The sequence below is a fragment of the Streptomyces sp. NPDC025784 genome (assembly GCF_055558435.1).
The window spans coordinates 55,736-110,996 of the sequence record NZ_JBVHMN010000013.1; the positions used below are offsets into that span (position 1 = coordinate 55,736).

A 55,261-nucleotide genomic window follows, 5' to 3' on the forward strand; every position below is an offset into this window, starting at 1 on the left:
CGCACGGGAGTTGCCGTCGCGGGAGCGTGCGGGGCGCCCAGCCCCACCGGGGTGTGCTCAGGTGTCGTTCCGTTCGAGCCGGCGTACGTCGCGCAGGAGGGTCGAGAGCAGCGCGGACCCGCCCATCACCGCGGCGACCACGACCAGCCAGGCGTGCAGGCCGACGGCGGTGGCGACCGGACCGGTGAGCAGCAGGCCGACCGGGCGGGCCACGAACGAGCCCACCATGTCGAAGGAGTAGACCCGGGCCAGCTTGTCCTCGGGGACGTTCTCCTGGATCGACAGCTGCCAGAACACGTCGAAGATCTGGAGCCCGAACCCGTGGACGAACGCGCCGGCCAGTACGAGCGACAAGGTCGGGTGCACGGCCATCGCCAGGGGGAACGCCGCGGTGAGCGAGAGCAGCAGGGTTCCGGTGAGGAGCGCGCGGCGCGGCCGCCAGCGCAGGCAGACGAGTCCGCCGACCACGAAGCCGACCATCATCGCGCCCATCGAGAAACCCCAGGCGGAGCGGCCGATGTCCTCGCCGACCACGATCGGCCCGAGCACGGACTGCGCACCGCCGAAGAAGAGGTGGTAGAGCAGTGCCTGCACGAGCAGCAGGACCAGCCACCGGTGGCGCAGTACCTCGCGGAGCCCTTCTCCCAGGTCCGCGAGGATCGCGCCGCGCTCGCCCTCGGCACGCGTCTGGGGGACGGTCAGCCGGGAGAAGCAGTACGCCGCCACCGCGAAGGTTGCCGCGTCGACCGCTATCGCCCACCCCGCGCCGACGGCCGCGACCAGGACTCCGCCGACGGCGAAGCCGATCACCTGGGCCGAGGTCTGCAGCAGCGAGCGCAGCGCGACGGCCGGGCCGAGCAGCGTCTCGGGCACGGTCGCGCGGGTCATCGCCGACGAAGAGGGCTGGGCCAGTGCGCCGAGGCATCCGTTGACCGCGCCGATCACCGCGAGCAGGGGCACCGTGGCCCACCCGCCGATCACCAGCACGGCGACGAGCCCTTGCGTGAGCACGCACGCGGCCGACGAGCCCTCCAGCATCAGCTGTCGCTTCACCCGGTCGCCGAGCACCCCGCCGAACAGGGCGGTCACTACCTCCGCGGCCGCGTACGCCGCGACCACGATGCCCAGCTGGGCCGCCGAGCCTCCCAGGTCGAGCACCGCGAAGGCGAGAGCGATCGGCGTGATGGCGTTGCCGAGGGCGCTAATGGCGGTGCCGGTGACCAGCAGACGGAAGTTGGAGTGCCGTAGCGGCGTGAACCGCCCGACGGCGGCCGACGGGGCTGCTGCGGTGGTGGTGGACATGCCGCGGAGATTACTTCGGTGGCGAATTATTCGTCAACGTAATATTCGCTAGAGTAGGACCATGACCGACAAGGAGCCCCAGGACTGGACCGACCGACACGTCGCCCGGTGGCGCGACCACTGGATCGACGTGGGGTTCGAGGACGACGTCGAGGCGATCGTGACCCGCTGTCAGCGACTGGTCCGGCACTGGAAACTGGCCTCGCAAACGGCGCTGTCCGAACTCGGTCTCCAGGAGCACGAGTACGTCACCCTGCACATGCTGATGATCCGGGACACCCCGGGCCGTGCCAGCCCGACGCGACTGGCCGAGGACCTCGGCATCAGCAACGCCGGGATGACCGGACGGATCGACGGGCTGGAGAAGGCGGGCTGGATCCGGCGCAAGCCCTCACCGGACGACCGGCGCCGCGTCGAGATCGAGGTGACCGAGGCCGGCGTGGACCTGTGGCGCAAGGCGATGCACGGGCGCGGACGGTCCGAGGACGAGGTGGTGCACGTCCTCGACACCGACGAACGGGCCACCCTGGCCGCGCTGTTGAAGAAGATGACGCTCAGCATCGAGACGGCGGGCGGGGAGTCCGCCGCCGACTGAGCCGCCGCCGGGGCGGTCCCCGCGTGGTGCGTGTCCCGTCTGCGCACGCCGCCTTCTTCGGCGACCGTGTCCCCGGCCCGCCCGGCGGTCGACGACCGGCTCGGAGCTGATCCCGACGTCGCTCGGCCGTCGACCGGCGGCTCACAGCCGCTTCCGACGTCACCCGGCGGTCGGCCACCGGCTCACGCCTGATCCCGACGGATCTCGACGTAGGTCCGCTTCCCGTGCGCGTCCGTGATGTCGATGACGACCTTCTCCCACTCATCGGCGGGCTGCTCGGGCACCTCGCCCGTCCGGTACCCGGCCTCCGCCAGCAGCGCCTCGGTCACCCGGACGCCGGTGAGGCGCTCGGCCAGTGCGAACACGCCCGCCTTGCGGTCCGCGTCGGGCGCCTCGTCACCGGTCGGGTCGAGCCCGACCTCCCGCATCACGTCGTTCAGTTCGTCCGGGGTGCTCCCCGTCCTGGCCGAGGGCCATTCGAACGTCGTGCGCAACTCCCCGTTCTCGTACCAGTGGAAGAAGTGCAGGGGCTTCCCGCCATTGCTGTAGTGGGAGACCACTCGGGTCCCGGCGGACAGGGTCTGCATGAAACCGGGCGAGCCCAGATCGCCGCCGAGGACCAGGACGAGGGTCCAGTCCCCTGCCTCGCCCGGAACGGTGCACGCTCCCGCGAGAACGCACTCCTCCCAGCCGTCGGACTCGTCGAAGAGCTCCTGATGCCGCTCGATCAGAGTGGCGAGCCCGCGGCACGCGTCCTGCGGTTCGGCCCCCGCCGCGGTCAGCACCTCCTCCGGCGGCACTCCCCGCACCAGGACCAAGGTGTACCCGGTCTCCAGGGCGTACCTGAACAGCGAGGAAGAGGAGCGTATCCAGCCGTAGTCGGCTGCGGTGGCTGTGGTCATACGGCGCATCCTGCCAGCGACCACCGACAGCGCGGAGCACTCTTCGTGGAGCGCGGGACGTCACCTGCCCGCGCGGCGACCGGCCGGGCGTACCGGAACGGCTTCGGGCAGCTCGCGCAGCGTACGAAGCGGCGAGAGGAAGCACGGGAGCATGCTCAGCGTCATACCGACCGCGCCGGCACAGAGCGTGGTCCTCGCTCCGAACACCGCGCCCGAGACTCCGCCCAGGACCCCGCCCAGCGGAAGGCCGCCCCAGGACACGAACCGGGCTGTCGCGCTCATCCGGCCCAGGAGCCGATCCGGCGTGACGCCCTGCTGAAGGCTCGACTGAGCCACCACCCGGACCACTCCGCCCAGCGACAGCGCCGCGAGTCCTGCCGCCGCCACGCACAGGCTCCAACCAGGTCGCGCCAGGGGCATGAGGACCGTCGGCGGACAAGTGACCAGCGGCGCCAGCCAGATGACCGGCCCCTGCCCGACCCGTTCGGAGAGCCTGGTCGCCGACAGTGCGCCCAGCAGGGCACCGCATCCCATGCCCGACAGAACGAGCCCGATCCCGTACGACCCGAGGCCCATCTCCCGCTCCAGGAAGACCAGCAGCATGGCCTGGTACATGACCAGGAAGAGATTGAAGATCGCGTCCCCCAGAATGGTGGCGCGCAGCACGGGATGCCTGAGGACGAACCTCAGCCCCTCCTTGATGTCCCGGCGCAGCGGCGGGTGTTCGCTCGCCTCCGGCTTCCGTTCGCCCTTGCGGATACCGATCGCGAGGAGCCCCGACGCGGCCATCCCGGCGGAACTCGCCAGCAGCGTCGCGGGCGCGCCCACCAGGCCGACCAGCGGGCCCGCCAGCGTCGGCCCGCTGATACTGGTCACCGAACGCACCGCCGACAGTTTCGAGTTGCCCTCCACGAGTCTGTCGCGCCCCACCAGGTGCGGCAGGTAGCTGACGTACGCCACGTCGAAGAACACCGTCAGCACGCCGTGGACCAGGGCCACCGCGTACAGCCACCAGATCGTCAGGAGACCCGCCCACCACGCCGTCGGTACCGTCAGCAGGACCAGCGCGCGCGCGAGATCGGTGCCGACCATCACCGAGCGCTTGCGCATGCGGTCCACCCAGGCGCCCGCCGGGAGCCCGACCAGGAGCGAGCCGGCCGTGGTCGTGGCGGTGAGCAGTCCGACCCGGAGCTCGTCGGCGTGCAGGGCCACGATCGCGACCAGCGGCAACGCCAGGAAGATGACGCGGTCGCCCAACTGGCCGAGCGCCGTGGCGGCGAACAGCCGCCCGAAGTCGGGATCGCGCAGGAGTCCTTCACCGGTAGAGGGGGACAACGGGGTCACCTGCCGTCGTTCGGTGTCGGCTGCGAGAAGTGGCCGCGTAGCCCGGGAAGTTGACGCCGGTCGATCCCGAACTCGTAGGCCACCTCCCGCCGGACGTCCGGAACGACCATGTCGGCCGTTTCCACCGGGCGTCCGTCGGTGTCGTAGAGGGTCCGCTCGATCCGGAGCACCAGGTCCCCGACGCCGATCCCCAGGAGGTTCGCCTGCTCCTGAGTCGCCCGGGCCGGGCGCGGCACCTCGACCACGGTCTCGACCTCCACGCCGATGGAGCGCATCCGCGCCACCACCCCCTTGCCCGCGAGGGGGCCCATCTCGGGCAGCACGACGGGCGTTCCGCCCGTGATGTCCATCGGTTCCCAGGAGTCGGAGAGCTGGACGGGGTGCCCGTCGGCGAGGAACTCGTAGTGCGTGCGGACGCAGAGACCGCCGGTGCCGATGGCGAGCCGCTCGGCGATCGCCTCGGGGGCGGGAACACGCACCTGGCTGTGCGCGTCCCAGGCGCCGGCCCCGCCCCGCTCCTCCACGCCGGCGAGGGTGGGGGTGCCGCCCCGTCGTTCATGGTGTCGCGAACGCACCATCAGCAGACGTTCGCGCGGCACGCGCACGAAGGTGCCCGAGCCCGCACGTCCTTCGAGGAGGCCCTTGACGATCAAGTGGTCCACGGCCCGCTGCGTGACGTTGCGCCCGACGCCGTACTCCTCGGCGAGTCGCGCCCGGGACGGCAGCCGCTCCCCGGCCTCCCACTCCCCCGCGAGAATCCGCGCGCTCAGCGCGTCGGCCACTGCAAGGTACGGCGCCTCTCTGGGCATGTGCGACTCTCCGCTGCTCGGCTGGGCCACACCTGGGTGTCCCAGGCGGCGTTGGAAAGCTACTGCACCGCGTGAAAGCTACTGGAGCAGCAATACGCAGGGCGTTCGGGCGGCTACGGGGCGGCCTGTCAGCGGCTTGATCGAATACAGGATTGGCTCCCCTGAGCTGCGACGATGCGGCCTGCCCCGGCCTGTGCGGTCTCGGCGGCGCTCAGGAGCGCCCGTGGCCGTGCGTCCTCGGGCCGCACACCTGCCCCGGCAGCGGAGCCGCGCCCGACGGCGATCTCCGTCTCGCCTGGTCGGGGTCGGCCGGTGGTGCGACGCTTGGAAGGAGAGGTGTCAGGAGGGGGAAGCCGGGAGGGCCGATGGGACGGGACGTCCCGGCGCTGGTCTTCACCCGCGAGGACCGCCGCCGGTACCGGATCAAGATGCACGAGTGCCTCGACGCGTTCGCGCAGATGCTGCGCGATGAACGGTTCGAGTCCGAGCGGCCCCAGGTCGGACTGGAGATCGAACTGAACCTGGTCGACGACACGGCGGAACCGGCGATGCGCAACAGCGACGTGCTCGAAGCGATCACCGATCCCGCCTGGTCCACCGAGCTGGGCCGCTTCAACCTGGAGATCAACGTCCCGCCCCGCCATCTGACGGCGGGCGGCCCCGACGCCTGGGAGTCCGAGATCCGCGACGCGCTGAACCACGCGGACGAACGGGCCAAGTCGGTCGGCACGAACCTGATCATGGTCGGGATCCTTCCCACGCTGAGGGAGCGGGACGTCGGTGAGGCCGCCCTGTCGGAGAACCCCCGCTACCGGCTGATCAACGACCAGGTCTTCGCGGCCCGGGGAGAGGACCTGCTGATCGAGGTGGACGGTGTCGACCGGCTGCGGACCTACTCGGACACGATCACTCCGGAGGCGGCCTGCACCAGCACCCAGTTCCATCTCCAGGTGTCCCCCGAGGAGTTCGCCGACTACTGGAACGCGGCGCAGGCCATCGCCGGAGTCCAGGTCGCGGTGGCGGCCAACTCGCCGTTCCTGCTGGGCAAGGAACTGTGGCACGAGACCCGCATCCCGCTGTTCGAACAGGCCACCGACACCCGCCCGCAGGAGATCAAGGTGCAAGGGGTTCGCCCCAGGGTGTGGTTCGGCGAGCGCTGGATCAACAGCGTCTTCGACCTCTTCGAGGAGAACCTGCGCTACTTCCCGGCCCTGCTGCCCCTGTGCGACGAGCAGGACCCCGGACAGACGCTGGACCGCGGCGATGTCCCCGAACTGGCCGAGCTCACCCTGCACAACGGCACGATCTACCGCTGGAACCGGCCCGTCTACGCCATCGCCCACGACCTCCCGCACGTCCGCGTGGAGAACCGTGTCCTGCCCGCCGGCCCGACCGTCGCGGACACCCTCGCCAACGGCGCCTTCTACTACGGGCTCACCCGCGCCCTGGTCGAGGAGGACCGGCCGGTGTGGTCGCGGATGTCCTTCTCGGCCGCCGAGGACAATCTGCACACGGCGGCGCGGCACGGCATCGACGCACGGCTGTACTGGCCGGGGATGGGCGAGGTCCCGGTCGCCGAACTCGTCCTGCGGCGTCTGCTGCCACTGGCGCACCGGGGCCTGGAGCACTCCGGCATGGACGCGTCCTGGCGCGAGCCGCTGCTCGGCATCATCGAGCAGCGGTGCGTCGCCGGCCGCAACGGAGCGGTGTGGCAGAAGGAGATGTGCCACCGCATCGAGGCGTCCGCCCGTTCGGGCCGGCATGAGGCCCTGCGCCGGATGACGCAGATGTACATCGACTACATGCACCTCAACGCTCCGGTCCACACCTGGCCGGTCGACTGACGGAGGGCGCCCGGACAGACCCGCGGAGCCGCAGTCCGCCGAGCCGGCGTCGCACCCGAAAACCCCGGTGCGCCGGCTCACACGGCTCTGCGAACATGCCGGAGTGGCGCCGAGTGCTGAGTCGCCGGTCATCCGGCACACCCACCGCATCCCATCCCCGACAGGTCCCACCGGGGAAGGTGCCGTCGCGGCACGGCAGTTCGACGCCGCGTTGCTGTCCGTGGGCTTCAAACTCTCGGCGGACCTGCTGGCACACCTGTCGGAACAGTCCGTGGGCACCGTGGTCGACACCGCCGTACGCACACTCGGCACCGTCCGCGAGATGGTCGGCGACCATGTGCGGCACAACGTCTACTTCATCGACTTCCCGGCCAACGTGCCCGACACCTTCGGCTTCTGGATGCGGTGTGTCGCCGAGGCGCTCGGCGACCTCGGCGACCTGCGCACCCTGGCCGACCGCACGAGTACCCGCGCCCGCCCTACGCGGCCGAGATGCGTCGCCGACTCCCGGGCCCCGGTCACCTGTTGATCGATCCGGACGTCCTCGACGGCGAGCTCCTGCGGTTCTTCGTCCACTGGAAACAGGCAGCGCGCGACACCGACTTGGACCTGTCGGCGCTGCTGCTGGACGACGCGTACCGGACCGTCACCTGGCTGTCGTACCTACGTCGGCCTGGAGCGCCCCGACGGCCTGCACGGTGACTCCCGGGTCGCCACTCCCGAAGATCTGCGCGACCTGATCCCGGACTGACTGCTGGCGTCGATCACGGCGAGGCCATGAAGGGGCTTCCTTCTCAAAACTCCTTGAAATAGTCCCTTCGCTCTCCTCGCCCTCGACGTCGTGCCGGGCGGCGCCCGCGGATCAGCCCGCGGACGCCGCCCGTGCCACGGCGAGGGCCTGCTCGGCGTAACCACGGCCGAAGAGCACCGCGTGCACCAGCAGCGGGAAGAGCTGGTGCAGTCCCACCCGGTCCGCCCAGCCCTCGGCGAGCGGCGCCACCTCCTGATAGGCGTCCAGCACCTGATCAAGGTGCGGGCATCCGAAGAGCTGGAGCATCGCCAGATCGGTCTCCCGGTGCCCGCCGTGTGCGGCCGGGTCGATCAGCCAGGCGTCCCCGTCGGCGCCCCACAGCACATTGCCGCTCCACAGGTCACCGTGCAGCCTGGCGGGTGGCTCGGCGGGGCCCGCGAGTTCGGGCAGCCGTTCCGCGACGCGTTCGACGACGGCGGCTTCCGTCCGGCGGACCGTGCCGTCGTCGACGGCACGGCGCAGATAGGGCAGCACCCGGTGTTCGGCATACCAGGCGGGCCAGTCGGTGCCGGTGACGTTGCGCATCGGAGCGCGACCGATGTACGCGTCGCGCGGTCCGCCGGGCGGTGCGGCGCCGAACGCGGGCGCGCCGGCCGCGTGCAGCGCGGCCAGGGCCGTCCCGAAGCGGGCCGCCGCCTCGGCGTCCGGGCGGCCGGGCGGAACCCGGTCGGTCACCAGCCACCGCTGGTCGTGGCCGTGGACCGTCGGGACCGGCACCGCGCCGGTCTCGCTCAGCCATCGCAGTCCGGCCGCCTCCGCCCGCACCGCGCCGGGACCGTCACCGAGCTTGGCCATCACCGACCGCCCGCCGTCGAGGGTGACTTCGGCGAGCGTCGGCGACAGGCGGTGTTCGCCGGTCACCGGGCGCCCGGTGATCCGTGCCACCGCGGCACTCGGGCCCTCGGCGGTCATGGGCGCACCAGGGCCGACGGGGCAGGACGCGGGACTGCGTTCATGGGCAACCTTCCGTGGTCGCACCCGAGCGTATCGCCGCGGCCCGCACAGCCCACGTTCGACGGGGCCGGATCCACCGCGGCCAGGCACACCGGCGTGCCGGCCGCAGCGCTCCCGGACGGGAACGCGTCGCGCCTCCGTACGGGTACGCCACCGAACCGGCCGCCCTGCTCAGGGAAGGTCAGGCCACCGTGCGGGCCGCCGCTCCCCCGTGCCGGCGGCCCGCACGGAGTCTTCCGGGCACACCGCAAGGAGAGGTCCAACAGACCTCCCCGCCTGGTCTGTTGAACCCCGCCGCAGGTGCCGGAGCTGCGATGTGCTGGAGTACATCCGTGACTTCGGTGTTGCCCGGTTGAAGTCTGGAGCAGCGGTGGCGGCTCCGGTATGGGCAGAACTGCGTACGTCGACGAGCGGAGAGGACACGTGGCGAACGGGCTGGACGGAGCCTACGAACGCATGGTGTCGCTGGCCGTGGCGGCACTCCACGAACGCGAACCCGACCGCCTCTGGCCGCTGCTGGCGGACGCGCTGCCGCAACTGTTCGGTGGTGACGCCCTGATCTACAAGCTCGACGACTGGAACGAGAGCAGCGGGACGCTCGGTCTGTCACCCGGTGTCGCCGCGGAGTTCGACCGGCTCGGGGACGAGGCCCTCGGCCTGCTGCGCGCGGGTTACCCGTTCGCGCAGCACTACGGGTCCGGGGACGGCCGGGAGCCCGTCACGGCGCGTCGGGCGGCGGGACGCGCATGGTCCGCGAGCAGGACCGCCGGACTCCTCGGCGAGATCATGGACCTCGATCACGTACTGGCGATTCCACTGCCGCAGTCGAATACCCCCGTCACGGGGTGTCTCATCTACCGATCCGGTGCGGACTTCACCGACGACCAGGTCCGTGTCGCCCGGCATCTCCAGCCGCTGCTGGCGGCGGTGGACGAGCAACGGCAGCTGTTGGAGAGCTGGCAGCGGCTGACCGTCCCGGACGCCTCCGCGGACCCGTGCGGCGCGCCCTCCGCGGCCGGTGCCCTGACGCCCCGCGAGACGACCGTTCTGCTCCTGCTCGTCGACGCCCTCACGGCGTCGGCCATCGGCCGCCGCCTCGGCATCTCCGAACGCACGGTGCACAAGCACATCGAGAACATCTACCGCAAACTGGGCACTCGCGACCGCATCAGCACGGTGCTCCGCGCGCAGCGGCTCGGCCTCGTCGCCCCGCGCCACGCGGTGGAGAACCGCTGGTGAGACACGCGCACCGGATGTGAGGATCACTCCCACGGGAACCGACATCCATGGCTCATCGAGGTCCGGAACAGTCACATCGACGCCTCCGAACCCGACGACGACGAGCTCTTCCTCCGCCGGCACCGCGCCATGGACCTGTGCCATGTCCACGACGGCCGGTCCTACGAGGCATTCGGTTGCCTCTTCGGCGTCCGCAACGTGTCGTTCGAGCCCCTCGCGGCTCAGCGGGGATTCCCGCCGGACGCCTCCCGGGCCGTCGGGCGAGCCTTCGTGTGGGAGGGCGGGGACGCCCACAGTCCCTCATGGATCAGCTGGGCCGAGTTGACGACCGCCGGCTGGGACGAGCAGGAACTCCCCAACAGAGTGCGATCGGCACCCGAGGACCGGCTCACCCGGCGGCAGGTGCTGCGGGACGAGGACTGGGGTGATGTGTGGACCGTGATGCGCACTCTGACGAAGCGCCACGGGGGGAGAACGTCCGCCTGGTGGTCTGGTTCGACAACTAGTGCCGCGGCAGGCAACGTTTGCCCGTCAAGGAGCGGCGTCCGGTGCGTGCTCTCGGTGTGCCGGCCGGAAGTCCTCGTACTGGACGTACTTGGGCTTTCGGCGGGTGCGGCGAGAGTGCGTGCCGGGCGTCGCGACGGGGCGAACGTTGCCTGCCGCGGCACTAGGGCCAGGAGGAGCGGAGTTCAGCGGCGACGGACGCAGCGCCGCTGCCGGCCCGGCGAGCGGTTGGACGGCCCTGCGGGCCCGGGCGGCGCGGAGCCGGGTCCGCGCCGGAGCAAGGGTCCGCCCCGGCGCCGACCCGGCCCGTCCGCCGATCAGCGTCCGGTTTGCAGGGCGCTCCAGGTCGCGGGTCCGACCTGACCGTCGACGTCCAGGGCGCGACTGCTCTGGTAGTCCCGGACGGCCTGGTCGGTTGCCGGTCCGAAGTCGCCGTCCACGGGGACGGTGCGTCCCAGGGCGGCGGTGAGAGCCCTCTGGAGACGCTGGACCGCGGAGCCCGTGCTGCCCTGGCGGAGCGCCGGGGTGCTGCCGGCCGCGTGCAGCGCGGTCCAGGTGCGGGCGCCCACGACTCCGTCGGCACCGAGGCCGCGGTCCCGCTGGAAGGCGGTCACGGCGGCGGCCGTCCTCGATCCGAAACTGCCGTCGACGGTGCCCGCGTCGAATCCCTGCTGGTTGAGCAGCCACTGCGCCGCCGACACCTGGGGACCGGAGGAGCCGGAGCGCAGGGTGTCGTAGGCCGGGAAGGTCAGCTGGACGCCGCCGTCTCCGGTGCTGCCGCCCACCAGCTGCATGTAGTAGGTCCAGTTCCAGTTCGGCCCCGGGTCCGTGTGGTCGTTGCCGGGCACCTCGGAGTGTCCGACGATGTGGGCGCGGTCCTTGGGGATCCCGTAGCGGTTGCAGAGGAACGCCGTGAGCGTCGCGGAGGAGCGGTACATCGTGTCCGTGAACCAGCTCGGATCGTCGATGTACCCCTCGTGCTCGATGCCGATACCGGACGCGTTACCCGAACGGGCGTGCCAGGCGGTGTCCTTGTCGCGCACCGTCTGGGTGATCCGGCCGTCGGAGGAGCGCACCACGTAGTGGGCGCTGACCTGGGACGCCGGGTTCTGGAACCAGCTGATCGTCCCCGCGTACGAGCCCTGCGTGACGTGTATGACGACCTTGCTGATCGCTGCCGAGCGGCCGACGGCGTAATTGGCGGGATCGGCCGGGACCCACACGGCCGACGGGTAGTCGGGACTCTGGACCGCCGGTGCCGCGGGGGTCTCGTAGCGACCGCGTTCGGGCGCGACGGGGCGGGCGGGGACGGTCAGCGTGTCGCCGTCCTGGGTGCGGGCGGTCAGGCCCTCGGCCAGGTAGGTGTAGACGGTGTCGGCGTACAGCCGCGCGCCGAAGGCGTCGGCAGCGCCCCCGTACCGGGCCACCAAGGGGTACCACGCGTCGGTGTCGCGCCGTTCTGCCCGGCTGAGCCCGGCGTCGTCGGCGTAGGCGCGCAGGACGGCCGCGGCACCGCGGATGTTGGCCGCGGTGTCCGTGCGCAGCGTGCGGGGCGCGACACCGGTCAGTCGGGACGCCAGCTCAAGGGTGTGCCGGTCGGGGTTGCTCACCAGGTGCATCACCCCGTAGCCGCCTGCCTGACTCGGCCGGCCGGCGTGGTCGTCCAGGTGGGTCTCGCCGTATCCGGTGGCGATCAGGAGGTCGCGCGGCACCCCGTACTCGGCCGCCGCGCTGCTGAAGGCGTGGCTGACGGGGCCCGGGGCCGGCGAGTCGGCGTTGCGGGGCGCGGCACCGGCGGGCTGCACGGCGGCGACCAGCACGGCGAGGACGCCCAGACCGGACAGGGCTGCGCGGCCCAGGGACATGCGGGGGGTTCTGCGGAACATCGGTGGGGCCTCCGGGGGCTGGACTGTGGCTTCGGACCTCGGGGCGAGTGGCCTGCCCGGGCGGGTGGGTGGGGTGACGCGGGGCGGCCTGGCGACGGACGCAGGGCGCCCGGAGTGAGGCAGGGCGAGCTGATGACGGGCGTCGGCGGCCGGGGCCGGGCACCTCACCTGCAGTGCGCGGCCCCGGCTCGGGTCGACCCGAGCCGGGGTGCCGTCGGCGGGCCGCCGGGGTGTCCGGTCCCGGAGTGTCCGGTCCCGGGTTGTCCGGTCCCGGCCGGTCCCGTCCCGGGTGTCCGCCCGGCGAGCCGCCCTGCCGACAGTCGGGCCGTCGTGTCGACGGGCCGTCAGATGGTTCCGCTCTCCCACCACCAGGCGCGGCCGAGGTCCGCGCGGCTGTCGACGTGCTGGTGGTCGACGGTGTACCGCTCCAGACCGGAGAATCCGCAGGTCTCGGCCTTCTGGTACACCGTGCGGTTGCTGACGCCGGGGACGGTGAGGTCGGCCGCGGTGCCGTAGAGGTGCATGCTGTCGCTGGCCCCGCCGATCTCGGCGTTGTGCGCAATGCTGCGGAAGCCCGAGTTGACGGTGATGGCGGTGTTGCCGAGCTTCTTGCGCAGGGCCTCCAGCTTGTACATGGCCCGGCGGGCGTTCTCCTTGACGGCCGCCGCGCTCACCTTGCCGCCGTCGAAGGTGCCGCTCGAACGGTCGGTGAACTCGCTCCAGTTGAAGTGCGCCGTCGAACCGTCGGACTGCTCAAGGGCGTTGAGCTGTGCCTGGGTCGCGGGTCCGGCACTGCCGTCGACCGACAAACCGTAGGCCGCCTGGAATCTGCGGACCGCGGCGGCCGTACCCGGGCCGAAGTCGCCGTCGATGCTCACCCGCGACTGGGAGGCCGAGTCCGCGGCCCAGCCGGCGACCCGTATCTGAAGCTCCGTCACATCGGCTCCTGTCGCACCCTGGTTCATGGTGCGCGTCCAGTTGTAGGCGCGGGCGGTGCCCGACAGGAGCACGGGGCCGGCGAACGCGCCGACCGTCGCGGCGAGGGTTCCGCGCAGGATCGCGCGGCGGTTCGGGGTGAAGGTCATGGTGACTCCCTGTGGGGCGTGGGCGGGTGGGGCGCTCAGGCTGGTCGGACGTCAGTAGGCGAGCTGGAACGGCACGACCTGGGCGTCGGTGTCGTAGGCGTGCACGCGCAGTCTGAAGTGCGTGCCGTCCTTGACGTCGGTGGCGACGGTCGCCCACTGGGGGCCGAACGTCGAGTACGTGTTGTCGTGGTTGCACAGCGAGGTGTGGTCCACGAAGACGATGCAGGCGTCCAGGAAGCCGGTGGCCGAGCTGCTGAGCTTGATGTTGATGTCGGCGCACCGCGAACTGGTCGTGTAGGTGCCGAACTCCACCGCGTCGGCCGAGTAGTGGTACGTGAGCGACTTGGCGCCGCCGTAGCAGGAGGTGGCGGCCGTTGCGGACTGTGCGAGGGCGGGCGCGGTGGCGGCGCCGGTGAGGAGCGCGGTCACGGCCGCGAGGACGACCGCCGTTCGCCGGGTACGGGTCATCTGAACTCTCCGATCACTGAAGCGGGCAGAGCGGGAGTCCGGGCACTGGTCCGGCGGGGCCCGGTGGGTCTCAGTAGGCGATCTGGACGTGCGCGGTGGCGCCTTCCAGGTCCACGCCGAGGGGAACGGTGAAGGTGCTGCCGTCCTTGACGTCGGTGGCGATGGTCTGCCAGCTCCGTCCGACGCCGGTCCAGTAGTTGCACCGGCCGTAGCGGACGAACTTCACGCACGCGTTCACCGAGTCGGCGTCGCCGCCGACGATCCGGACGTTGATGTCGTTGCAGCGGGACGACGAGGTGTAGGGCCCGAATTCGAGGGAGTCGCCGGTGTACACGGTGACTGCGCCGCCGTAGCAGCTGGTGGCCGGGGCGGGAGCCGCGGACGCGGTGGTGGGCACCGTGACGGCGAGGGCGGCGAACAGGGCTGCCGCGGCAGGGTGGGTGAAGGTCTTCGCCATCGGATTCCTTCTGCGTTCGGGGGTGTGCGGAAGGTGTGGGGATTCGCTGGGAAGGTCGCTGCGCGATGCCTCACGTGGTCCCTGGGCGCCGGGGGGCCGCAGGGATCGGTGCGGCGGAGCGAGTTCATGCTCCGGCGTACGCCGCCTTCTGTCATGCTCATTCGAACAGGGTGAAATGTCGCAGGTGGAAAGGGTGTTGGCCGTGCTGCGCTTCCACTTTTCGGCCGAGGATCTGGCCAGGACACGGGTCGCCGCCGCTCCGCACCCGCTGTGGGAGATCGCGTCGAGTCTTCACCGCTTCCAGACCCCGGCAGGACGCTGGGCGTACGCGCACTGGTACCGCACGGCGCGTGAGCGGCTCCGCGAGGCGGGGCTCGAGGGCGTGGTGCGACAGGTCCTCCTGCCCCTCTTCCCGCGCACGTCGTACTGGCCCGACTTCCTCACACCGCTGGAAGGGGCCGCCGGGCTGGAGGCCGGGCTGGAGGCGATCCTGGCCACGCCCGCGGACCGGGTGGCGGCGGAACTCGCCACCCTTGCCCGGATCGGGAGGGTGCCGGCCCCGCTCGGCCGGCTGACGGAGAAGGAGGCCCGGGGCGAACTGGTGGGCATCCTCCGCGCCTACCACCGGACCGTCATCGAACCCCACGAGGAGTGGGTGCACGAGAGCGTGCACACCGAACGGATCCGGCTGGCCCGGCATCTGCTCGACGGAGGCACCGAGGGCCTGCTCGAAGGGCTCGGACCGGCGGTCCGCTGGCGGCACCCCCGCCTGGAGATCGGCACGTACCCGACGGAACACGACATCCGGCTGGAGGGCCGCGGGCTGCTGCTCATTCCCTCCTACTTCTGCTGGAAGGGGCCGGTCTCCCTCGCCGATCCACGATTACCCCCCGTTCTCGTCTACTCGCTGCACCACGAGGTGCCCACCGGGTCGGCCCGCACGGCCGCGGACGCCGCCGGTTCGCCGTCCCTGGAGCTCCTGTTGGGCCGGGCGCGGGCCGCCGTCCTGCGGGCCACGGCAGCCGGGGCGACCACCACGGAAGCCGCCCGGCTGGCCGGAGTCACCCCGGCCACCGCGACGCACCACACCACGGCGCTGCGCGATGCCGGCCTGATCACCAGCCACCGTCACGGCAACAGCGTCATCCACACGCTGACGCTGCTGGGCGCGACGATGCTGAGCAGGAACGTGCGGCACGCCCCGTCGGGAATCGGACAGGGGATCCTGCCCCGGGCCGACATCTTCACCGACCGGCCCGTCCAGGGTGCATGACCCCTTCGTACAGGGTGAGTTGGGCCGCCCCGGGCCAGTGCCGTGCGCGTGCGCACACGGCTTTCAGCGTGTGCGCAGGCCCGCGGTGGTGGCGCCCGTGCGGTCGCGCAGCAGCGAGCGCAAGGTGGTGGCGTGCTCGTAGCCGACCTTGCGGGCGATGGTCTCCAGGGACAGGTCCGTGGTCCGCAGCAGATGCGTGGCCTGTTCGACGCGCAGGTCCTGGACGAACCGCACCGGCGTGGTGTTGAGGACGCGGCGGACGGTGCGCTGGAGCGTGCGCTCGCTGACGCCGAGCGCGTGGGCCGCCTCCGAGAGGCTGTCGGGCGCGTCGAGGTGCAGGCGCGCCCAGCGCTCGAACGCCGCGATCAGGGGGTCGCTCTGGGCCAGCGCGCTGGGGATGGTGTAGGCGGACTGCGAGGGCCGTTCGTCGACGACGAGGTAGCGGGCGACGAGGTCGGCGAGGGCCGGGCTGGCCATCCGTACGAGGGCGAGGGCGAGGTCGACGTGCCCGAAGGCGGCGCCCGCCGTGGTCACCCCCTGCGACGTGGTCACCATGCTGGTCTCGTCGAGATCGACCGCCGGGTAGCGGCCCCGGAAGACGGGCGCCAGCCACCAAGTGGTCGTCGCCCGGCGGCCGTCGAGGACGCCGGACTCGGCGAGCAGGAAGGTGCCGGTGCAGGCCGAGGCGATGGGCGTTCCCCCGTCCCGGCGCTCGGCGACCAGTTCCCGCACCCCCGCCAGGTCGGGGCCGGCGACCCGGTCGAGGAGGGCGTCGGGCCGGCGCTCCGCGAGTGCGGGCACGACGAGCAGATCCGTGGTGGACGCGGCGGACGCGGGCTCGGGGGTGACGAGGTGTCCGGCGCCGGTGCGTACCTGTGCGCTGAAGCCGACCGTCGTGACGTTCCAGGCCGGCGGGGGCTGGGGCAGTTCGCCGCGCATCTCGTTGGCCGCATCGAGGACGTCCAGCGCCGCGCTGAGTCCCGAGTCGAACACACCGTCGTACACCAGTACCGCGACATCCATGTCGGGAACGCTATCAGACGTGTCGTTTCCGACACTGGGGCCGGGCGGATCACCGGCCTAGCGTGAACGACGTCCCCGATCACCGGGGCATGCGACCGCGCCGACCGCCTCCCGCGGCGGAGTGCCGGGCGATCGCGCCATGGGTGCCCCGAGGGGGCACCGAACCGAGCAGAGGGAGCCCACCGTCATGAACAACATCGGCCTGCTGGCCCGCATCGAGGCCAAGCCCGACTACGCTGACCAGGTCGCCCGGATGCTGACCGACGCCGTGCAGCTCGCCGAGGAGGAGAAGCGGACGGTCACCTGGTTCGCCTTCCGGGAGGACGCCACCACGTTCGGCGTCTTCGACACCTTCGACAACGACGAGGACCGCACGGAGCATCTGCGCGGGCGGATCGCCGCCGCGCTCATGGGGGCGGCGGAGACCATGCTCGCCTCGGCTCCCGACATCCGGCCGGTCGACCTGCTCGCGGTCAAGCTGCCCTGAGCGGCGCCCGTCCCGCAGCACACCCTCCACCAACTCCGGTCCGAAGCACAGGAGATCCACCAGTCATGACATCGACGACCTCCGCCCCGGCGACGGGCGCCGGAGCCCCGCCCGGGACGGGCCCCGGCGTCCGCTCACGCATCCACATCTGGGAGCCGCCCACCAGCTACGCCGACGGAGCCGGCCGCTCGGGCCTGGAGGTGCTCCGGCTGTGCGTCGAGGGCCGCTTCCCGCAGGCACCGATCTGCGGGACGCTCGGCTTCCGGCTCGTGGCGGCGGAGCACGGCCGGGCCGTCTTCGAGGGCGAGCCCGCCGAGCACCTGCTCAACCCCATGGGCACCGTGCACGGCGGCTTCCTCGCCACGCTCCTCGACTCCGCCCTCGGCAGCGCGGTGATGTCGACGCTCCCCGCGGGGCGTGCGTACACGACGATCCAGCTCGGCGTGAACATGGTGCGCCCCGTCTTCGCGGACACCCCGACCCTGCGTTGCGAGGGCACCGTGATCCACGCGGGCCGCACCACCGCCACCGCGGAGGCCAGGGTCGTCGGGACCGCCGACGGGAAGCTGTACGCCCACGCCACGACCACGTGCGCGGTGTTCGCGCTGCCCGGGACGGACTGAGCCGCAGGGGCGGCCACGACCGCTTCGTCCGACAGTGGTCTGCTCCGGGACCGTCCAAGAGCCCGCGCACGCGGACGTGGTGAACGTCGGAGGCGCCGCACGCCGGCGCGACCGACCTGTCGGCGCCTCCCCGCCCGCCAGGCGGGGAGGCGCCACAGCCGCCCCCTGGGCGGGCGCCGCGGTCGCGCCCCTAGGCAGGTGCCCCGTCGCCCGCCGGGCGCAGGCCGTCGAGCGCGGCCCGCAGGATCGGCTCGACGTAGCCGGGATCGCCGTGAATCGCGGCGATGGCGATGACCATGTCGCACATCTGCTCGAGGGTGAGGTCCTCGCGGACCTCGCGCGCCTCCTGCGCGGCCGCCAGGAGCGGCCGGCCGGCGGCCAGCACCCGGGCGCGGTTCTCGCTGAAGACGGGGTCGTCGCCGTCCGTCTGCGTCAGCAGTTCGGAGGCGATGTCGTGCTTGCTGATGAAGAAGGCGAAGAACCGCTGCAGCCAGGCCGCGAACGCCGCACCCGGCGTCTCGCCGCCGACGGTCTTCGCGGCCTCGCAGACGGCGTCGACCTCGTCGACGTAGAGGGCTTCCAGGAGCTCTCGGCGACCGGGGAAGTTGCGGTAGAGGGTCGCCATGCCGACCCCGGCGCGCCGCGAGATCTCGGCCATCGACACCTGGGCGCCGGGTGCGGCGAACGCGGCGCGGGCGGCGGCGAGGATCTTGTCGCGGTTGCGCTCGGCGTCGGCGCGCCTGGGCGGTGCGGTCGGCTGGTCCGGGGTCATCGCTTCCCTAAATGGATAGGTTGTCCGGTACGCTGAACGGACAGGCTGTCCACTTCCGCGTGGGGCCTGATTCTACCTACCTGCCGCGACCGGTTCGCGGCGACCGGAGGAGCCCTCCATGGACTACCGACCCCTCGGACGCACCGGCGTCTCCGTCAGCCGACTGTGCCTCGGCGCGATGATGTTCGGCGCCTTCGGCAACTCCGATCACGACGACTCCGTCAAGATCGTCCACCGTGCCCTGGACGCGGGGATCAACTTCATCGACACCGCCGATGTCTACTCGGGCGGTGAGTCGGAGCAGATCGTGGGCAAGGCGCTCACCGGCTCGCTCCGCGACGACGTCGTACTCGCCACCAAGGCGGGCCTGCCGTTCGGCGCCGACCCCAACCGGCGCGGGACGTCACGGCGGTGGATCACCAAGGCGGTGGACGACTCGCTGCGCCGCCTGGGGACCGACTGGATCGACCTCTACCAGGTCCACCGCCTCGACGCGGCCGTCGACATCGACGAGACCCTGGGCGTCCTGTCCGATCTGGTGCACGCCGGCAAGATCCGGATGTTCGGCGCGTCGACGGTCGCCGCCTCCGAGATCGTCGAGGCGCACTGGACCGCCGAGCGGCGCGGCCGCGAACGACTCCGCACCGAGCAGCCGCCGTACTCGCTGCTGACCCGCGCCGTCGAGTACGACGTGCTGCCGACCTGCCGGCGGTACGGAATGGGCGTGCTGACCTACAGCCCGCTGGCCGGCGGCTGGCTCACCGGCCGTTACCGCAAGGGCCGGGACGTCGCGGGTCCGGGCTCGGTCGCCCGGCAGCAGCGATTCCCCGGCGCCTACGACGCCACGTCCCCGGCGAACGCGGCCAAGCTCGACGCCGCCGACGCGCTCGGGGCACTCGCCGACGAGGCGGGGATGACGCTCGTGCAGATGGCGATCGCGTTCGTCACCCGCCACCCGGCGGTCACTTCCGCGATCGTGGGCCCACGCACCATGGACCACCTCGACTCCTATCTGACGGCCGACGGTGTCGAACTGTCCGGTGACGTGCTCGACCGCATCGACGAGATCGTGCCCCCGGGCCACACGGTCAACATCGCCGACAACATGTGGAACACCAGCACGCGCACGCTGGACGCCACGTTCCGCCGCCGGTAGCGGGTACCCGCCGGTCCGCTCGGCGGTCGGCCACCGGCTGCCGCCGGGCGCCGTCCGCTCGGCCGAGCGGTGGTCAGCGCGGGCCGCTCTCCTTGCGCGTGCGGCCGGCGGTCGGCGCGGCGTACCGGCCCGGGTCGGCGTCGAAGGCGGCGGCGCAATGGGCCGAGCAGAAGTAGCGGGTGCCCTGTTCGGTCTGCCGGTGTGCGGCGGCGGTCGCCTCGGCCGTTCGCATGCCGCACACCGGGTCCACGACCGTGCCGTCGCCGTCGCCCTGGGGTTCGGGGTGGCGGCGTGCACTGTCGTCCGGGGCCCGGTCGGCCGCGGACTCGACGTGGGGCTGTGCGCGGGCGGGCCGGGCGGTGGGCAAGGACGGTGGGTGCCAACGGCGCAGCCTGGAGGCGTTGGTGACGACCGACAGCGAACTCAGCGCCATGGCCGCGGCGGCGATGATCGGGCTGAGGCGGATGCCCCACACCGGATACAGGACGCCCGCGGCGAGCGGGATGCCGACGGCGTTGTAGAGCAGGGCGAAGAACAGGTTCTGCCGGATGTTGCGCATCGTCGCGCGCGACAGCCGGATCGCCGTGACGACCCCGCCGAGCGAACCGGAGATCAGGGTGATGTCGGCGGCCTCGATGGCGACGTCGGTTCCGGTGCCGATGGCCAGGCCGACATCGGCGGCGGCCAGGGCGGGGGCGTCGTTGATGCCGTCGCCGACCATGCCGACGGTGCGGCCCTCCGCCTGGAGGCGGCGGATCTCGTCCGCCTTGTGCTCGGGCAGCACCTCGGCCAGCACACGGGCGACGCCGACCTGCGCGGCGATGGCGGCGGCGGTACGGGCGTTGTCCCCGGTGAGCATCACGACGTCGATGCCGAGATCCCGCAGGGCCGCGACGGCCGCGGCCGAGTCCTCCTTGACGGTGTCGGCGACGGCGAGCACGCCGGCGGGACGTCCGTCGACCGCGACGAGGACGGGGGTCTTGCCCTCGCCGGACAGGGCCGTCGCCACGGGGGTCAGCTCCGTGGTGTCGATGCCGACGTCACCCAGCAGCCGGGCGGTCCCCACCAGGACCGGATGTCCTTCGACAGTGGCCTGCACGCCCTTGCCGGTGACCGAGTCGAAGCCCGTCGCCGCGGGCGGACGGAGGCCACGGTCGCGGACGCCCGCGACGATCGCCTGCGCCAGCGGGTGTTCGCTGTCGGTCTCGGCCCCGGCCACCAGCCGGAGCAGCCGCGTCTCGTCGACACCACCGAGGGGGTGGACGTCGGTCAGGACGGGTTTGCCCGCGGTGACCGTGCCGGTCTTGTCGAGCACGACGGTGTCCAGCTTGTGCGCGGTCTCCAGGGCTTCGGCGGAGCGGATCAGAATGCCCGCCCGGGCTCCCTTGCCGGTGCCGACCATCACCGACAGCGGGGTGGCCAGACCCAGCGCGCACGGGCAGGCGATGATCAGCACGGCGACCGCGGAGACCAGCGCCAGGGTCAGTGCGGGGGACGGGCCCACGGTGAACCACACGGCGAAGGTGGCGATCGCGACGGCGATGACCGCGGGCACGAAGTACGCCGAGACGGCGTCGGCCAGTCGCTGGATGGGCGCCTTGGACGCCTGTGCCTGCTGCACGAGGCGGACGATCCGGGCGAGCATGGTGTCGGCTCCGACCTTGGCGGCCCGCACCCGCAGGGACCCGGTGCCGTTGACGGTCGCGCCGATGACCGTGTCCCCGGCGCGTTTGGTCGCCGGCATCGGCTCGCCGGTGACCATGGACTCGTCGACCCCGGAGGAGCCGGAGAGGACCTCGGCGTCGACGGGGATCTTCTCCCCGGGCCTGATGACGAGCTGGTCTCCGACCACGACGTCCTCGACGGGGATCTCGCTCTCGGTTCCGTCCCGCACGACGCGAGCGGTCCGGGCCTGCAGGCCCAGCAGGGCACGGATGGCCTCTCCGGTGCCGGCCTTCGCCCGCGCCTCTAGGAGCCGTCCCAGCAGGATCAGGGTGAGGATGACGCCGACGGCTTCGTAGTAGACCTCCCGCACCTCTTCGGGCAGCAGGCCCGGGGCGAGGGTGACGAGCAGGCTGTAGCCGAAGGCGGCACTCGTGCCGAGGGTGATGAGCGAGTTCATGTCGGCTGCCCGGTGGCGCAGGGTCAGCCAGCCCGTCACATGGACCGGCCACCCGGTGTAGAACATCACCGGCGCGATCAGCGCCAGCTGGACCCAGTGGTTCAGCATCCAGCCGGGCACCCAGTCCGCGCCGAACAGTTCGTGCGCCATCACCGCGAACAGCACCGGGGCGGTGAGCACCGCGCCGACCGCCACCCGGTGTGTGAGGTCCTTGATCTCGGCCCGACGCTCGGCGGCGTCGGCGGCCTCCGTCTCGGCCGCCGTCCGTTCGTCGCCCTGCGACGGTCCGCCGGTCGCGCGAGCGGCAGGCGCCGCCGTCGTGGTGCCGTCGCCGTCCGGAGCCGACGGCGCCGGGCCTTCCGCGGGCTCGACCAGCAGCGTGCCTTGGATCATGTTCATGCCGCAGGTGAACCCGAAGGCGCCGGGCCGGTCGGGATCCAGCCGCACGGTGGTCCGCATATGGGCGGGCAGCCCCGCGCCGATCCTCAGATCCGGGAAGACGACACGGGCGGTGCATTCCCCTGCCTCCTGCCGGTCGAAGACCATCTCGACCGGTGTGCCCTGGCGGACTTTGATCAAGTCGGGGCTGTAGCCGCCCCGCACCGTCACCTCGACCCGCTGCACCCCGTCCTCCAGTCGGGCGGCACCGGCGCGCCGCGGTCCGAAGAAGTACCGGGCCAGCGCGCCGATCAGTACGGCCGAGGCCACGACGACGGCGACTTCGAGGGCACCCATGGGCTGCTCGCCTCCCTGGTCCGCTTGTCTTCCAGCCTGCGCCCGGTCGTCCGAGCCTGCCAGGGGCGTTGTGGCCCACCCGTCCTGGCCCATCCGGCCCCAGACGTCCGCGGCGGGCAGCGGGACGATGAAGGTGAAGGCAGAAGTCCGCCGGGCGCCCGTCCGCACCCGGCCACCGGACGACGCCGAAGGCAGGTGAAGGGTGATGTTGTTCTGGTACGACCACGGGGGCTGGGGCTGGTTCGCGATGTCGGCCGGCATGGTCCTCTTCTGGGCGCTGATCATCGCGGTCGCCGTACTGCTCTTCCGGGCCCTCGACCGGCCCCGCGAGCACACCCGCACGCCGGCCGCGCCCCCGGCCGAGGACATCCTCCGGGAGCGGCTGGCCCGCGGGGAGATCGACGAGGACGAGTACCGGCGCCGCCTGAGCGCCCTGCGCGCCGGGCCGCTCGCCAAACCCTGACACCCACCGGCCGCACGGTCACGGCCGCACGCTCACGGCGCAGCCGTACGGCCATGCCGCCCGGTCAGGGAGGTGCGCGCCCGACCTGGCCGCACCACCGCCGGTGCGGCCCGCCCGGCCCGATCGTCCGGCCTCGGCGCCTACCGAGGAAGCCCGGCCAAGCGGCTGAGGGTGGTGCTCAGCCACTCGGCGTGGCCGACGGAGTCCCAGCCGATCATGTCCCGGGCAAGCAGGTACGTTTCGGCATGGATCAGCACCGTGCTGGTGTCGGTCAGCCAGTCCAGGTCGCGGCCGGGTTCGAGCAGCCCGTCGGCTGCCATGCGGGTCCAGAAGAGGCGGAGGTTCTCGCGGGTGGCGAGGCGCCCGGCGTGGGCGGCCGCGGCGAGTTCGGGTTCCACGGCCGCCGCCTGCAGGGCGACGGCGAGGATGTCGCCGGCCCGCTCCATCATCTGCCGGCTGCCCGCCACGAGAGCCGCGATGCGCTCGGTGGCCGTGGGAGCTGTACGGGAGAGGACGGACCAGGGCCGTCCACCGACGTCGACGGGGGCGGTGTCACCGGCGAACGCCACGTCCACGGCGCGTTTGAGCAGCGCGGCCTTGGTGCCGAAGCGGACGTAGACGGTCCGGGCACCGACACGGGCGTGCTCGGCCACCTGGGCCAGCGTGGTCGCCGCGTAGCCCTGTCGCACGAACAGATCGGTGGCGGCCCGGAGGATCTTCTCCTCTGTCTCGGCCACGCGGGCGGCACGCAGATCGGTCTTGTCGGACGGCATGCGTTGCACTATAACTGCATCAATGCAGTGAGACTGCAAGGAGACGCCATGGCCGACGCCGCCGCATCCGCTCCCCCTCCCCGGCTCGACGGGGTGCACCACCTCAAACTGCCCGTCAGCGACCTGCAGCGGTCCCTGGACTGGTATCGGACCCGACTGGGCTACGAGGTGGAGATCGAGTTCGTCGAACACGGCACGCTGATGGGCTACGCCCTGCGGCATCCGGCCGGTGGTCCGCGACTCGGGCTGCGCCTGGATCCGTCGCGGGCCGAGGCCGCGGCGGGCTTCGACTACTTCGCCATCGGCGTCCCGGACAAGGCCGACATCGAAGCGCTGGCGGAGCACCTGACCGCCCTCGGCGACACCCACGCCGGTGTGCACTTCGCCACCATCGGCTGGATCCTGCCGCAGCTGCACGACCCGGACGGGCACGAGGTCCGGTTCTACACCACGCACCATCACACCCGTCCGGGCACCGACCCGCTCAGGGCCGTAGACCCCGTGGAGACCGCCGCGCGACGCGAACGCGCGCGTGAGGGACGCGCGTGACGTCACGTCGGCTCATCGGCTGACCACCGAACTCCACGACGCCCTGGTGCCGTTACGTCCTGCCGGGCACATCGGTGCCGCCCTCCACGGAGGCCCGGCTGACATGGATCGGGAGTCGGGACGTCCCCCGGCCCGGCACGGAACAGAAGCCGACACCACGGCATGCGTACCGGCAATGCCCACCGAAGCCGCTGTCATGGCACCCGGATCCACTGTCCGAGCCGACGCCGGGCCCGCGATCGCGATGCGGCGCTGAGGCCCAAGTCCCTGAGGACCGGGACGCGTTGGAGTCGGGGCCGGCCGGCACGGCTCGGCGTTCGGTGTCCGGACGGTGCACTCGGGGCCGACGCGGCAGGGCGACGTGCAGAACTCGCCGGAGAAGACGGCCTGTTGGGCACGGCGCCGGGGCGGAGCCGCCGGACCGACACCCTCGTCATACGCTGGTGCCACGGAGGACCGCCATCCGGCCGACAGGACCGCTTCGCCCCCCGCCGACAGCCCCCTGGCGACACACGGACCGGCGGGGCGACGCGCCTTCCCCTTCCGTGGTCTTCCTACACTGCGGGGCCCCGTCGCAGAGCACTGTCACCGCGGAGCCTGGCGGCATGCCTCGGTCGCGACGGCGTTCGACACGCCCGCCTGCGCGAGGTCGCTGACGCAGCGGGTCTGGTCACCCACCAGGCCCACGTAACACGCCATCCGGACGTCGTCCGTGACCTCGGTCCCCTGGTTCTGGACGTGGTCCTGGCAGGCCGCGATGTCCGCGTGGGCGGCCGGAGCGGCCATGACGACGCCACCCAGGGCGAGGGCCAGGCCGGCGAGGACGCTGGGAATGGTTGCCGAGCGACGCATGAGGATGCACCTGCTCTCCGGTGTCGGGTCGTACGGTCCCGGGTGCATGGAACCGTGTGCGGGGGCGGCGGCGAGCAACAACCCGAATGACGCGCTTCCCTGGGGGTGAGCACCGCGCCCGAGCGAGCACCGCGATGAGGGTGCGTACCGCACCGGGGCGAGCACCGCGCTCGTCGGCCGGGCGGCGGTGTGCCGTGCCCGGCGAGCGGGTGGTGCGCGTTTCCTCCGCGACCGATCGGCTCGGTTCCGACCACCCTCGCTCCTACGACGCTAGAACACTCCCGGAGCGCCCGCACTCCCGGAAGACCCCTGGCTCCCGGCGCTCGTTGAGGTACTCACCATGTGCGGCGGACGGACGTGCCCGGCGGGCCCTCACCGCTGCCGGGTGGCCGAACGTGTGCCGGCGCCTCCCGGACGGATCGGAACGTGGTGCCCCGGCGGGCGGCGCGGCGTCAGGGACGGATGTGTTCGAGGGTGAACTCGGGCGAGGCGTAGGGGCCGGCCTGGGGTGCGGCGGGGTCGGCCGGGAGGTCGGCTCCGGGGATGTCCCCGGCGTGGACCTCGGCGTCGTCGACGGAGGTGTAGTCGAGTACGGACGGTTCCGGGAGCTCCCAGAAACGGCGGGTGTTGGCGGAGACGGCGTACACCGTGGCGAAGCGCGTGGACGGGGGCGCGGTCAGCGCGGCCCGGACGTAGCCGACGGCGTCGCGCGGGCTCAGCCAGGTCGCCAGGTGCCGCGGTTCGACGGGCACCGGCTCGAAGCTCCCGATGCGCAGGCAGATCACGGACAGTCCGAACTTGTCGGAGTACAGCCGCCCCAGAGCCTCGACCGCGGCCTTGCTGACCCCGTAGAGACCGTCCGCGCGGATCGGCTCCTGCGGCCCGGTGAGATGTCCGGCCGGGTAGAAGCCGGTCACACGGTTGCTGCCGGCCAGTACCACCCGCCCGATGCCGCGCCGTCGCGCCGCCTCCAGTACGTGGTGGGTGCCGAGCACGTTCGCTTCGAGCAGGTCCGCGAGGGGTGCCTCGTCCGGCACACCTCCCAGGTGGAGCACGCTGTCCGCCCCGGCGAGCGCCGCCTCCACGGCCGGCGCGTCCCGCAGGTCCACCGTGTGCACGTCCTCGTTCGCGGTCTGCGCCCGCAGCGGCACGCGGTCGAGCAGGATCAGCCGCGACGCATCGAGCCGCAGTGCTTCCCGGACCGCGGAGCCGATGGTCCCCGCCGCGCCGGTCACCGCCACCGTTCCCAGACCCATCGCTCCCCCGGACAGTCGACGACCCGTGCATCATCGCTGCCCGTGAACCACGGATCAAAATGTTTTGGACCGACGTGGGAGGCGGGAACCGTTCAACGCCCTAGCGCACCTCGGGAGTCGGGCCGACATCGCCGTCCGCGGGCTGTCCGACACGGGCCTCGCCGTGGGAGCGGACGAGCGGCACGAGCAGCGCGGCACCCATCAGGGCCAGCGCCGCGGCCGCCCGCAGCACCACCTCGATCGCCGGACCGTCGGACGCCGCCCGCGCCGCAGATCCGCTGACCACTTCGAGAACGGTCGCCGCCACCGCCACGGCCACCGCGCCCCACAGGACCAGCGACGTCAGCACCAGCCCCGACGCCGCCGCCAGACGCCCGGCGGACACGTACGACTGGGTCGCCACGTTGGTCAGCGCCCAGCCGAGCCCGAGGCCGACCCCGACCACCGCGAACACGACCGTGTACAGCGCCAGGGGATCCGCCCAGGTCAGCGCGAACAGTCCGGTCCCGCTCAACAGCAGTCCCGTCGCCATCAGCGCCTCCGGGCGCCATCGGCGTGCCAGGTGCCCCGACCAGTAACTGGCCGAGCCCGCGCCCGCCGACAACGCCAGGAAGACGAGTCCCGAACCGAACGGGGACAGCCCGCGCGCCTGCTGCAGATACAGGGCCGAGAGCACTGCCACCAGGCAGTACACGACGTTGGACACGGTTCCGGCCATCGTCACCGTCATGAACGGTCCGTTGCGCAGCAGGGAGAGGTCCAGCAGCGGTTCCGCCGTACGGCGCTCCACGACCACGAACAGCCACAGCAGTGCCACCCCGGCGGCGAAGCACGTCACCGTCGCCGCCGATCCCCAGCCCCAGCGCGCTCCCTGGTCGACCGCCAGCATGAAGGCGGTCAGCCCGACGGCCAGCGTGAGCGCTCCGGGCAGGTCCAGACCCCGTACGGCCTCCTCGTCACGCGATTCGGCCACGCAGCGCAGCATGAGCAGCACCGCGGCCGCGCAGATCGGTACGTTCAGCAGAAACACCGCACGCCAGCTCACGTGCTCGGCGAACGCCCCGCCGACGAAGGGACCCAGCGCGGTGCCGATGGCGCTGAACGCGAGCACCGTGCCCACGGCCCGGCCCTGCCGGTCGTCACGGAAGTGCGAGGTGACCACCGCCACCGCGACGGGGAAGATCAGCGCCGCCGTCGCTCCTTGGACCACGCGTCCCGCCGTCAGCCACACCACGTTCTGCGCGGCGCTGCACACCACCGACACCAGGGCGAAGCCCGTCAGTCCCAGGACGATGACCCGTCTGCGGCCGTGCACGTCGGCCGCCCTGCCGCCGACGATCATCAGTGCACCGAGGGTCAGCATGTAGCCGCTCACCAGCCACTGGAGGTCGGTGGTCGGCGTCCGGAAGTCGCGGGCGATGACCGGCAGCATCAGGTTCAGGGCGAACCAGTCCATCTGCACCAGCAGCATCGACATCGAGGCGGCGGCGATGACCGCACGGTCCCGGCCCGAGAACAGCCCCGGTGTGCGGTCTGCGGATCCGCTCACGACGACCAACCCCTGCCACGAACCCCTCTCTTCAGCGTGAGTCCGTTCACGGGACCCTGCAACCGACACCTCCGGGCCGAGCGCCCGGGCCGGCGTCAACCGTTGCAGGGCCGCCGTACACGTGCGGCGGTCAGACGTCGGACCGGTAGAGGCCGAACGCGGCGATGCGCGCGGTAGCACGGGACGCCGTCACGCGCACGCGCCAGCGCCGTGCGCGCACGGTGGCCGGCAGGAGCAGGATCCGGCTCGCGCCGACCGCACCCGCCTCGGCCACCTGCCTCCAGCCGTCGCCGTCGTGGACCTCGATCACGAAGCGCTCGATCTGCTGGCCGTGCCGGACGTCCTCCGCGAGCCTGATGCGGTCGACCTCCCGCTCCTTGTCGAGGTCGACGGTCACGACCCCTCGCCCGGTGGTGGTCCGGGCGCCGCGGGCCAGGTCCTCGGGCAGCTCCCGGTCGATCCGCTCACGGAACTGCTTCAGCCGCGCGACGTCGGCGGCCGGCAGCAACCCCTGGATGTCCGGCGGGATGTTGAGCAGCAGCACCGAGTTGCGGCCCACCGACCGGAAGTAGATGTCCGTCAGCTGATCCACGCTCTTGGGCTGTTGATCAGCGTGGTAGAACCAGCCGTCCCGGATGGACACATCGCACTCGGCCGGCCACCACTGAAGGTGATCCGCGACCGGACGGGCGGCGACGAGTGCGTCCCGGCTGCCCATGTCTGCGGCGTCGTAGGACAGGGCGTAGTCCGTGCGTCCGTAGTCCTTCTCGGCGACGGGCACGACACTCCACTCGTCCTCGCGGGCGAGACCGCCCTCGTTGCCCACCCAGCGGACGTCCGGCCCCGACACGGCGATCGAGGCGTCGGGGGCGAGCGCCCGCACCAGCGCGTACCAGCTGTCCCAGTCGTACCTCTCCACCTTGTCCGGCGGAATGCGTCCCTGGGCGCCGTCGAACCACACCTCGTCGACGGGTCCGTACTCGGTGAGCACCTCGTAGAGCTGGTTGAGCATATGGGCGCCGTAGTCGGTGGCGTCCAGGGTGTAGGTCGTCGTCGGTGTGCGGTCGTCGCCGTCGACGAGTTCCGGGACGGTGCGTTCGGAGCGTGCGCTGCCGTTGGCGTACACGCCGTGCAGGTACTGGTTCTCGTCCGCGGGCGAGATGTACACGCCGACCTTGATGCCGTGCCGCCGCATGGAGTCGGCGAACGCGCGCAGCACGTCGCCGTGTCCGTCGAGCCAGCTGCTGGAGGCCACGGTGTGGCGGGAGTAGCGGGAGGGGTAGAGGACGAAGCCGTCGTGGTGCTTGACGGTGAGGATGGCCAGCCGGAAGCCGCCGTCGCGCAGGGCGCGCGCCCACTGGTCGGTGTCGAGGCCGACGGGCTGGAAGACCTCGGGGTCCTCGTCGCCCGTTCCCCATTCGAGGCCGGTGAAGGTGTTCACGCCGAAGTGCAGAAAGGCGGTGCGCTCCAGGTTCTGCCAGGCGATCTGCCGGGCGGTGGGGCGGACCCGGGAGGCCTTGCGGACCAGGTCGGCCTCGGTGTCGTCGGGGCTGACGGGGATGCGGTACCCGGGGGATTCCGAGGTGCCGGCCGCGGCGGGGTCCGCTCCGCCGGGGACGGCCGGGGTGAGGTTCGTGCCGCCGGGGGCGGCCTGGGCGGGCGCGGCACCGCCGGACGCGGCGACCGCGGCGGCTGCGGTGACGAACAGGCGTCGGGAGACGGCCATGCGGGTGGGGCTCCTCTCGTCAGGATGCGGTCAATGTCCAGGTGGTGGGCTGCTGTTGGTCGGGCGGGTACTGGAGGAGCCGGCCCTCGCCGCTGACGTGCACCGTCATGCGGGTGATCGCGTTCAGCAGCCGGTAGCCGCCGGGGGCGGGGTCCAGTTCCCAGCGCTGGAGCGTGCTCCTGGGGTCGCAGGCCGATCCGGTCACGGGCGTGCCGGGCTCCAGCGGCACGTTCAGCGTGAGCTTTCCGCCCGTCACCTCCAGGCAGGTGCCGTCGGACGCGGACTTCAGGGTCACGTAGCCGTCGGCGGTCCGCCTGACCTCGAAGTCGGCGGTGGTGGCCCCGCCGCGGAAGGTGTAGGTCCCGTCGGCGACCGGCACCCGGGTCAGGTCACGCCATCCCGGTGCGTGTCCCACGGCCGCGCCGCGTGCGGTGAATTCGGCGTACGTGGGGTCGGGGTGCGCCGTGCCCCAGGTGGCCTGGGCGATGTGCCGCAGCGCCGGGACCATGACGCCGGCGACCTCGTTCTCGGTCTCCCCGCGGCCGTTGTCGGGCCAGAGGCTGATCTTCGCGCCGCTGACGCCCGCGGCGGACGTGAGCTTCTCTCCCTCGAAGCTGCGGGGGTCCCAACTCTGGTCGTACAGCGCCTTCGTGTTCGTGTGGAAGCCACCGCGCACGAGGTAGAGGGAGTAGGCGGCGTTCATCAGCGGGTGGCCCTCGGCGATGAGCCGGCTCGGCTTGGTCGCCACGTCGAGCCAGTGCTCCACCGTGGTGCCCGCCGCGACCGGGACGGTGTTGGCGCCGGTGAGTCCGTCGTTCCAGATGCGCAGCTTCTTGCCCTTGGCCGCCGCGTAGGCGTGGACGCGGTTGACGAAGTCGATGAAGGCGTCCTGGGGTGTGGCGTCAGCGCCGTACCGCGCCCGCGCGTAGGCGAGGATCTGCGGGTACTTGGCGAAGTCGGAGCCGAGCATGTACTCGTCGGCACCCATGTGCCAGGAGTCGGACGTGAACACCTGCGCGTACTCGTCGATGAGGCTGCGGTAGTACGCGAAGGCCTCGGGCTTCGTGATGTCGAGGCGGGCGGGCTGCCGGTTGCCGTCGGAGTCGGTCAGCTGGAGATCGGGCCGGTCGGCGATCCACGGGTCCATATGACCGGGCGAGTTGATCTCGGGGATGATGTCGACGTGGTACTTCTCGCCGAGGGCGACGAGGTTCCGGATCTCGTCCTTGGTGTAGTAGCCCCAGGTGTTGGCCTCGGGGTGGGCGTCGCTCCTGACCTTGAGTTCGAGCAGGAGCTGGTTGAGCTTGTGGTACGCCATGTCGCGTACGAGATTCTCCAGCCACCGCGTCGAGATGTGCACGTAGCAGGCGCACACGCCGACGCCGCGCTCCCGGTAGCGGGGGACGTCCACCGTGTGACCGGCCGGCACGCGGTCGCCCTGGGCCAGGAACTGGAGGACGGTGCGGGTGCCGTAGAAGGCTCCCGTACCGGTGGCGCCGGTCACCGACAGGCGCTGTCCGGCCCGCAGTTCGTAGCCTTCGGCGCCGAGCGTCGCCTCGGCCGCCGGGTCGATGCCGACCTCGATGTCGCCGGTGCGCGCGCCCGTGCGCACCACGGGGACCGTGCCGTGGCCGGCGGCGCGCAGATCGCCGGCCAGCGTGCGGGCGGCGTCCAGCGCGGCCCGGTCCCGGGCGACGATGCGGGTGGTGCGGCCGAAGGCGTAACTGCCGTGCGTGGGCGTCCAGTCGGTGAGGGCGGGGACGGTCGGCGGGGGCGACGGGGCCGCCTCCTGTGCCCGGGCGGCCGGTCGGGGCACTGTGAGCAGCAGGAGGGCCGCGGCGGCGGTGCCGAGCAGTCGAGACCAACGTCTTGGAAACGTACGCATGGACAGCTCCCATTCATCGGAGGTCTGATCTTCAAGTCGCCCTCCGCGGACTGTCAACGGGACCTCTCTGCCGGTGATTTACTGGAGAGGTCGGATGACCAGTGTCTCTACTCATAGGTCCGGACCACGCGCGGCACGAAAGTCCAAGAAGTGCCCGACGATTGTCCAAGCCCGTCACCCGCGACACACCGGCGGCGCGTCGCCCCCGACACGCCGGGCAGCCGGACGCGGCGGCTCCGTTGCCCTCCCCCGACGTCAATGGGCGTGCCATGATGATGAGTTATGACTGAGGGGGATGGAGTGGTGACCCGTGCGATCCGCGTCCGGCTGGACGGGACCGCGAGCCAGAGCGACATCGGCGCTCTGAAGAAGTGGCTGGAGCGGGAGAAACCCCTGGAGGAACTGGTCAGAAGCGGGGAACTGCGGATCCAGGAGAGCGCCGGGAGCGACCAGCAGGGGACGGACGAACAGGGCACCCCGATGGGCGCCGCGATCGAGATCCTCATGCTGCTGTCCGGGGCGGCCGCCCAGTCCATGTTCGACACCGTGTTCAAGCAGGTGGGCAGGGGCGTCAAGGCCTGGTACGAAAACCGCCGTTCCGTGGAGAGCGGCGATCCGCCCGATTACGACGTCGATCCGGTGCATCTCGACGAGAGGTAGGCCGGTGCCCCGCTTCGAGCCGCGCGGCGAGGTGAACCGGGCGCTGCTGGTCGGCGTGTCCGCGTACGACTCCACTCGGCCGAACGATCCGCACGGAGTGCCGGGCGACCTCGCGGCCGTGGCGCACAACATCTCCTTGCTGGAGGAGACGTTGTCGCACGGCGGTGTCTTCCGGAAGGGAGAGGTCGTCGTCTCCCGGTCGCCGTACCTGGACGCCTTCAGCGAGTCGCTGCGCATCGCCGCCGACGAGGCCGAAGGGCTGCTCCTCTTCTATTTCGCCGGTCACGGGGCCGTGCCCAGCGCGGGCGACGAGCTGTGGCTGCAGATGCGCAACGCGCGCGTCGTGCCGGGCAGCCGGGCCGTGTTCCCGGGCGCCGACCCCTTCTCCAGCGTGCTGACCGTGCTCGCCACGAGCCGGGCCCGGCATGTGGTCGTCGTCCTCGACTGCTGCAACGCGGGCAACGCCGCCCAGGTGTGCGAGGCGCTCGCCGACAAGCGCCGCTTCTCGGTGCTGATGAGCGTGCAGGCCAACAACCGGATCGACGCGGGGGACGACGCCACGCCCACCCCCTTCACGGCGCGGCTGGTGCGTCTTCTCGAAGACGGCGTCGACGGCCGGGGCACCGACGTCGGGTTCCTGGACCTGTCGGAAGCGCTCACCGCTCAGATGTCCGCCGACCACACGACTCTTCGCAACGAACAGTGGGAGCCGCAGCGCTGGGGCGACACGGACGTCCTGCTGTCGCGCCCGTCCGCCGGGGCTCCGTCCGGGATCCCGGCGACGTTCCCGGACGATCCGCCGCCTCCCGTGCACCCGCTGCCGTCCCTGGAGCCACCGGACGACACCGCGAAGGAGACCGCCGAGTCCCGCGACGAACAGGAGGAGCCGTCCGGCTCGCCCACGCCGGGGCAGCCCTCGGCGCCCTCGCGGCCGCGCCCCGGGGATCCGCCGAAGGCCGCCGAACCGCCTTGGTGGCGGCGCCTGTTGTCCGGTCCGCGGTCCTGGGGCGCGGCCGCGCTGTCCGCCGCCGGCCGGACGCTGCGCCTGCTGCGGAGCAGGCCCCGCCGCACGGCGCTGGTCACGACCGTCCTCGTCGGCGCGGGCCTCGGCGGATATCTGGCCTCCGCCGGTTCCGGCCCCGACCAGTCGTCCTGCGGGCCGCCCCTCGAACTGCGCCTGCTCACCGACCCGGACATCGAGTCCACCGTCCGCACCGCCGCGGACGCCTATCTGACGTCCCCGGCGAACACCACGTCGGCCGGTTGCCGCCGCAGCGGCATCACGGTGTACAGCGCGGGCGCCACGGACGCCGTGACGGGTTTCCGTGACCAGTCGGACCCGTGGCAGCGCCCCGTCAGCGACGACCTCGACCCGCAACGCGACATCGGGCCGCAGCCCGACATCTGGATCCCCGCGTCGTCGGCGAGCGTGGCCCGGGCGCAGCCGGTCGAGCCACCGCGCACCTATCTGACGCTGGAGTCGCACGGCCCCTTCGCGTACTCCCCGATGGTGCTGGCCGTGCCGCAGAACATCGCCGAGGACTCGGTGGACGACCGGACCGGGGGTTCGCTCGCCGTGCTCAGGAAGAAGCTCGTCCAGCGGCAGGAGGACGCCGACGTGCGGCGCACGGACCCGGAGTTCACGGACTCGGCGTTGCTGGCGACCGTCGGCCTCTACGGCCCGGAAGCGGACGGCGTCAGCCGGGCGGAGGGAAGCGTGGCGCAGCCGGGGCCGCCCTCGCACACGGGCTCCGACCTGCTGTGCACGCTGCCCGACGACCGTGCCGTCGACGACCGCACGGCCGCGCTCGTGCCCGAGTTCCTCATGGTCAGCGGGGTCGGCTGCGACCGGCCGACGCGCAGCCGGCGGATGGCCGAGTACCCCACGGACGTACCGGCGTTGGACCCCACGTTCGTCCGCGTCCGCTGGGAGGACGCGGACCGTGACAAGGCGGCCCGTGACGAGGCCGTCGACCGCTTCCGCGGCTGGCTCACGCAGGGCGGCGGTCACGGCGGGAAGCCCGGCGGCGGTCTGGACGTCTTCGGCCAGGACGGCTTCCGCGCGGTCTCCGGCGCCCACGACTTCCTCGCCGCACCCGACACGGAGGCGGGAACGCTCGCGCACCCCGGTACGCTGCCGGCCCCCGCCGCCGCGGACGCGATGACGACGGCACTGAAGCGCTACCGGAGCGCCAACGGCCCCGGCCGGGTCCTCTTCCTGCTGGACAGCTCGGGTTCCATGGGAGGGCTGTGGGAGGGGCCGGGCGGCGCCCCCGGCATCCTGAAGCAGTCGCTCGGCGGCCTCGGCGACCGGGACGAGTACGGCGTATGGGCGGTGGCCTCGCACGGCGCCGGCCCCTCCCGCGCGCTGCTCCCCTTCGACCGCCACCGTCGGTCGGACGCCGAGAGGACCATCGACCGCACGGCGGCGGTCCAGGACACCGAGAGCGACCCGTACGCGGCACTCACGGCCGCCCTGGACTACATGGCCGGGCGGGGCAAGGACGACGACCGGCCCCAGCTGATCGTGTACGTCACCGACGACGAGGACAACAACCACCTCACCGGCGGAAAGCTGGACGGGCTCGTCGAGTCGGCCGGGGGCAAGGGGGTTCCGGTGGTCATAGCGGCCCTCGACAGCGGCGGCTGCGACCGGGGCAAGCCGGACGCGCGCGTCTCGGACGCGAGCGGCGGCCGCTGTCTGGACACCAAGACCGACCTCGTGGCGGGCCTGCGCGACGAAGTGGCGCGCACCGGGACGGGGGACGAGTGAGGCCATCACGGACACCCGCGGCGAGGTGGGTGCTCGCCGCTCTGCTCATGGCCTGCGCCGCCTGCACCGGCGGTGGCACGGCCGCGCCGTCGGGCACGACGGTCGCTCCCGGCGGCTCCGGCGACATCGTCGTCGCGAGCGGCCGGGACGTGACCGGCAAGGGCGGCATCCGCCAGCAGCTCGTCGACGCGTGGAACGCACGACAGGACCGGCTGCACACGGGCCGTCACGCCCGGCTGGTGGAACTCCCGGGCTCCGCGGACCAGCAGCGCAGCCAGCTCCTGGGCGCGCTCCAGTCCGACAGCGCGCAGTACGACGTGATCAACCTCGACGTCACATGGGTGCCGGAGTTCGCCGACGCGGGACTGATCCGCACGCTGCCCGAGACCATGGTCGACGGGGACGTCATCAAGTCCGTGGCCCGCACGGCGCGGTGGGACGGCAAGGTCTACGCGATGCCGTTCAACAGCGACGTCGGGCTGCTCTACTACCGACGCGACTATCTGGAGAGGGCCGGCGTCCAGAACACCGACCTGAGCGAGGGACTCGACTGGACACAGCTGAAGGCGCTGATCGGCGCGGTCGACGAGAAGCGGGGCAAGGACCGGCCGAGCGCCTACGAGAAGGGCTGGACCTCGCAGTTCGGCGCGTACGAGGGCCGCACGGTCAACGGTGTCGAGGCGTTCGCGTCCGCCCCGGACGGCGTCACCCTCACCGACGAGGACGGCCGGTACACCGCCTCCGTGGAGGACCTGGAGAAGGGGCTGGCGGAACTGCGCACCCGCACCCAGGGTCCGTACCTGCTCAAGGACGCCCTCCGCTCCGACGAGGCCGAGTCGCTCACCGACTTCGCCGACGGGCGGACCGCGTTCCTGCGCCACTGGCCGTACGCCTATCGCACCCTCCACCAGTCGCTGAGCACGAAGCAGCTCGGCGTGGCCCCGCTGCCCGGCACGGCGGTGCTCGGCGGACAGAACCTCGCGGTCACGCACTCGTCCGGGCAGGTGGACGCGGCACGCGATCTGATCGGATTCCTGACCGGCCCGGAGAGCGAACGCTGTCTGCTCGACGCGGGGTTCGCCGCCACGCGGAAGTCCGCCTACCAGGACAGTGACGTGACGTGCCGGTCCGCACGGCCCTCGGGAGCCGCGACCGCCGGTCCCTCGCCCTCGTCGTCGGCCGAGAGCACCGACCGGATGCCGCGCGACGCCGACGGACGGCCCGCGTACGCCCGCACCACCCTTCTCCCGGGCCTCGCGCGGGCCGTGTCGCGCCCGCGCACCCCGCTCTACGGCGCCTTCACCCAGATCTTCACGACCGAGCTCGGCAAGCTCCTCAGCGACGACCCGCCGAGCGACGGCGACCTGGCCACGGAACTGGACAAGGCGCTCCGGGGTGTCCTGCCGGACGGCTGACCGAGCCGTCGCGGGCGGCGTCGGTCGCACCCTCCGCGGCGGAGGCGTCCGCTCCCGCCGTGGCGCCGGCACGTGAAGCGCGGGCCGAGGACCACGAGCGGCCGCGTCCAAGCAGGTGGAGTACGCGGCCACGGCGAACCCCGGCGGGCACGACCGGCGTTGTGCACCGTGCTCAGCCATGCACCTTCAGAGAGGACATCCCATGCGCCGCACCACGCTGTTCGCCGTCTGCGCTCTCATCGCCGCCGCAGCCACCGGGTTCTTCACCACCAGCGCCATCCGCAGCCGCTGACGCCGAGGCGTCATCCGCAGTCGCCCCCTGGGCGCGGAGGCGCCGTCCGCGGCGCCTGTCGAGTGCCGACGTGCGGAACCCGGTCGGCCGCTCTCCGACCGGGTTCGTGCAGAGGCTCGTCACATGCCGCCGTGTGCGGCCCTGACGAGTTCGGGAACGCGCGGGCCCGGGGGTGCCTCGGGCGGAACGAGCCAGCGGCCGGAGCGTCCGAGGATGACGCAGCCGGGGTGCACGCGCCAGTGACCGTCACGTCTCGTCAGCGTGACCGCGGACAGCGGTGGCAGGTCGAAGTGCCAGAAGGCCCGCATCGGAGCCGACAGGGCGTGGACGAGGGCGGCCCGCACGACGGACGGCTCGGTGACGGCCACCGCCCGTCCCGGGTGGGGTGGCAGGCCGCTCAGCCAGTTCCCGGTCCGCCGGCATATCTGTCGTATGGACTCGCCGCCGTGCGGGGCGGCATCCGGGTCCGTGAACCACACGGAGTACCGGTAGGGGTCCTTGGCCGTCACGTCGGCCACGGAGTAGCCGTCCCAGGCGCCGCGGTCGAAGTCGCGCAGCGCGGGCTCCGGGGTCGCCTCCAGGCCCAGTGCGTCGGCGGTGCGCGCGCAGCGGGCCGAGGGTCCCCGGACAGCCAGTGAGTAGGCGGGAGACGCCGGTGCGGCGCCGCCTGCCCCGCGCAGGGCGGTCAGGCAGGGGGACTGACCGCTCAGGGCCCGGGTCGCGTCCCCGTCAGTCGCACACACGAATGTCAGGCTGACCGTCATGGGGCTGTCCTCCTTGATCGGCCCGGCATGGCGCCGGACGGCGTGCACCCGCACACGGGCTAGTGGATCAGGCGCGCGGGTGTGGTGGCGGCGTAGAGCATGTACTCCAGGGGTCCTCGCCGGAAGCGTCGGGTCCAGGCCACGGCCAGCAACATGGCGACTGCGATGAAGCCGAGGAGGACCGGCAGGGCAGCGGCGTCCGGCATGTCGTCGGTGCCCAGGGTCTTGATGGCGATGATGTGGCCGACGTACACGGTCAGGGAGATGGAGCCGACCGCGACGAACGGGGTGACCGCCCGCCGCGCACCGGCGTACTCCGCGGCCATGAGGCAGGCGGCGAGCACGCACAGGGCGACGCCCGTGTTGCCGAGGATCGACCAGGTGGTCTGGCTGTGCGGCGCGCCCACCAGAAGCCAGGCGGGAGCACCGGTCGTGGGGTCGTCGCCGACCGCGTCGGACCACCAGGCCGATGCGGCCGGTCCGCCGTCGGTGGCCGCGCTCACCGCGGCCTGCGCGCCCGGCACGAGGTGCATGGCCAGCCACGATCCTCCGTAGCCGACGACGGCCAGTGCGGCGCCGCACCGGGCCGTCGTGGCGAGTGCCCGGGGCCGGGTGAGGTCGACCTTGGCCAGGGCCATGCCGGCCAGGATGAACGGGAGCCACGTCAGGACCGGGTACTCGCCGGTGACGAAGAGTTCCAGGAACCCGTCCGTGTCGGTGAGGCGGGCCAGCGGATCGGCCGCCACGACCGTGTCGGCCCAGCTGCCGCCGTCGACCGCGATGCGCAGCAGGAACAGGACCTGTGGCATGACCAGCGCCGCCCCCGCGGCCAGGACGGCCAGGGTGGTGGGTCGCAGCCGGTGCAGCGGGAGGACGAGGATGAAGAGCAGTCCGTAGCTGGCGAGGATCACGTCGACCGACGTGTCCATGGCCGTGAGTGCGTAGCCCACGGCCATCAGCACGGTGGCCCGGATCAGCACCCGTCCCACGGCCTGTCGGCCCGGTCGCCCGGTCCGCGGCCGCGGGCGGCCCGTGAGCAGGACCAGGGTGAACCCCGCGAGGAGGGCGAACAGCGCGGACGACCGGCCGTGGGAGACCTCCATCGCCCATCCCAGCGGGCCGCCCACCGAAGGGGCGGGTCCCACATGGGCGGCGAACATGCCGAAGATCGCCAGACCGCGTGCCAGGTCCAGGCCGATCAGGCGTCCCGTGGACGGGGTGCCGAAGGAGGGACCCTCCGTGAGCGGCGCCGCGTACGGGACGGCTTCGGATACGCCATGCCTCATGAGTTCCACAGTTCGTGACCGCGTGGGCGAAAACCATCCGGCAGGTGTCCGCAACCACCCCGCCGATTGGCTGGCCAGGCTCTGTCCGCGGACCGTCCGGCGCGGGGCGCCGGGCGGAGCGTCCCCCGCCGTGGTACGAATCGGACAGTGGTCCCGCGGCGAGTGGAGCACAGGTGATCCGGGTACTGGTGGTCGACGACGAAGCCCTGATCCGGACGGGCTTCCAGCGGATTCTCGACGCCGCGAGCGGTATCGAGGTCGTCGCGGCGGTACCCGGCGGCGACGCGGTCCGCACGGCCGAGGAGGTACGGCCCGACGTCGTACTGCTCGACATCCGGATGCCGGACGTGGACGGCCTGACCGTCCTGGCCGCGCTGCGCCGGCAGCCGGATCCTCCGGTGGTGGCCATGCTCACCACGTTCGACATGGACGAGTACGTGGAAGCGGCCCTCCGCTCGGGTGCCGCCGGATTCCTGCTCAAGGACACCGACCCCGAGGAGCTGCCGTTCCTGGTGCGGACGCTGGCCGACGGCGGCACCGTGCTGTCGTCGAAGGTCACCCGGGCCGTCGTGGACAGTTATCTGGAGGCCGCCTCCCCCGGCGCCGCGACCCACTGTCTCGACCGGCTCACGGACCGCGAGCGCGATGTGCTCGTACTCATCGCCGAGGGGCTGTCCAACGCCGACATCGCCGGACGCATGCACTTGAGCACGGGCACGGTGAAGGACCATGTGAGCGCGATCCTCACCAAGCTGGAGGTGGGCGGCCGGGTGCAGGCCGCCCTGCTCGCCCAGCAGGCCGGCCTCCTGAAGAAGGAACGGGAATGACCTCCCGCCGCTGGCAGTCACCCCTGGCGGACGCCACGCTCGTCGCGGTGTCGCTGATCGACGTCTGGGCGCATTTCGACAGCACCGAGCCGCTGCGCATGGCGTGCGCACTGGTCGCTGCCTTCTCCCTGCTGCTGCGGCGCCGGTGGCCGTTTCTCACGTTCCTGCTCACGATGCCGGCGGTCCTGTTCTCCGACGCGGTCTTCTCCGCGCTGGCCGCGCTGTACACGCTCTCCTCGCACAGCCGACGCCGTGTCCTGCTGGCCGTGTGCGCGGTGGCGTTCACCGTCAGCGACCTGACCTCGTGGCCGAACCCGCACCTGGATCTGTCGGAGCCGTCGACGCTGGTCACTTTCGGTTACACCGGCGGCACCGCGGGCGCGGCGGTCTTCCTGGGCCAGCTCGTCCAGACCCGGCGCGACCTCTCGCTGCGGATCGCCGAGATCTCCGAGGCACGCGACCACGAGCGGATGCTGACCGACCAGACCGTGCTGGCCCGGGAACGGGCCCAGCTCGCCCGGGAGATGCATGACGTCGTCTCGCACCAGGTCAGCCTGATCGCGGTGCGGGCCGGAGCGCTCCAGGTCGGCGCGCGGGACGACGAGGCGAGGGAGGCCGCGATCACCATCCGGCGGCTGAGCGTCCAGACCCTGGACGAACTGCGCCACATGGTCAGCGTCCTGCGCGCCTCGGAGGGCCGTCCGACGGAGCTGACGCCGCAGCCGTCGCTGGCCGATCTGCGGCAGCTGGTCGACAACAGCGGCATCGAGGCCGAGCTGCACATGGACCTGCCCGAAGGCCTTTCGCCGCCCGTGCAGCGTGCCATCTACCGCACGGTCCAGGAGGCTCTGACGAACGTCCGCAAGCACGCCCCGGGCGCCGACGCGACGGTGCGCATGGCCACCGAAGGGGGCGCCGTGCAGGTCACGGTCACCAACTCCGCGCCGACCCGTCCCGCCCTCCCCCTGCCCAGCGCGCACTACGGCCTGATCGGTCTGAACCAGCGTGCCGCACTCCTCGGCGGCGTGGTCACCTCCGGCCCGACACCCGACGGCGGCTACGAACTGAGCCTGCGGCTTCCGGCGGACAGCGCGGTGTGATGAGCGCCTGATCGCCCCGGCCCGCAGGGCGCCGCACGCCCGGAGCCGTCGCGCCGGTGCGGATCCACGGACTGCGGCCGCTCTCCCCATCACGCAACAAGTCTTTCGCAATACTTCTTTCGAAAGTGTTGTTTCGCGTCTAGAGTCCCGTGCATGAGCGATGCAGACCGTGAGCAGGCACCGGCGGCGGACCCGGACGCCTCGTACTCCGCTGCCCCGAAGGTCACGGACGCGCGAGCGCTGCGCGCACTGGCACACCCGACACGGGTCGCGCTGCTGGAGGCGGTGGCGGTGAGCGGCCCCCTCACCGCCACCGGAGCGGCGCGGATCGTCGGTGGCAGCGTCCCGAACGTCTCCTACCATCTGCGGACGCTGGCGAAGCACGGGTACGTCGTCGAGGCGGAGGGCCGGAGCGGCCGGGAGCGGCCGTGGAAACTCGGCAACACCGGCATACGGTTCGACGTCGGCGCTCCGGACCCGACCGTGAGCCATGCAGCGCGTGCCCTCGGCGAGGTGCTGCTCGACCGATGGCTGGGCCGGATGCGCCACTACGAGAGCCACCGCGAGCAGTACCCCGCCGACGTGCGCGCCGTCAGTGACAGCAGCCAGTTCGTCGTCTTCGGCACGGCCGCGGAAGTCCAGGAGGCTCAGGCCGGGATCACGGACATCCTGATGCGGTTCGCGGACCGCCTCACCGATCCGGCGCTCCGCCCCGAGGGATCGGTCCCCTTCGAAATGCTGGTCTTCACGCATCCGTTCGAGACCCTCGCCCCCACCGATCCGGAAGCGTGACGGCCACGACATGGGCGAATTGCTGAAGACACCGCGCATGCGTCTGTACTTTCTCGGCAACAGCCTCAGCCAGATCGGCGACCACGCGCTCTGGCTGGCCGCCGGAATCTGGGTCAAGGAGCTGACGGGCTCGACCTCGATGGCGGGCCTGTGCCTCTTCTTCCTCAGCGCGGGGACTCTGCTCTCACCGCTGACGGGGCTGGTCGTCGACCGGGTCCGCCGCAAGCCCCTCATCCTGGTCACCAACTCGGTGACCGGCCTGCTGGTGCTGTCGCTCACCCTGGTCCACCGCGCCGACCAGGTCTGGATGATCTACGCCGTCATGTTCCTCTACGGTCTCTCCGGCACGATCTCCGGATCGGCGACGGCCGCGCTGCTGCCGAAGCTGGTGCCCAAGGAACTGCTGGGCCCGGCGAACGGACTCTCGCAGGCACTGTCGCAGGGCCAGCGCCTGATCACTCCGGCGCTCGGCGTGGGACTGCTCGCCCTGTACGGCGGCAAGGCCGTGGCGCTCCTGGACGCGGCCTCGTTCGCGGTCGGCGTGGCCTGCTGGATCCTCATCGACGTCGACGAGGACAGGCCCTCCCCTTCCGGGAAGCACTGGACGCGGGAGACCGCTGCCGGCTTCGCGTTTCTCGCCAGGACACCCGTCCTGCGTCAGCTGACCATCACGTTGACCGCGGGAATCTTCGTCATGGGCTTCTTCGAGACGCTGGGGATCGCGATCGTCACCACTGGGCTGCATCACTCACCGTCCTGGGCCGGCGTCGTCGTCACGGCCATGGGCATCACCGGCGTCATCGGGGGGCTCTCGGCCGGAGGCCTCGTCGAACGCCTCGGGCCGGGCCGGCTCACCGCCACGGGACTCGCCGTCACCGGCGTGAGCGCACTGGTCCTGGCCGTACCCGACGACGCCGTCGTCGTCTCCGGCTCCGCGCTGCTGGGGCTCGGCCTGCCGTTCGTCACAGTCGGCGCCGTCACCGCGATGCAGCTCAACACACCGAACGAACTGATGGGCAGGGTCGCGGGAGTCGACAACTTCCTCGTCAGCGGCGGGCAATCGCTGGGCATCGCCACCGGAGCCGCACTGATATCCGTGCTCCATTACCGCGACCTGTGCTACCTCGTCGCCGGCGTGCTCGCCCTCGCCACGCTCTACTTGACCACGCGACCGGAACAGCGCCACGGCGCGGTGCCGGCCGCCCGGGCCGCGAGCACGGCCGGAGCAGCCGTCACCACCGGCGGTGGGACCGCCTCACGCCGCCTGGTCCCGCTCCCCGTACGCAGACGCAGACCGTGACCGCCCGCTCCGCATCCAGCTGCCGCCGATCGCCGTCCCGGCTCACGGGCGTTCGCAGAGCTGGAGGAAGCCGCCGACGGAGAAGCACAGGGCTCCGGTGAAGGTGCCCCAGTTGGCGATGTCGGCGTTGATCAGGCTGCCGGTGGCGGGGCGGGTGTAGGCGGCGAGCGCCGAGATCATGAAGAGGACGGAGCCGAGCTGGTTCACGGCGACGATCCACCAGCCGAGACTGCGGCGGCGGAAGCAGATCCGGCCGTGGCAGATCTCGGCGAAGGCGAGGTGACCGGAGATCAGGAAGAGTAGGCAACCGATCACGTCCGGGGTCCAGATCAGCCGGTTCATCTGCCGCACGCTCAGCCCGTGGAGGAAGGAGTCCAGCAGGTTGACGCCGAACACCAGGGTGCCGGCGAAGAGGACGAACGTGCTCAGCCAGTCGACCCGGCCCGGCTCGTAACTCCACCAGCGCCAGCCGTGGGTGACGAGTCGTCCTTCGCCGCCGGGCACGTGGCGGGGAGCGTTGACCACTTGGAGCAGGGAGACGTAGCCGCCGGTGTTGAAGAAGAGTCCGCCGGCGAAGTAGATCGAGGCGCTGGTGGTGGCGTCGCCGGAGCCGACCTGGGCGACACCGGCACCGGCCGCGAAGAGGGCGCCGCCGATGATGAAGGCGATCGCGGCGGTGGCGTTGAGCCTGCGCAGACGGCGGAGCCCGGTCTCGTCGGCGCTGGTGTGCCGGCTCGTGGGTGCGCCGGGCGGACGGACGGCCATGACGCCCCGCCGCCGGGCGAGCCGTGACTCCCACACGGCGGTGCCGCCGCCGGGAAGGTGCCAGGTGAGCCGGGTGGTGAACGGTCCCGCGCCCTCGGCGCGTTGCTCGGGTTGTCCCACGGGCCGAGCGTAGATCGCCTGCGATGCCGCCCCGCCTGCGAAACGCCGCCGATGGTCCACCGGGCGGCGTCGCCTTCTCCGGACCCCGGCAGCACAAGACCCGCTTCGCGCGGCCGACGTCCGTCCCGCGACGGCGGTTCGGGTCCGCTGCGGTCCTGAGGCGGCCCTGGCAGAACCGGCGTCCGCGTGGGGAGACGGGCGTCACACACACCGATGTCACATCTCGCCGAGTCGGCCCGTCATAGAGGCGTATCGCCCACCACGGCAAGGAGTGCATCATGGAAGCCCGTCTGAACCTCTTCGACAGCCCGCTCGCCGCCAAGGCCCTGAAGCACTTCACCTCGGCGGGCAAGGTGATCGCGGACTCGACGCTGCCGGCCTCGACCCAGGAACTGGTGAAACTCCGCGCCAGCCAGATCAACGGCTGCAGCTTCTGCACCGACATGCACACCAAGGACGCCGCCCACGCCGGTGAGACCTCGGTACGCCTCGGCCTGGTCGCGGCCTGGCGGGAGGCGACCGTGTTCACCGATGCGGAGCGCGCGGCTCTGGAGCTGGCGGAGCAGGGCACCCGTATCGCGGACGCGGCCGGCGGGGTCACGGACGAGGCCTGGGCGAATGCCGCCAAGTACTACGACGAGGAGCAGCTCGTCGCCCTGGTGTCGATCATCGCCGTCATCAACGCCTTCAACCGCCTGAACGTGATGGTCCAGCAGCCCGCCGGCGACTACCAGCCCGGGATGTTCGGCTGACACCACCGTCGTCACGGCAGGAGTCGGCGAGCCCGGTCCGCGCCCCGGGCCGGGCTCGCCGCCCATCAGGTGACACATGCGGGAGGCGGGCTCGGCAGCCGGACTCCGAGGCAGCACACGGCCGGGTCAACGGTGCAGGCCACCACGCTTGGAGAGCCGGGACCGGTCGGCGGGACCGGCCTGGGGTCCGGGGCGCTCGCCCGGACGCACTTGCGGGCGCGGGTGCTCGGCGCCGGTCACCCCGGGCTGCAGACGCTCAGCACCGCCGAGCCCGGACCGCGGTCGCTCAGCACCGCCCCCCTCGGACCGCGGACGCTCGACGCCGACAAGGTCGGCGGCGCCGCGCGCTTCGGGCCGAGCGCGGTCGGCGGCTCGTGTCCGAAGCCGGTGGCCGAGGCCGATCACCGCATACGTGCCGACCGCGGCAGGGACGAGAACGCCGGCGATCCAGGTCGTGCGCCGTCGTGTGTCCGTCCAGGACAGTGCGGACTCCGCCCCGTGGGGCAGGCCCATGAGAACCATCGAGGCCAGCAGTGAGAGGGCGGCCGACACCAGTGCGGCGGCAGCGAGACAGGCGGTCCAACCGGGGACGCGACGACGGCCTCTCGCCAGCCACGCGAAGGTGAGAGCGTGTGCGGGAACCACGCCGGTGATGCTCGTGAGGAACGCCAGCGTCAGCACGGACAGTACGTCACCGCCGTATGCGGCCGTCAGCCGCAGCACACCGAGTACCAGTGCGGTGAGAACGACTCCCCACCACCACGCCCGTGTGAGATCCCGGTCCACGCCGCCCCCGCTCCCTCGTCGCTCCATGGGGGCATTGTCGTTCACGGCGGGCGGCGGGCAACAGGGCCGTGTCCCGGCCCTGTTGCACCCGGTCGGAGTTCCTTCGCCTCCGGACCTCCGGACGGCTCAGTGTCCGACCAGCAGCCCCGTCCCCGTGACGTCGGCACGGATGCCGTCCTTCTCCACCGCCACGTCGAGCAGGCGCACGTCCCCCGATCGCGGCTTCGGCAGCTGGAAGGAGAAGGAGAAGCGGTCCGCGATCTCGGGGCGGGTGAGCCGCGTCAGCGCGGTCAGCAGGGACGGGTCGAGCCCCACCCGCTTCAGGAGGCCGGGGTGGGCCAGTGCCACGTCGACCAGGTTGAGGCTCATCAGGTCGTGGACGAAGTGGGGCGCGCCGGTCAGCCGGTGGAGCTTGTCGTCGTCGCGCAGTGCGGCCTGCACGACGGAGTCGGGCACCCCAAGGCGGTGCACGATCGCGGGAACGGAGAGGAAGGCCCGGATCTTCTCGCCCTCGCGGGTGAGCCGGCGCGCGGAAGCGGGCGTCAGATGGAGCCCTTCCGAGGCGCGGGTGCCGGGCCGGTAGGTGGCCAGGTGACCGATGTCGAGTCGCATGCCGTCGACGGACAGGGCGATGCCCCGGTCGCCCTCGCGCCGTATGTGCGCGTCGGCCCGTACCCGCAGGTCGTGTCCTGCGACGGGGAGGGCACCGCGGGCCAGGACACGGTCGGCCCCGTTGGAGGAGAACGACACCTGGGAGGCACCGAGTTCACGGTTCATGTCGGCGAAGGAGAGCTGGACCCGGCCGCGCAGTTGCCGCACGAGCGCGCCGCGTATCGAGGTGGGGCCGTCGCCGTCGATGCGTACGTCGCGCGCGGTGGCGGTGATCCGGGTCAGCGTGACCCGGCGGGCGGCGACGTCGGGGACGGTGACGCTGACCGAATCCAGCCGCTGGGCGGCGAGTTGGGTGAGGAAGGGGAAGCCGCCGATGCTGACCTCCGGGGCCGCGGCGAGGTCCAGCTGGTCCTTGAGCTTCTGCGAGGCCTTGTGCTCCGCGTAGAGGGCGGCCCAGCGATCGGCGAGTGTGACCAGGCAGGTCACGGTGAGGAGCCAGACCGCGCACTTGAAGACGGTGGGCAGTCCGGTGGCACGGTTGCGACGGCGGCTGCCCCGCCGGTGGTTGGGCGGTGACCAGGGTTCCTCGTCGTCGGACGGCTCTCCTTCCGACCGGTCGTGCGCGGTCCGCAGGCCGTCGTGCGGTGGGTCCGCCAAGGCAGCCAGTTCGTCGTAGGGATTGCGGCCGAGGGGAACCTCGGAGGGCGGCGTCCCGTCTGACGGGACGTGGTGTTCACCGGGCGCCGGTGAACGGCCGGAGCGATGCGTGTCTATGTGGTGGGGGGTACGCATCAGCAAATTTGATCATATATCGGCGCCAGGAGTGCAAGTCCTCGCTGAAATCCGGCCTGAAACAGGTGAGTTGACGGTCACACTCACAGGACCGTGCAGATCGATCCCGCGGGGCGCGGGCGGCCCGGCACCGGTCGGTGCGCACCGCCGCCCGCGTCCGTGGCGTGGGGACACGGGGCGTCAGGCCGGCTGGGTGGCGGCCGCGTCGAGCGCTTCCCGGGCCGCGGCCGAGGCTGCCGTGCGGTCCTGCGGCACCAGGCCGATCCGGGTGCGCCGGTCGAGCAGGTCGCCCTCGTCCAGGGCGCCCTCGTGCAACGCGGCCCACAGCAGGGCGGCGCGCGTGACGGGGTGGCCGGGCAGCACGGGATCGTCCAGACGGGGGTCGCGTGCGGCGAGGGCGTGGACGGCGGGGGCCTCGGTGCCGTAGCGCCGGATCAGGTGGCCGGGTGCGGGCAGCGCGCCGAGCCGGTCGGGGGCGGCCGCTCCGACGAGCGGCAGGGACGCGGTGGTCGAGGCGCCGACGCGGAGGCGGCGGGCCTCGACGGCGGTGTCGACGGCGTCCTGCGCCATGCGCCGATAGGTGGTCAGCTTCCCGCCGACCACGGTGATCACGCCCGCGCCCGAGGTCAGGACCGCGTGCCGGCGTGAGATGTCGGAGGTGCGGGTCTCCTCCCCCGACCGCGTCGGCTCGGCGTCCAGCAGGGGGCGCAGTCCCGCGAAGGCCCCCACGACGTCGTGGCGCCGCACGGGGACGTCCAGCGCGGAGCCCAGGACGTCCAGCAGGAAACCGATGTCCGACTCGGGCACTTCGGGCACGTCCGGGATCTCCCCGTCGACGGGTTCGTCGGTGAGGCCGACGTAGACGCGTCCGTCGCCCTGGGGCAGGACGAGGACGAACCGGTTGGTCTCTCCGGGGATCGGTATGTGCAGGCCGGCCGGAAGGGGGCCGAACAGGTCGGCGCGCAGGACCAGATGAGTGCCGCGCGAGGGGCGGATCCGGATGCCGTCGACGAGGTCGCCCGCCCATACGCCGGAGGCGTTGATGACGGCTCGGGCCCTGATCTCGCCCTGTTCTCCGGTGAGTTCGTCGCGGACGCGGGCGCCGCTCCCGCCGGCTTCCAGCACCCTGACCCTGGTGAGGATCTTCGCGCCGTGTGCGGCGGCGGTGCGGGCGAGGGCGGTGACCAGGCGGGCGTCGTCGGTCACCCGGCCGTCCCAGGACAGGAGGCCGCCACGCAGGCCGTCCGGGCGTACCGAGGGCGCCAGGTGCCGGGCCTCGACCGCGGACAGGCGGCGCGGTGCGGGCAGGGTGGCGCGTGAGGTGCGGGCCGCCAGCCGCAGGGTGTCGCCCGCCCGGAAGCCGGCCCAGGCCAGGGATGCCTGACCGCGTGACACCAGGGGCGTCAGAGGCAGTACGAAGGGCTGGGCGCGCACCAGGTGCGGGGCGGTGCGCTCCATCAGGACACCGCGTTCGACCGCGCTCTCGTGGGCGACGTCGAGTTGCGCGGAGGCCAGATAACGCAGCCCCCCGTGGATGAGCTTGGAGCTCCAGCGCGAGGTGCCGAAGGCGAGGTCGTGCGCGTCGACCGCGACGACGCTGAGGCCGCGCGCGGCGGCGTCCAGGGCGACCCCGGCGCCGGTGGCGCCGAGCCCGACGACCAGTACGTCCACCATGTCGCCGTTCACGGCCTCGGCGAGTTCACGACGGCGGCGGGTGGCATTGAGCGACGAGCCGGGGGCCGGGGCGGTCGAGGGGGACGCACTGCTTGTGGGGCTCATGGGGCGAGGGTCCTCTCCAGAAGGGTGCGCAGTTCGCCGAGGAAGGCGGTGCCGGTCAGTTCGGGATCGTCCTCGTCGGTCATGGTCCGCAGGGACAAGGTGAAGGACTGCACGACGAGCAGCACCGAGCGGGCCTGCCGCGTCACCGGGACCTGCCGCACCGATCCGTCGGCGTGGCCTTCGCGCAGGGCTTCGGCGAGCAGGCCGAGGAGTGCGTCCTGGCTGGCTCCGCGGCGGTCCAGTACGTAGGGCAGCAGCAGTTCGGGGTCGACGTCGATGATCTTGCGGAAGAGCGGGTGGTCGCGGAAGGCGGCGGCTCCGGTCACCAGGCCGTCCACGATCAGCCCGCGCATCTCCCGGTCCGGCCGGCGTCGCGGCATGGCCTCGGTGGCCACGTCGATCCACTCACGGGTCATCAGATCGCCGACGAGTGACCGTACGTCGGGCCAGCGGCGGTAGAGCGTCATGCGCGAGACGCCGGCGCGGCGGGCCACGTCGGTCAGGGTGGTGCGCCGGACTCCGACGGCCAGCACGCAGTCGCGCACGGCGTCGAGAACGGGATCGCTGTCCGAGTGGTTGTGACGAATAGGCGTCATGTGTAACAGTGTAACGCCCTGAGCGGCCGTGCGGGAGACGGCACGTCGCGAACCGACCGATGAGGACAACCGTTCATGGACATGCTGTGGAGTGGCTGGGGCGACCCCGCCAAGGCAGCCCCGCTGCCCGACTCGGTGACCGGACTGCTGCGGGACCTGCTCGGCGTCAAGCCGCGGGACACCGACGCACCCACTCTCGACGAGATCTCCGTCCCGGAGTCCCCGCTGGATCCCGCCGTGTCGAAGGCGCTGGCGGACGCCGTCGGCGGTGAGGCCCACGTGCGCACCGACGCGGAGAGCCGGATCAGGCACACCCGTGGCAAGTCCACGCCCGATCTGCTGCGGATCCGCGCCGGTGACGTCGAGGACGCCCCCGCCGCCGTGGTCCTGCCCGCCTCCCACGACGACGTCGTCGCCGTCCTGCGGGTGTGCGCCGAACACGGCCTCGCGCTCGTCCCGTTCGGCGGCGGCACCTCCGTCGTCGGCGGCCTGGCCCCCGAGCGGCGCTCCTTCGTCGCGCTCGACCTGCGCCGTATGAACGGCCTGCTCGACATCGACCCCGTCTCGCGCACCGCGACACTGCAACCGGGGCTGCGCGCCCCCGACGCGGAGGCTCTCCTCGCCGAGTACGGGTTCACGCTCGGGCACTTCCCCCAGTCCTACGAGTGGGCCACCATCGGCGGATTCGCCGCGGCCCGTTCCAGCGGACAGGCCTCCGCCGGATACGGCCGGTTCGACGAGATGGTCCTCGGCCTGACCCTCGCCACGCCCGAGGGCACCCTCGACGTCGGCCGCGCGCCGCGCTCGGCGGCCGGCCCCGACCTCCGGCAGCTGATCCTCGGCTCCGAGGGCGCCTTCGGAGTGATCACCGCCGTCACGGTCCGGGTCCGCCCGGTACCGCACACCCGCGTCTACGAAGGCTGGCGCTTCGCCTCCTTCGAGGAGGGCGCCACCGCCCTGCGCCGCCTCGCCCAGGACGGTCCGCGCCCCACGGTGCTGCGGCTGTCCGACGAGACCGAGACCTTCATCGGACTCGCCCAGCCCGACGCCATCGGCGCGACCGAGGTCCCTTCGAGCGCCGGCTGCATGGCGATCGCCGGATACGAGGGGACCGAGGAGGACACGACGTACCGCCGCGAGCGCGCCGCCGAGGTCCTGCGCGCCGCCGGGGGCACCTACCTGGGCGCCGAGCCGGGCGAACGCTGGGCCCACGGCCGCTATTCGGCGCCGTACCTCCGGGACTCCCTGCTCGACGCCGGCGCCTTCGCCGAGACGCTGGAGACCGCGACGTTCTGGTCCCGGATCCCGGAGCTGTACGCGGCCGTCCGCACCGCCCTGACCGAAACCCTCACCGCCGCGGGGACCCCTCCCCTGGTCATGTGCCACATCTCGCACGTCTACGAGAACGGCGCCTCGCTGTACTTCACCGTGGTCTCGGCGCAGGGCGACGACGCCGTGGCCCACTGGGAGCCGGCCAAGCGGGCCGCGAACGAGGCCGTGCTGAACGCGGGCGGCACGATCACCCACCACCACGGCGTGGGCACCGACCACCGCGACTGGTACGTCCGCGAGGCCGGGACGCTCGGCGTCGAGGCCCTGCGTGCCGTCAAACGGCGGCTCGACCCCGACGGTCTCCTCAGCCCCGGGATCCTGCTGCCCGTCGACTGACCGGGTCCCAGCGCCGTTCGCTCACCGAAGCCCCGCCCGTCCCCCGCTCCGATCCACCCGTCACCGTCCGGAGGCACACCGATGCGACAGTTCACCGCCGTCGTCAATCCCACAGCGGGCGGCTCCACCGGGGCGGCTGCGCTGCTCCAGGTCGCCCGACTGCTGCGGGAGGCCGGAGCCGGGCTGGAGACCGAGTACAGCCGCAGCCTGTCGCACGCCCAGGACCTCGCGCGCCGCGCCGGGGAACAGGGACGGGTGGTGCTCGCCGTCGGCGGCGACGGGATGGCGGGCGGCATCGGCGGTGCCCTCAGCGGAACGGGCACCGTCCTGGGCCTGGTGCCGGCCGGCCGCGGCAACGACTTCGCCCGCGCCCTCCGACTGCCCACCGACGCCGCGGACCTGGCGCGCGTCCTGCTCGAGAACGAACCACGTCAGGTGGACACGATCGAGGTGGAGTCGGCCGTGCACCCGCGCACCGTGGTCCTCGGCAGCGTGTACGCGGGCGTCGACGCGCTCGCCAACCGACACGCCAACCAGGCGCGCGTACTGCGCGGGGCCGCCTCCTACTACGCGGGCGGCCTGCGCGCGGTCACGAGCTGGCGTCCGGCCTCCTACCGGGTCACCGTCGACGGACAGGAACACCTCCACCGCGGCTACACCGTCGTGGCCGCCAACTCCGCCTACTACGGCTCCGGACGCATCATCGCCCCGGCCGCCCGGGTGGACGACGGCGTGCTGGACGTCGTCATGATCCGGGAGGCCCCGCGTCGCCTGTTCTTCGCCCTGATGAACGAGCTCAAGACCGGCAGCCACATCGATCGGCCCGAGGTGGAGATCCTGCGGGGCCGGGAGATCCGCATCGAGGCCGACCGGCCGGTGCCCTACGGGGCCGACGGCGAGGTCGAGGCCGTCCTCCCCGTCACGGCACGAGTGCGGCCGGGCGATCTGACCGTACTGGCCTGACCGCCACGCCGTCCGTGATCCGTCGGGCTCAGCCCGCCTGGACGGGACCTGCCGCGCTCCCCGCCAGCCACTGCTCCCAGCTCAGGTTGAACGAGGCGTAGCCGTTGTCCGCCGGGGCCTTGGCGCGCGGTGAGCCCGTGACCGTGATCGGGTCGCCCTGCTTGACCTGGCCGTAGAACCACTTGGCATCCGACAGGGACAGGTGGACGCAGCCGTGCGATCCCCGGGCGCTGCCGCTGCCCGGGTTGGGGTCGCCGGTGGAGTAGTGCACGTACGTGCCGGACTGGGTCAGGTGGACGTCCCAGGGAAGGGTCAGGTCGTAGTAGTCGGGACTGCCCTTGGTGCAGCTGATGCCGACGCTGCACGAGGTCATGTGGACCTTCTTCTGCTTGTCGATCACCGCCATGGTGCCGTTCCACGTGGGGTATTGGGTGCTGCCCGCGTTGATCGACAAGGTGCGTACGGGCTTGCCGTTCTTCGTGACCTTCATGGTGTGACCGGTGGCGGAGACGTCCGCCCTGACGTCGTCACCGACGGTGAAGTCGTGCACGTAGGAGTGCGTGCCGTAGCGGCCGTTGCCGTTGGTGACACCCTTCAGGTCGGCGTCGATCCGCACCTTGGTGCCCGCGGCCCAGTAGGACTTGGGCCGCCAGTCGGCGCGCCGGTCACCGAACCAGTGCCACGCACCCGTCATCGGCTGGGAGGAGGTCACCTTCATGTGCTTCTCGATGTCGGCCCGGGCCTTCTGGGCCACCGGGTTGGTGAAGATCACCGAGATCGGCATCGCGACGCCGACCGTACTGCCGGTCTGCGGTGTGATCGTCTCCAGCAGCATCGGCGGCCCGGCGGGCTTCGACGGGGACGGACTCGCGGTGGCGGTGGGCTTCCCGGACGCGCCCTTGCCGCCACCGGAACCGGCCTTCGGCTCGCCCCCGCCACAGGCACTGGTGCCCGCCAGCACTCCGGCCATGACGAGTGCCATCGCTATACCGCTACGTCGCTTCACGCTTACCCCGGCTCGTGATCGTACCGACCTCAACGTTCTGTTGGACAGTGAGCGCTTGCCCGCGGTTGCAGCTCCGAATGCAAAGCACGATTCAAGAATTGGCCCGAGAGGGGAACGGGCGCCGGGGTCGCACCCCCCGAGCAACGTCCTCCGCACACCGGCGGCACCTTCACGTCGCCGTGGTGGCAGGCCTCGGCCGGTCGGCGCAATCGTCGGTCGGCGGATCCGGAGTTGACGTCCGACGGGCCCTGTCTCCGGTGAGGCAGGGCCGGTCCGTGGAGGTCGGGCGCCTGCCCTCGTGCGGCGGGGCGCGACCCGGTCGAGGACCGCGTCGCCCCGCAGACGCCAATAGCGTTCAATCCCTGGGCAGGCGGGCCTCCTTCGCCTCTCGGACGACCGCCCAGGCGTCCGCGACCGGACCCACGTGCCCCAGCTTGTCCGGATTGATGATGGAGCGGATCGTCTGGATCCGTCCGTCGAGCACGTCGAGCACCAGGGTGTTGAGGACGTTGCCGTCCCGGTCCCGGAAGACCGCGCCCGGCTGGCCGTTCACCTCGTGGTCCTCGACCGAGCCGCCGATCCGGATGAACGGCCCGGCGATCGCGGCGAGCATCTGGGACACGTTCCCGGCGCCGGCGATGGCCCGGCCCCATTGAGGTGCCTTGCCGCCGCTGTCGCCGATCATCCGGACGTCGGCGGCGAGGAGCTCGCGCAGCCCTTCGACGTCCCCTTCCCTGAAGGCCTCGAAGAAGCGCCCGGCGAGCGCCTCGCGCTCCTTGCGGTCCGCCTCGAACCGGGGCCGGCCGGCGTCCATGTGGCGGCGCGCCCGCACGCCGAGCTGGCGACACGCCGCCTCCGAACGGCCCACGGCGGACGCGATCTCGGGGTAGCCGAACCCGAACACCTCGCGCAGCACGAAGACGGCGCGCTCCAGCGGGGTCAGCCGTTCGAGCAGCAACAGGGCGGCCATCGACAGGGAGTCGGCCAGTTCCGCGGAACGCTCCGGGTCCTCGTAGGGGTCGGCCAGCAGTGGCTCCGGGAACCAGGGCCCGACGTACTCCTCGCGCCTGCGGCGGGCCGATCGCAGCACGTCGATCGAGAGCCGGGTGATGACCGCCGAGAGGTAGGCCCTGGTCGACGCGGGCCGTGCCGAGGATCCCTCGTAGCGCAGCCAGGTCTCCTGAACCGCGTCCTCGGCCTCGCCGACGCTGCCGAGTATCCGGTAGGCGATCGAGAACAGCAGTGGCCGCAGCTCTTCGAACTCCTCGGTCCGCGTCATGCCAGCGCCTCCTTGAAGCCCTGCCGCCACGACGGGTGGCGCAGCTCCCAGCCGAGTTCCCGTTTGGCCTTGGCGTTGGAGAAGCCTCGGCCCTCGGTCATCATCGCCACGGCCACGTCGCCGGCCAGCAGCCGGGCCAGCCACTTGGGTACCCGCATCGGGGGCTTGGCGCCCGCGCACCGCGCGAGGTGGGGCAACCACTCGGCGGCCGGTGCCGGTTCGTCGTCGACGATGTTGAACACGCCCTTCGCCCGCTGTTCCACGGCCAGCACGGTGGCACGCGCCGCGTCGTCGAGATGCACCCATGAGCTGTGCCCGGCGCCCCCTCCGACGAGCGGGAACTGCCGCTTGCGGACCAGCTCGACCTGGTCGTCGATGGCGCCCGGCCCGTAGAACCCGCCGTAGCGGAGCACCGCACCGCCGGCCTCGACGACCGTCTCCTCCACGTGTGCGACCGCCGCGAGTCCCGGCTGCGCGACCGTCCCCTCGTGCAGGTCCAGCGGATCCTCCTCGGTCTTCACCCAGCCGCCTTCCCGGATGCCGTTCCAGTTGGCGTAGCTCTGCGCGACGAAGCCGGACACGCCGGCCGCCTCGGCGGCGGCCAGCAGGTGGTCCGTCCCCTCGGTGCGCAGCCGGCTGGTGGTGGCGAACCACCGGTCCATGTGCTTGAGATCGGGCTTTCCGGCATGCGCCACCGAGATGGCGGTCATCTGGTGCACGATCGTCTCCGGCCGCGCTTTGGCCACCGCCTCGCCGACCGACATCGCGTCGAGCCCGTCCATCACGACCCCGTCGGCGCCGAGCCGCTCCAGCACTCCCAAAGTGGCCGTGCTCGTCGTCGTGGCCGTCACCTGATGGCCGCCGGCCACGAGTTGCGCCACCAGCCGCCGGCCCAGGACCCCGGTCCCGCCCGCCACGAACACCCTCACACCCATCACCTTCCCGATCACGGATACCGCCGTCACCTCCATGGACGAGACAGGCCAGGACGTCTGTGACATGGGTGGGCGGTGATCCGCCTGCCCGGGCGCGACGGCAGCACAGCGACTCGGCGTCACCCCGGACGGGAGGGACGGTCACGCCGAGGCGAGCAGGAGCCGCGTCAGCGCGTCCGGCGCGGTCACCATCGCGTCGTGCCCGCTCTCCAGCTCGGCGACCGCCCAGCCGAACTCGGCGGCGACAGCGCGGAACGGCATCCTCGACGGCGTGCACACGATGGCGCGGCAGGGCAACGCGTCGACACGGCCGGTGAGTTGCGCGGCTTCGGTGAACGTGAGCCGAGGGTGCGGCGTCAGCAGGGACTTCAGCCGGGCCACCTGGTCGGGAGCCGTGACTCCCACGGACTCCGGGGGCGGCACGGCCAGGACATCCCCGTCGGCCAGCGAGGCCACCCAGGCACGGAACCTCTCGGACGCGCGGTCGAGCAGCGACTCGCCATTGCTGCCCGCCCAGGCGTCGAGCATGATCAGCTCTTCCACGCGTTCCGGCAC

Annotated in this window: 49 protein-coding genes and 1 pseudogene (1 of these 50 only partly in view); 21 read left to right on the forward strand and 29 right to left on the reverse strand. The window is 72.1% G+C overall.

Going from position 1 to position 55,261, the window contains the following annotated elements; translation table 11 throughout:
* Positions 1 to 57: 57 nt before the first annotated feature.
* Positions 58 to 1,302: an MFS transporter gene (locus ACZ4IF_RS27330; RefSeq protein WP_467567412.1), complete on the reverse strand. Its 1,245-nt coding sequence runs from the start codon at positions 1,300 to 1,302 to the stop codon at positions 58 to 60.
* Positions 1,303 to 1,363: 61 nt separating this feature from the next.
* On the opposite strand from ACZ4IF_RS27330, the gene ACZ4IF_RS27335 reads away from it, so the two are divergent.
* Positions 1,364 to 1,897 carry a MarR family winged helix-turn-helix transcriptional regulator gene (locus ACZ4IF_RS27335; RefSeq protein WP_467567414.1) on the forward strand — a complete coding sequence of 178 codons (534 nt, stop codon included), beginning with the start codon at positions 1,364 to 1,366 and terminating at the stop codon, positions 1,895 to 1,897.
* 182 nt (positions 1,898 to 2,079) lie between these two features.
* On the opposite strand, the gene ACZ4IF_RS27340 is transcribed toward ACZ4IF_RS27335, so the two are convergent.
* From ACZ4IF_RS27340 to ACZ4IF_RS27350, 3 genes are read right to left on the reverse strand one after another with little or no spacing between them, the layout of a single operon-like run.
* Complete coding sequence (locus tag ACZ4IF_RS27340) at positions 2,080 to 2,799, reverse strand: DUF6461 domain-containing protein (RefSeq protein ID WP_467567416.1); 720 nt, start codon at positions 2,797 to 2,799, stop codon at positions 2,080 to 2,082.
* 60 nt (positions 2,800 to 2,859) lie between these two features.
* On the reverse strand, positions 2,860 to 4,134 hold the full coding sequence (locus ACZ4IF_RS27345) for an MFS transporter (protein WP_467567418.1): 1,275 nt from the start codon (positions 4,132 to 4,134) through the stop codon (positions 2,860 to 2,862).
* A gap of 5 nt (positions 4,135 to 4,139) precedes the next feature.
* A complete protein-coding gene (locus ACZ4IF_RS27350) occupies positions 4,140 to 4,952 on the reverse strand; it encodes a GntR family transcriptional regulator (RefSeq protein ID WP_467567420.1) in 813 nt (270 codons plus the stop codon).
* Positions 4,953 to 5,317: 365 nt separating this feature from the next.
* On the opposite strand from ACZ4IF_RS27350, the gene ACZ4IF_RS27355 reads away from it, so the two are divergent.
* The 3 genes and pseudogenes from ACZ4IF_RS27355 to ACZ4IF_RS27365 all read left to right on the forward strand — a co-directional run bounded on the left by ACZ4IF_RS27355 (position 5,318) and on the right by ACZ4IF_RS27365 (position 7,498).
* Complete coding sequence (locus tag ACZ4IF_RS27355; RefSeq protein ID WP_467567422.1) at positions 5,318 to 6,796, forward strand: glutamate-cysteine ligase family protein; 1,479 nt, start codon at positions 5,318 to 5,320, stop codon at positions 6,794 to 6,796.
* A gap of 103 nt (positions 6,797 to 6,899) precedes the next feature.
* Positions 6,900 to 7,226, forward strand: a pseudogene (locus tag ACZ4IF_RS27360) (hypothetical protein); the annotation flags it as partial.
* Positions 7,227 to 7,321: 95 nt separating this feature from the next.
* The gene (locus ACZ4IF_RS27365; protein WP_467567424.1) at positions 7,322 to 7,498 is read left to right on the forward strand and encodes a hypothetical protein; all 177 of its coding nucleotides are present in this window, start codon (positions 7,322 to 7,324) and stop codon (positions 7,496 to 7,498) included.
* Between the two features lie 160 nt (positions 7,499 to 7,658).
* Here ACZ4IF_RS27365 and ACZ4IF_RS27370 read toward each other — a convergent pair whose 3' ends face one another.
* Positions 7,659 to 8,519 (reverse strand): fructosamine kinase family protein, encoded by an 861-nt coding sequence (locus ACZ4IF_RS27370; protein ID WP_467567426.1) that lies wholly within the window; start codon positions 8,517 to 8,519, stop codon positions 7,659 to 7,661.
* Positions 8,520 to 9,017: 498 nt separating this feature from the next.
* Here ACZ4IF_RS27370 and ACZ4IF_RS27375 point away from each other — a divergent pair, with 498 nt between their 5' ends.
* Positions 9,018 to 9,800 (forward strand): helix-turn-helix transcriptional regulator, encoded by a 783-nt coding sequence (locus ACZ4IF_RS27375; RefSeq protein WP_467567759.1) that lies wholly within the window; start codon positions 9,018 to 9,020, stop codon positions 9,798 to 9,800.
* 821 nt (positions 9,801 to 10,621) lie between these two features.
* Here ACZ4IF_RS27375 and ACZ4IF_RS27380 read toward each other — a convergent pair.
* The 4 genes from ACZ4IF_RS27380 to ACZ4IF_RS27395 form a co-directional block, all read right to left on the reverse strand.
* On the reverse strand, positions 10,622 to 12,190 hold the full coding sequence (locus ACZ4IF_RS27380; RefSeq protein ID WP_467567428.1) for a peptidoglycan-binding protein: 1,569 nt from the start codon (positions 12,188 to 12,190) through the stop codon (positions 10,622 to 10,624).
* A gap of 344 nt (positions 12,191 to 12,534) precedes the next feature.
* Entirely contained in the window at positions 12,535 to 13,275 is a 741-nt protein-coding gene (locus ACZ4IF_RS27385; RefSeq protein ID WP_467567430.1) for a D-Ala-D-Ala carboxypeptidase family metallohydrolase, read from the reverse strand.
* A gap of 51 nt (positions 13,276 to 13,326) precedes the next feature.
* Positions 13,327 to 13,743: a hypothetical protein gene (locus ACZ4IF_RS27390; RefSeq protein ID WP_467567432.1), complete on the reverse strand. Its 417-nt coding sequence runs from the start codon at positions 13,741 to 13,743 to the stop codon at positions 13,327 to 13,329.
* Between the two features lie 70 nt (positions 13,744 to 13,813).
* Entirely contained in the window at positions 13,814 to 14,200 is a 387-nt protein-coding gene (locus tag ACZ4IF_RS27395) for a hypothetical protein (RefSeq protein ID WP_467567434.1), read from the reverse strand.
* 202 nt (positions 14,201 to 14,402) lie between these two features.
* Here ACZ4IF_RS27395 and ACZ4IF_RS27400 point away from each other — a divergent pair, with 202 nt between their 5' ends.
* Positions 14,403 to 15,473, forward strand: a complete 1,071-nt coding sequence (locus tag ACZ4IF_RS27400) for a helix-turn-helix domain-containing protein (RefSeq protein ID WP_467567761.1) — start codon at positions 14,403 to 14,405, stop codon at positions 15,471 to 15,473.
* 63 nt (positions 15,474 to 15,536) lie between these two features.
* Here the strand turns inward: ACZ4IF_RS27400 and ACZ4IF_RS27405 are convergent, their stop codons facing one another.
* Complete coding sequence (locus ACZ4IF_RS27405; protein ID WP_467567436.1) at positions 15,537 to 16,496, reverse strand: GlxA family transcriptional regulator; 960 nt, start codon at positions 16,494 to 16,496, stop codon at positions 15,537 to 15,539.
* Positions 16,497 to 16,683: 187 nt separating this feature from the next.
* Between ACZ4IF_RS27405 and ACZ4IF_RS27410 the strand changes: the two genes are divergently transcribed.
* Positions 16,684 to 16,983 (forward strand): putative quinol monooxygenase, encoded by a 300-nt coding sequence (locus ACZ4IF_RS27410; protein ID WP_359495582.1) that lies wholly within the window; start codon positions 16,684 to 16,686, stop codon positions 16,981 to 16,983.
* A gap of 65 nt (positions 16,984 to 17,048) precedes the next feature.
* On the forward strand, positions 17,049 to 17,606 hold the full coding sequence (locus ACZ4IF_RS27415) for a PaaI family thioesterase (RefSeq protein ID WP_467567438.1): 558 nt from the start codon (positions 17,049 to 17,051) through the stop codon (positions 17,604 to 17,606).
* Between the two features lie 190 nt (positions 17,607 to 17,796).
* Here ACZ4IF_RS27415 and ACZ4IF_RS27420 read toward each other — a convergent pair whose 3' ends face one another.
* Complete coding sequence (locus ACZ4IF_RS27420; RefSeq protein WP_467567440.1) at positions 17,797 to 18,378, reverse strand: TetR/AcrR family transcriptional regulator; 582 nt, start codon at positions 18,376 to 18,378, stop codon at positions 17,797 to 17,799.
* Positions 18,379 to 18,496: 118 nt separating this feature from the next.
* Between ACZ4IF_RS27420 and ACZ4IF_RS27425 the strand changes: the two genes are divergently transcribed.
* A complete protein-coding gene (locus ACZ4IF_RS27425; RefSeq protein ID WP_467567442.1) occupies positions 18,497 to 19,534 on the forward strand; it encodes an aldo/keto reductase in 1,038 nt (345 codons plus the stop codon).
* 73 nt (positions 19,535 to 19,607) lie between these two features.
* On the opposite strand, the gene ACZ4IF_RS27430 is transcribed toward ACZ4IF_RS27425, so the two are convergent.
* A complete protein-coding gene (locus ACZ4IF_RS27430) occupies positions 19,608 to 22,391 on the reverse strand; it encodes a heavy metal translocating P-type ATPase (protein WP_467567445.1) in 2,784 nt (927 codons plus the stop codon).
* A gap of 205 nt (positions 22,392 to 22,596) precedes the next feature.
* Here ACZ4IF_RS27430 and ACZ4IF_RS27435 point away from each other — a divergent pair, with 205 nt between their 5' ends.
* Complete coding sequence (locus ACZ4IF_RS27435; RefSeq protein ID WP_359495572.1) at positions 22,597 to 22,854, forward strand: SHOCT domain-containing protein; 258 nt, start codon at positions 22,597 to 22,599, stop codon at positions 22,852 to 22,854.
* 140 nt (positions 22,855 to 22,994) lie between these two features.
* On the opposite strand, the gene ACZ4IF_RS27440 is transcribed toward ACZ4IF_RS27435, so the two are convergent.
* A complete protein-coding gene (locus ACZ4IF_RS27440) occupies positions 22,995 to 23,627 on the reverse strand; it encodes a TetR/AcrR family transcriptional regulator (RefSeq protein ID WP_467567449.1) in 633 nt (210 codons plus the stop codon).
* Positions 23,628 to 23,675: 48 nt separating this feature from the next.
* Between ACZ4IF_RS27440 and ACZ4IF_RS27445 the strand changes: the two genes are divergently transcribed.
* Positions 23,676 to 24,176: a VOC family protein gene (locus ACZ4IF_RS27445; RefSeq protein WP_467567451.1), complete on the forward strand. Its 501-nt coding sequence runs from the start codon at positions 23,676 to 23,678 to the stop codon at positions 24,174 to 24,176.
* Between the two features lie 585 nt (positions 24,177 to 24,761).
* Here ACZ4IF_RS27445 and ACZ4IF_RS27450 read toward each other — a convergent pair.
* The 5 genes from ACZ4IF_RS27450 to ACZ4IF_RS27470 all read right to left on the reverse strand — a co-directional run bounded on the left by ACZ4IF_RS27450 (position 24,762) and on the right by ACZ4IF_RS27470 (position 31,444).
* Entirely contained in the window at positions 24,762 to 25,028 is a 267-nt protein-coding gene (locus ACZ4IF_RS27450; RefSeq protein ID WP_345655912.1) for a hypothetical protein, read from the reverse strand.
* A gap of 452 nt (positions 25,029 to 25,480) precedes the next feature.
* Positions 25,481 to 26,284, reverse strand: a complete 804-nt coding sequence (locus ACZ4IF_RS27455) for an NAD-dependent epimerase/dehydratase family protein (RefSeq protein WP_467567454.1) — start codon at positions 26,282 to 26,284, stop codon at positions 25,481 to 25,483.
* A gap of 100 nt (positions 26,285 to 26,384) precedes the next feature.
* A complete protein-coding gene (locus tag ACZ4IF_RS27460) occupies positions 26,385 to 27,833 on the reverse strand; it encodes an MFS transporter (protein WP_467567456.1) in 1,449 nt (482 codons plus the stop codon).
* A 130-nt stretch (positions 27,834 to 27,963) separates the two neighbouring features.
* A complete protein-coding gene (locus tag ACZ4IF_RS27465; protein ID WP_467567459.1) occupies positions 27,964 to 29,559 on the reverse strand; it encodes an alpha-L-fucosidase in 1,596 nt (531 codons plus the stop codon).
* Between the two features lie 19 nt (positions 29,560 to 29,578).
* Positions 29,579 to 31,444: a family 20 glycosylhydrolase gene (locus tag ACZ4IF_RS27470; protein WP_467567460.1), complete on the reverse strand. Its 1,866-nt coding sequence runs from the start codon at positions 31,442 to 31,444 to the stop codon at positions 29,579 to 29,581.
* A 282-nt stretch (positions 31,445 to 31,726) separates the two neighbouring features.
* On the opposite strand from ACZ4IF_RS27470, the gene ACZ4IF_RS27475 reads away from it, so the two are divergent.
* The 3 genes from ACZ4IF_RS27475 to ACZ4IF_RS27485 are packed head-to-tail and all read left to right on the forward strand — an operon-like array spanning position 31,727 to position 36,292.
* Positions 31,727 to 32,104: a hypothetical protein gene (locus ACZ4IF_RS27475; RefSeq protein WP_345655922.1), complete on the forward strand. Its 378-nt coding sequence runs from the start codon at positions 31,727 to 31,729 to the stop codon at positions 32,102 to 32,104.
* Between the two features lie 4 nt (positions 32,105 to 32,108).
* Positions 32,109 to 34,877, forward strand: coding sequence for a VWA domain-containing protein (locus tag ACZ4IF_RS27480; protein WP_467567462.1), 2,769 nt, complete (start codon positions 32,109 to 32,111; stop codon positions 34,875 to 34,877).
* A 47-nt stretch (positions 34,878 to 34,924) separates the two neighbouring features.
* Positions 34,925 to 36,292: an extracellular solute-binding protein gene (locus ACZ4IF_RS27485; RefSeq protein ID WP_467567763.1), complete on the forward strand. Its 1,368-nt coding sequence runs from the start codon at positions 34,925 to 34,927 to the stop codon at positions 36,290 to 36,292.
* A gap of 411 nt (positions 36,293 to 36,703) precedes the next feature.
* On the opposite strand, the gene ACZ4IF_RS27490 is transcribed toward ACZ4IF_RS27485, so the two are convergent.
* Both ACZ4IF_RS27490 and ACZ4IF_RS27495 read right to left on the reverse strand, forming a co-directional pair.
* Complete coding sequence (locus ACZ4IF_RS27490; protein ID WP_467567464.1) at positions 36,704 to 37,348, reverse strand: histidine phosphatase family protein; 645 nt, start codon at positions 37,346 to 37,348, stop codon at positions 36,704 to 36,706.
* Positions 37,349 to 37,407: 59 nt separating this feature from the next.
* Positions 37,408 to 38,634, reverse strand: coding sequence for a DUF418 domain-containing protein (locus ACZ4IF_RS27495; protein WP_467567466.1), 1,227 nt, complete (start codon positions 38,632 to 38,634; stop codon positions 37,408 to 37,410).
* A gap of 173 nt (positions 38,635 to 38,807) precedes the next feature.
* Here ACZ4IF_RS27495 and ACZ4IF_RS27500 point away from each other — a divergent pair, with 173 nt between their 5' ends.
* The 4 genes from ACZ4IF_RS27500 to ACZ4IF_RS27515 all read left to right on the forward strand — a co-directional run bounded on the left by ACZ4IF_RS27500 (position 38,808) and on the right by ACZ4IF_RS27515 (position 42,653).
* Entirely contained in the window at positions 38,808 to 39,461 is a 654-nt protein-coding gene (locus ACZ4IF_RS27500; protein WP_467567468.1) for a response regulator, read from the forward strand.
* Positions 39,458 to 40,561: a sensor histidine kinase gene (locus ACZ4IF_RS27505; protein WP_467567470.1), complete on the forward strand. Its 1,104-nt coding sequence runs from the start codon at positions 39,458 to 39,460 to the stop codon at positions 40,559 to 40,561. The genes ACZ4IF_RS27500 and ACZ4IF_RS27505 overlap by 4 nt, the downstream gene beginning before the upstream one ends.
* Before the next feature lie 153 nt (positions 40,562 to 40,714).
* Positions 40,715 to 41,353: an ArsR/SmtB family transcription factor gene (locus ACZ4IF_RS27510; protein WP_467567472.1), complete on the forward strand. Its 639-nt coding sequence runs from the start codon at positions 40,715 to 40,717 to the stop codon at positions 41,351 to 41,353.
* Between the two features lie 37 nt (positions 41,354 to 41,390).
* Entirely contained in the window at positions 41,391 to 42,653 is a 1,263-nt protein-coding gene (locus tag ACZ4IF_RS27515; protein WP_467567475.1) for an MFS transporter, read from the forward strand.
* 42 nt (positions 42,654 to 42,695) lie between these two features.
* Here ACZ4IF_RS27515 and ACZ4IF_RS27520 read toward each other — a convergent pair whose 3' ends face one another.
* A complete protein-coding gene (locus ACZ4IF_RS27520; RefSeq protein WP_467567477.1) occupies positions 42,696 to 43,538 on the reverse strand; it encodes a hypothetical protein in 843 nt (280 codons plus the stop codon).
* Between the two features lie 278 nt (positions 43,539 to 43,816).
* Here ACZ4IF_RS27520 and ACZ4IF_RS27525 point away from each other — a divergent pair, with 278 nt between their 5' ends.
* Complete coding sequence (locus ACZ4IF_RS27525; RefSeq protein WP_359495531.1) at positions 43,817 to 44,290, forward strand: carboxymuconolactone decarboxylase family protein; 474 nt, start codon at positions 43,817 to 43,819, stop codon at positions 44,288 to 44,290.
* 126 nt (positions 44,291 to 44,416) lie between these two features.
* Here the strand turns inward: ACZ4IF_RS27525 and ACZ4IF_RS27530 are convergent, their stop codons facing one another.
* From ACZ4IF_RS27530 to ACZ4IF_RS27545, 4 genes are all read right to left on the reverse strand, one after another.
* A complete protein-coding gene (locus tag ACZ4IF_RS27530) occupies positions 44,417 to 45,103 on the reverse strand; it encodes a hypothetical protein (RefSeq protein ID WP_467567480.1) in 687 nt (228 codons plus the stop codon).
* Positions 45,104 to 45,202: 99 nt separating this feature from the next.
* Positions 45,203 to 46,480, reverse strand: coding sequence for an LmeA family phospholipid-binding protein (locus ACZ4IF_RS27535; protein WP_467567482.1), 1,278 nt, complete (start codon positions 46,478 to 46,480; stop codon positions 45,203 to 45,205).
* A 180-nt stretch (positions 46,481 to 46,660) separates the two neighbouring features.
* Complete coding sequence (locus tag ACZ4IF_RS27540; protein ID WP_467567484.1) at positions 46,661 to 48,259, reverse strand: glycerol-3-phosphate dehydrogenase/oxidase; 1,599 nt, start codon at positions 48,257 to 48,259, stop codon at positions 46,661 to 46,663.
* Complete coding sequence (locus ACZ4IF_RS27545; RefSeq protein ID WP_467567486.1) at positions 48,256 to 48,855, reverse strand: TetR/AcrR family transcriptional regulator; 600 nt, start codon at positions 48,853 to 48,855, stop codon at positions 48,256 to 48,258. The genes ACZ4IF_RS27540 and ACZ4IF_RS27545 overlap by 4 nt, the downstream gene beginning before the upstream one ends.
* A 75-nt stretch (positions 48,856 to 48,930) precedes the next feature.
* Here ACZ4IF_RS27545 and ACZ4IF_RS27550 point away from each other — a divergent pair, with 75 nt between their 5' ends.
* Positions 48,931 to 50,523: an FAD-binding oxidoreductase gene (locus ACZ4IF_RS27550; protein ID WP_467567488.1), complete on the forward strand. Its 1,593-nt coding sequence runs from the start codon at positions 48,931 to 48,933 to the stop codon at positions 50,521 to 50,523.
* An 81-nt stretch (positions 50,524 to 50,604) separates the two neighbouring features.
* A complete protein-coding gene (locus ACZ4IF_RS27555; RefSeq protein ID WP_467567490.1) occupies positions 50,605 to 51,486 on the forward strand; it encodes a diacylglycerol kinase family protein in 882 nt (293 codons plus the stop codon).
* Between the two features lie 28 nt (positions 51,487 to 51,514).
* Here ACZ4IF_RS27555 and ACZ4IF_RS27560 read toward each other — a convergent pair whose 3' ends face one another.
* The 4 genes from ACZ4IF_RS27560 to ACZ4IF_RS27575 form a co-directional block, all read right to left on the reverse strand.
* Positions 51,515 to 52,468: a L,D-transpeptidase gene (locus ACZ4IF_RS27560; protein ID WP_359495515.1), complete on the reverse strand. Its 954-nt coding sequence runs from the start codon at positions 52,466 to 52,468 to the stop codon at positions 51,515 to 51,517.
* A 379-nt stretch (positions 52,469 to 52,847) separates the two neighbouring features.
* A complete protein-coding gene (locus ACZ4IF_RS27565) occupies positions 52,848 to 53,771 on the reverse strand; it encodes an RNA polymerase sigma-70 factor (RefSeq protein WP_467567493.1) in 924 nt (307 codons plus the stop codon).
* Positions 53,768 to 54,706, reverse strand: coding sequence for an NAD-dependent epimerase/dehydratase family protein (locus tag ACZ4IF_RS27570; RefSeq protein ID WP_467567765.1), 939 nt, complete (start codon positions 54,704 to 54,706; stop codon positions 53,768 to 53,770). Before ACZ4IF_RS27570 ends, ACZ4IF_RS27565 begins: the two co-directional genes overlap by 4 nt.
* A 141-nt stretch (positions 54,707 to 54,847) precedes the next feature.
* Positions 54,848 to 55,261, reverse strand: the 3' portion of a protein-coding gene (locus ACZ4IF_RS27575; protein WP_467567495.1) for an alpha/beta fold hydrolase. The gene runs 267 nt beyond the window's last position; 414 of the gene's 681 nt are visible here — the last part of the coding sequence; the start codon falls outside the window, past its right edge; its stop codon occupies positions 54,848 to 54,850.

Excerpts from the sequence above, each read along its gene's own strand:
- ACZ4IF_RS27390 (WP_467567432.1), bottom strand. The coding sequence starts at position 13,743 with ATGACCCGTACCCGGCGAACGGCGGTCGTCCTCGCGGCCGTGACCGCG.
- ACZ4IF_RS27440 (WP_467567449.1), bottom strand. The coding sequence starts at position 23,627 with ATGCCGTCCGACAAGACCGATCTGCGTGCCGCCCGCGTGGCCGAGACA.
- ACZ4IF_RS27555 (WP_467567490.1), top strand. The coding sequence starts at position 50,605 with ATGCGACAGTTCACCGCCGTCGTCAATCCCACAGCGGGCGGCTCCACC.
- ACZ4IF_RS27540 (WP_467567484.1), bottom strand. The coding sequence starts at position 48,259 with ATGAGCCCCACAAGCAGTGCGTCCCCCTCGACCGCCCCGGCCCCCGGC.
- ACZ4IF_RS27380 (WP_467567428.1), bottom strand. The coding sequence starts at position 12,190 with ATGTTCCGCAGAACCCCCCGCATGTCCCTGGGCCGCGCAGCCCTGTCC.
- ACZ4IF_RS27435 (WP_359495572.1), top strand. The coding sequence starts at position 22,597 with ATGTTGTTCTGGTACGACCACGGGGGCTGGGGCTGGTTCGCGATGTCG.
- ACZ4IF_RS27550 (WP_467567488.1), top strand. The coding sequence starts at position 48,931 with ATGGACATGCTGTGGAGTGGCTGGGGCGACCCCGCCAAGGCAGCCCCG.
- ACZ4IF_RS27565 (WP_467567493.1), bottom strand. The coding sequence starts at position 53,771 with ATGACGCGGACCGAGGAGTTCGAAGAGCTGCGGCCACTGCTGTTCTCG.
- ACZ4IF_RS27525 (WP_359495531.1), top strand. The coding sequence starts at position 43,817 with ATGGAAGCCCGTCTGAACCTCTTCGACAGCCCGCTCGCCGCCAAGGCC.
- ACZ4IF_RS27335 (WP_467567414.1), top strand. The coding sequence starts at position 1,364 with ATGACCGACAAGGAGCCCCAGGACTGGACCGACCGACACGTCGCCCGG.
- ACZ4IF_RS27420 (WP_467567440.1), bottom strand. The coding sequence starts at position 18,378 with ATGACCCCGGACCAGCCGACCGCACCGCCCAGGCGCGCCGACGCCGAG.
- ACZ4IF_RS27490 (WP_467567464.1), bottom strand. The coding sequence starts at position 37,348 with ATGACGGTCAGCCTGACATTCGTGTGTGCGACTGACGGGGACGCGACC.
- ACZ4IF_RS27495 (WP_467567466.1), bottom strand. The coding sequence starts at position 38,634 with ATGAGGCATGGCGTATCCGAAGCCGTCCCGTACGCGGCGCCGCTCACG.
- ACZ4IF_RS27485 (WP_467567763.1), top strand. The coding sequence starts at position 34,925 with ATGGCCTGCGCCGCCTGCACCGGCGGTGGCACGGCCGCGCCGTCGGGC.
- ACZ4IF_RS27455 (WP_467567454.1), bottom strand. The coding sequence starts at position 26,284 with ATGGGTCTGGGAACGGTGGCGGTGACCGGCGCGGCGGGGACCATCGGC.
- ACZ4IF_RS27355 (WP_467567422.1), top strand. The coding sequence starts at position 5,318 with ATGGGACGGGACGTCCCGGCGCTGGTCTTCACCCGCGAGGACCGCCGC.
- ACZ4IF_RS27330 (WP_467567412.1), bottom strand. The coding sequence starts at position 1,302 with ATGTCCACCACCACCGCAGCAGCCCCGTCGGCCGCCGTCGGGCGGTTC.
- ACZ4IF_RS27505 (WP_467567470.1), top strand. The coding sequence starts at position 39,458 with ATGACCTCCCGCCGCTGGCAGTCACCCCTGGCGGACGCCACGCTCGTC.
- ACZ4IF_RS27465 (WP_467567459.1), bottom strand. The coding sequence starts at position 29,559 with ATGGCCGTCTCCCGACGCCTGTTCGTCACCGCAGCCGCCGCGGTCGCC.
- ACZ4IF_RS27560 (WP_359495515.1), bottom strand. The coding sequence starts at position 52,468 with ATGGCACTCGTCATGGCCGGAGTGCTGGCGGGCACCAGTGCCTGTGGC.
- ACZ4IF_RS27475 (WP_345655922.1), top strand. The coding sequence starts at position 31,727 with ATGACTGAGGGGGATGGAGTGGTGACCCGTGCGATCCGCGTCCGGCTG.
- ACZ4IF_RS27515 (WP_467567475.1), top strand. The coding sequence starts at position 41,391 with ATGCGTCTGTACTTTCTCGGCAACAGCCTCAGCCAGATCGGCGACCAC.
- ACZ4IF_RS27405 (WP_467567436.1), bottom strand. The coding sequence starts at position 16,496 with ATGGATGTCGCGGTACTGGTGTACGACGGTGTGTTCGACTCGGGACTC.
- ACZ4IF_RS27395 (WP_467567434.1), bottom strand. The coding sequence starts at position 14,200 with ATGGCGAAGACCTTCACCCACCCTGCCGCGGCAGCCCTGTTCGCCGCC.
- ACZ4IF_RS27350 (WP_467567420.1), bottom strand. The coding sequence starts at position 4,952 with ATGCCCAGAGAGGCGCCGTACCTTGCAGTGGCCGACGCGCTGAGCGCG.
- ACZ4IF_RS27375 (WP_467567759.1), top strand. The coding sequence starts at position 9,018 with ATGGTGTCGCTGGCCGTGGCGGCACTCCACGAACGCGAACCCGACCGC.
- ACZ4IF_RS27415 (WP_467567438.1), top strand. The coding sequence starts at position 17,049 with ATGACATCGACGACCTCCGCCCCGGCGACGGGCGCCGGAGCCCCGCCC.
- ACZ4IF_RS27370 (WP_467567426.1), bottom strand. The coding sequence starts at position 8,519 with ATGACCGCCGAGGGCCCGAGTGCCGCGGTGGCACGGATCACCGGGCGC.
- ACZ4IF_RS27340 (WP_467567416.1), bottom strand. The coding sequence starts at position 2,799 with ATGACCACAGCCACCGCAGCCGACTACGGCTGGATACGCTCCTCTTCC.
- ACZ4IF_RS27570 (WP_467567765.1), bottom strand. The coding sequence starts at position 54,706 with ATGGGTGTGAGGGTGTTCGTGGCGGGCGGGACCGGGGTCCTGGGCCGG.
- ACZ4IF_RS27430 (WP_467567445.1), bottom strand. The coding sequence starts at position 22,391 with ATGGGTGCCCTCGAAGTCGCCGTCGTCGTGGCCTCGGCCGTACTGATC.
- ACZ4IF_RS27385 (WP_467567430.1), bottom strand. The coding sequence starts at position 13,275 with ATGACCTTCACCCCGAACCGCCGCGCGATCCTGCGCGGAACCCTCGCC.
- ACZ4IF_RS27410 (WP_359495582.1), top strand. The coding sequence starts at position 16,684 with ATGAACAACATCGGCCTGCTGGCCCGCATCGAGGCCAAGCCCGACTAC.
- ACZ4IF_RS27470 (WP_467567460.1), bottom strand. The coding sequence starts at position 31,444 with ATGCGTACGTTTCCAAGACGTTGGTCTCGACTGCTCGGCACCGCCGCC.
- ACZ4IF_RS27450 (WP_345655912.1), bottom strand. The coding sequence starts at position 25,028 with ATGCGTCGCTCGGCAACCATTCCCAGCGTCCTCGCCGGCCTGGCCCTC.
- ACZ4IF_RS27545 (WP_467567486.1), bottom strand. The coding sequence starts at position 48,855 with ATGACGCCTATTCGTCACAACCACTCGGACAGCGATCCCGTTCTCGAC.
- ACZ4IF_RS27535 (WP_467567482.1), bottom strand. The coding sequence starts at position 46,480 with ATGCGTACCCCCCACCACATAGACACGCATCGCTCCGGCCGTTCACCG.
- ACZ4IF_RS27530 (WP_467567480.1), bottom strand. The coding sequence starts at position 45,103 with ATGGAGCGACGAGGGAGCGGGGGCGGCGTGGACCGGGATCTCACACGG.
- ACZ4IF_RS27425 (WP_467567442.1), top strand. The coding sequence starts at position 18,497 with ATGGACTACCGACCCCTCGGACGCACCGGCGTCTCCGTCAGCCGACTG.
- ACZ4IF_RS27445 (WP_467567451.1), top strand. The coding sequence starts at position 23,676 with ATGGCCGACGCCGCCGCATCCGCTCCCCCTCCCCGGCTCGACGGGGTG.
- ACZ4IF_RS27510 (WP_467567472.1), top strand. The coding sequence starts at position 40,715 with ATGAGCGATGCAGACCGTGAGCAGGCACCGGCGGCGGACCCGGACGCC.